55 protein-coding genes and 1 tRNA gene (1 of these 56 cut by a window edge) are annotated in these 56,281 nt (G+C 65.8%); 24 read left to right on the forward strand and 32 right to left on the reverse strand.

All coding sequences use genetic code 11. The features are described 5' to 3' along the window. Positions 1–847, forward strand: partial view of a lipopolysaccharide biosynthesis protein gene (locus tag GGR40_RS08295; RefSeq protein ID WP_429275753.1) — the 3' portion only. It extends 335 nt beyond the left edge of the window; 847 of the gene's 1,182 nt are visible here — the last part of the coding sequence; its start codon lies beyond the left edge, outside the window; the stop codon is at positions 845–847. A 134-nt stretch (positions 848–981) separates the two neighbouring features. On the opposite strand, the gene GGR40_RS08300 is transcribed toward GGR40_RS08295, so the two are convergent. From GGR40_RS08300 to GGR40_RS08310, 3 genes are all read right to left on the reverse strand, one after another. After that, on the reverse strand, positions 982–3,138 hold the full coding sequence (locus GGR40_RS08300; RefSeq protein WP_429275754.1) for a glycosyltransferase: 2,157 nt from the start codon (positions 3,136–3,138) through the stop codon (positions 982–984). A gap of 41 nt (positions 3,139–3,179) precedes the next feature. Beyond that, on the reverse strand, positions 3,180–3,842 hold the full coding sequence (locus tag GGR40_RS08305; protein ID WP_429275755.1) for an ABC transporter ATP-binding protein: 663 nt from the start codon (positions 3,840–3,842) through the stop codon (positions 3,180–3,182). Positions 3,843–3,998: 156 nt separating this feature from the next. Then, on the reverse strand, positions 3,999–5,069 hold the full coding sequence (locus GGR40_RS08310) for a cell wall hydrolase (protein WP_429275756.1): 1,071 nt from the start codon (positions 5,067–5,069) through the stop codon (positions 3,999–4,001). Positions 5,070–5,389: 320 nt separating this feature from the next. Here GGR40_RS08310 and GGR40_RS08315 point away from each other — a divergent pair, with 320 nt between their 5' ends. Beyond that, complete coding sequence (locus GGR40_RS08315) at positions 5,390–6,703, forward strand: glycosyltransferase (RefSeq protein WP_429275757.1); 1,314 nt, start codon at positions 5,390–5,392, stop codon at positions 6,701–6,703. Between the two features lie 36 nt (positions 6,704–6,739). Here the strand turns inward: GGR40_RS08315 and GGR40_RS08320 are convergent. The 10 genes from GGR40_RS08320 to flgC form a co-directional block, all read right to left on the reverse strand. Next, a tRNA-Gly gene (locus tag GGR40_RS08320) sits at positions 6,740–6,813 on the reverse strand. 118 nt (positions 6,814–6,931) lie between these two features. Next, the gene (locus GGR40_RS08325; RefSeq protein ID WP_429275758.1) at positions 6,932–7,468 is read right to left on the reverse strand and encodes an adenine phosphoribosyltransferase; all 537 of its coding nucleotides are present in this window, start codon (positions 7,466–7,468) and stop codon (positions 6,932–6,934) included. 120 nt (positions 7,469–7,588) lie between these two features. Next, on the reverse strand, positions 7,589–8,428 hold the full coding sequence (locus tag GGR40_RS08330) for a cytochrome c1 (protein WP_429275759.1): 840 nt from the start codon (positions 8,426–8,428) through the stop codon (positions 7,589–7,591). 26 nt (positions 8,429–8,454) lie between these two features. After that, the gene (locus tag GGR40_RS08335; protein WP_429275760.1) at positions 8,455–9,780 is read right to left on the reverse strand and encodes a cytochrome b; all 1,326 of its coding nucleotides are present in this window, start codon (positions 9,778–9,780) and stop codon (positions 8,455–8,457) included. A gap of 26 nt (positions 9,781–9,806) precedes the next feature. After that, positions 9,807–10,340 (reverse strand): ubiquinol-cytochrome c reductase iron-sulfur subunit, encoded by a 534-nt coding sequence (gene petA, locus GGR40_RS08340; protein WP_429275761.1) that lies wholly within the window; start codon positions 10,338–10,340, stop codon positions 9,807–9,809. Positions 10,341–10,585: 245 nt separating this feature from the next. Beyond that, entirely contained in the window at positions 10,586–11,662 is a 1,077-nt protein-coding gene (flhB, locus tag GGR40_RS08345; protein ID WP_429275762.1) for a flagellar biosynthesis protein FlhB, read from the reverse strand. 1 nt (position 11,663) lies between these two features. After that, positions 11,664–12,443 carry a flagellar biosynthetic protein FliR gene (locus GGR40_RS08350; protein WP_429275763.1) on the reverse strand — a complete coding sequence of 260 codons (780 nt, stop codon included), beginning with the start codon at positions 12,441–12,443 and terminating at the stop codon, positions 11,664–11,666. A gap of 4 nt (positions 12,444–12,447) precedes the next feature. Next, the gene (locus GGR40_RS08355; RefSeq protein WP_429275764.1) at positions 12,448–12,711 is read right to left on the reverse strand and encodes a flagellar biosynthetic protein FliQ; all 264 of its coding nucleotides are present in this window, start codon (positions 12,709–12,711) and stop codon (positions 12,448–12,450) included. 33 nt (positions 12,712–12,744) lie between these two features. Next, positions 12,745–13,086: a flagellar hook-basal body complex protein FliE gene (locus GGR40_RS08360; RefSeq protein WP_429275765.1), complete on the reverse strand. Its 342-nt coding sequence runs from the start codon at positions 13,084–13,086 to the stop codon at positions 12,745–12,747. A gap of 13 nt (positions 13,087–13,099) precedes the next feature. Next, complete coding sequence (gene flgC, locus GGR40_RS08365) at positions 13,100–13,510, reverse strand: flagellar basal body rod protein FlgC (protein ID WP_429275766.1); 411 nt, start codon at positions 13,508–13,510, stop codon at positions 13,100–13,102. Positions 13,511–13,618: 108 nt separating this feature from the next. Between flgC and GGR40_RS08370 the strand changes: the two genes are divergently transcribed. From GGR40_RS08370 to fliP, 3 genes are read left to right on the forward strand one after another with little or no spacing between them, the layout of a single operon-like run. Next, the gene (locus GGR40_RS08370; protein ID WP_429275767.1) at positions 13,619–13,852 is read left to right on the forward strand and encodes a FliM/FliN family flagellar motor switch protein; all 234 of its coding nucleotides are present in this window, start codon (positions 13,619–13,621) and stop codon (positions 13,850–13,852) included. 1 nt (position 13,853) lies between these two features. Further along, positions 13,854–14,285 carry a FliO/MopB family protein gene (locus GGR40_RS08375; protein WP_429275768.1) on the forward strand — a complete coding sequence of 144 codons (432 nt, stop codon included), beginning with the start codon at positions 13,854–13,856 and terminating at the stop codon, positions 14,283–14,285. After that, on the forward strand, positions 14,285–15,049 hold the full coding sequence (fliP, locus tag GGR40_RS08380) for a flagellar type III secretion system pore protein FliP (protein ID WP_429275769.1): 765 nt from the start codon (positions 14,285–14,287) through the stop codon (positions 15,047–15,049). Before GGR40_RS08375 ends, fliP begins: the two co-directional genes overlap by 1 nt. 165 nt (positions 15,050–15,214) lie before the next feature. On the opposite strand, the gene GGR40_RS08385 is transcribed toward fliP, so the two are convergent. Genes GGR40_RS08385 through motA form a run of 3 tightly spaced genes read right to left on the reverse strand, consistent with a single transcriptional unit; the run spans position 15,215 to position 17,432 of the window. Continuing rightward, on the reverse strand, positions 15,215–15,658 hold the full coding sequence (locus tag GGR40_RS08385; protein WP_429275770.1) for a hypothetical protein: 444 nt from the start codon (positions 15,656–15,658) through the stop codon (positions 15,215–15,217). A 12-nt stretch (positions 15,659–15,670) separates the two neighbouring features. Beyond that, on the reverse strand, positions 15,671–16,534 hold the full coding sequence (locus GGR40_RS08390) for a flagellar motor protein MotB (protein ID WP_429275771.1): 864 nt from the start codon (positions 16,532–16,534) through the stop codon (positions 15,671–15,673). Between the two features lie 13 nt (positions 16,535–16,547). After that, positions 16,548–17,432: a flagellar motor stator protein MotA gene (gene motA / locus GGR40_RS08395; protein WP_429275772.1), complete on the reverse strand. Its 885-nt coding sequence runs from the start codon at positions 17,430–17,432 to the stop codon at positions 16,548–16,550. 182 nt (positions 17,433–17,614) lie between these two features. Here motA and flaF point away from each other — a divergent pair, with 182 nt between their 5' ends. Continuing rightward, entirely contained in the window at positions 17,615–17,983 is a 369-nt protein-coding gene (flaF, locus tag GGR40_RS08400) for a flagellar biosynthesis regulator FlaF (protein ID WP_429275773.1), read from the forward strand. A gap of 19 nt (positions 17,984–18,002) precedes the next feature. Here flaF and GGR40_RS08405 read toward each other — a convergent pair whose 3' ends face one another. The 5 genes from GGR40_RS08405 to GGR40_RS08425 all read right to left on the reverse strand — a co-directional run bounded on the left by GGR40_RS08405 (position 18,003) and on the right by GGR40_RS08425 (position 21,533). Beyond that, positions 18,003–18,857 (reverse strand): sigma-70 family RNA polymerase sigma factor, encoded by an 855-nt coding sequence (locus tag GGR40_RS08405; protein WP_429275774.1) that lies wholly within the window; start codon positions 18,855–18,857, stop codon positions 18,003–18,005. A gap of 150 nt (positions 18,858–19,007) precedes the next feature. Then, positions 19,008–19,553 carry a MotE family protein gene (locus GGR40_RS08410; protein WP_429275775.1) on the reverse strand — a complete coding sequence of 182 codons (546 nt, stop codon included), beginning with the start codon at positions 19,551–19,553 and terminating at the stop codon, positions 19,008–19,010. Further along, positions 19,550–20,050, reverse strand: a complete 501-nt coding sequence (locus tag GGR40_RS08415; RefSeq protein ID WP_429275776.1) for a DUF6468 domain-containing protein — start codon at positions 20,048–20,050, stop codon at positions 19,550–19,552. The genes GGR40_RS08410 and GGR40_RS08415 overlap by 4 nt, the downstream gene beginning before the upstream one ends. Further along, positions 20,047–21,006, reverse strand: coding sequence for a flagellar motor switch protein FliM (gene fliM, locus GGR40_RS08420; protein ID WP_429275777.1), 960 nt, complete (start codon positions 21,004–21,006; stop codon positions 20,047–20,049). Before fliM ends, GGR40_RS08415 begins: the two co-directional genes overlap by 4 nt. Beyond that, entirely contained in the window at positions 21,003–21,533 is a 531-nt protein-coding gene (locus GGR40_RS08425; protein WP_429275778.1) for a flagellar basal body-associated FliL family protein, read from the reverse strand. Before GGR40_RS08425 ends, fliM begins: the two co-directional genes overlap by 4 nt. A 129-nt stretch (positions 21,534–21,662) precedes the next feature. On the opposite strand from GGR40_RS08425, the gene GGR40_RS08430 reads away from it, so the two are divergent. The 6 genes from GGR40_RS08430 to GGR40_RS08455 all read left to right on the forward strand — a co-directional run bounded on the left by GGR40_RS08430 (position 21,663) and on the right by GGR40_RS08455 (position 25,889). Next, complete coding sequence (locus GGR40_RS08430) at positions 21,663–22,406, forward strand: flagellar hook-basal body complex protein (RefSeq protein ID WP_429275779.1); 744 nt, start codon at positions 21,663–21,665, stop codon at positions 22,404–22,406. Between the two features lie 20 nt (positions 22,407–22,426). Next, positions 22,427–23,212, forward strand: a complete 786-nt coding sequence (gene flgG / locus GGR40_RS08435; RefSeq protein WP_429275780.1) for a flagellar basal-body rod protein FlgG — start codon at positions 22,427–22,429, stop codon at positions 23,210–23,212. Beyond that, a complete protein-coding gene (gene flgA, locus GGR40_RS08440) occupies positions 23,212–23,637 on the forward strand; it encodes a flagellar basal body P-ring formation chaperone FlgA (RefSeq protein ID WP_429275781.1) in 426 nt (141 codons plus the stop codon). Before flgG ends, flgA begins: the two co-directional genes overlap by 1 nt. Before the next feature lie 22 nt (positions 23,638–23,659). Beyond that, positions 23,660–24,436 carry a flagellar basal body L-ring protein FlgH gene (gene flgH, locus GGR40_RS08445; protein ID WP_429275782.1) on the forward strand — a complete coding sequence of 259 codons (777 nt, stop codon included), beginning with the start codon at positions 23,660–23,662 and terminating at the stop codon, positions 24,434–24,436. Between the two features lie 128 nt (positions 24,437–24,564). Beyond that, on the forward strand, positions 24,565–25,440 hold the full coding sequence (locus GGR40_RS08450; protein ID WP_429275783.1) for a flagellin: 876 nt from the start codon (positions 24,565–24,567) through the stop codon (positions 25,438–25,440). Between the two features lie 128 nt (positions 25,441–25,568). Then, on the forward strand, positions 25,569–25,889 hold the full coding sequence (locus GGR40_RS08455) for a hypothetical protein (RefSeq protein ID WP_429275784.1): 321 nt from the start codon (positions 25,569–25,571) through the stop codon (positions 25,887–25,889). A 6-nt stretch (positions 25,890–25,895) separates the two neighbouring features. Here the strand turns inward: GGR40_RS08455 and GGR40_RS08460 are convergent, their stop codons facing one another. Then, entirely contained in the window at positions 25,896–26,105 is a 210-nt protein-coding gene (locus tag GGR40_RS08460) for a hypothetical protein (protein ID WP_429275785.1), read from the reverse strand. Positions 26,106–26,128: 23 nt separating this feature from the next. Beyond that, entirely contained in the window at positions 26,129–28,732 is a 2,604-nt protein-coding gene (gene mutS / locus GGR40_RS08465; RefSeq protein ID WP_429275786.1) for a DNA mismatch repair protein MutS, read from the reverse strand. Between the two features lie 114 nt (positions 28,733–28,846). Here mutS and GGR40_RS08470 point away from each other — a divergent pair, with 114 nt between their 5' ends. After that, positions 28,847–31,108, forward strand: coding sequence for an NADP-dependent malic enzyme (locus tag GGR40_RS08470; protein ID WP_429275787.1), 2,262 nt, complete (start codon positions 28,847–28,849; stop codon positions 31,106–31,108). Between the two features lie 164 nt (positions 31,109–31,272). Here GGR40_RS08470 and trmB read toward each other — a convergent pair whose 3' ends face one another. Further along, positions 31,273–31,989, reverse strand: a complete 717-nt coding sequence (gene trmB / locus GGR40_RS08475; RefSeq protein ID WP_429275788.1) for a tRNA (guanine(46)-N(7))-methyltransferase TrmB — start codon at positions 31,987–31,989, stop codon at positions 31,273–31,275. A 130-nt stretch (positions 31,990–32,119) separates the two neighbouring features. On the opposite strand from trmB, the gene GGR40_RS08480 reads away from it, so the two are divergent. Together GGR40_RS08480 and GGR40_RS08485 are read left to right on the forward strand one after the other, a co-directional pair. Beyond that, positions 32,120–32,476: a CidA/LrgA family protein gene (locus GGR40_RS08480; protein ID WP_429275789.1), complete on the forward strand. Its 357-nt coding sequence runs from the start codon at positions 32,120–32,122 to the stop codon at positions 32,474–32,476. Beyond that, a complete protein-coding gene (locus GGR40_RS08485; protein WP_429275790.1) occupies positions 32,473–33,168 on the forward strand; it encodes an LrgB family protein in 696 nt (231 codons plus the stop codon). Before GGR40_RS08480 ends, GGR40_RS08485 begins: the two co-directional genes overlap by 4 nt. 83 nt (positions 33,169–33,251) lie before the next feature. Here the strand turns inward: GGR40_RS08485 and ctrA are convergent, their stop codons facing one another. From ctrA to GGR40_RS08500, 3 genes are all read right to left on the reverse strand, one after another. Next, the gene (gene ctrA, locus GGR40_RS08490) at positions 33,252–33,947 is read right to left on the reverse strand and encodes a response regulator transcription factor CtrA (RefSeq protein ID WP_429275791.1); all 696 of its coding nucleotides are present in this window, start codon (positions 33,945–33,947) and stop codon (positions 33,252–33,254) included. Between the two features lie 255 nt (positions 33,948–34,202). After that, positions 34,203–35,582, reverse strand: a complete 1,380-nt coding sequence (locus GGR40_RS08495; protein WP_429275792.1) for a putative O-glycosylation ligase, exosortase A system-associated — start codon at positions 35,580–35,582, stop codon at positions 34,203–34,205. Continuing rightward, positions 35,575–35,748: a hypothetical protein gene (locus GGR40_RS08500; RefSeq protein ID WP_429275793.1), complete on the reverse strand. Its 174-nt coding sequence runs from the start codon at positions 35,746–35,748 to the stop codon at positions 35,575–35,577. The genes GGR40_RS08495 and GGR40_RS08500 overlap by 8 nt, the downstream gene beginning before the upstream one ends. 65 nt (positions 35,749–35,813) lie before the next feature. On the opposite strand from GGR40_RS08500, the gene GGR40_RS08505 reads away from it, so the two are divergent. From GGR40_RS08505 to GGR40_RS08520, 4 genes are all read left to right on the forward strand, one after another. Continuing rightward, complete coding sequence (locus tag GGR40_RS08505) at positions 35,814–37,058, forward strand: TIGR04063 family PEP-CTERM/XrtA system glycosyltransferase (RefSeq protein WP_429275794.1); 1,245 nt, start codon at positions 35,814–35,816, stop codon at positions 37,056–37,058. 47 nt (positions 37,059–37,105) lie between these two features. Next, on the forward strand, positions 37,106–38,923 hold the full coding sequence (locus GGR40_RS08510; RefSeq protein ID WP_429275795.1) for a hypothetical protein: 1,818 nt from the start codon (positions 37,106–37,108) through the stop codon (positions 38,921–38,923). Between the two features lie 288 nt (positions 38,924–39,211). Next, on the forward strand, positions 39,212–43,849 hold the full coding sequence (gene gltB / locus GGR40_RS08515; protein WP_429275796.1) for a glutamate synthase large subunit: 4,638 nt from the start codon (positions 39,212–39,214) through the stop codon (positions 43,847–43,849). 19 nt (positions 43,850–43,868) lie between these two features. Further along, complete coding sequence (locus GGR40_RS08520; RefSeq protein ID WP_429275797.1) at positions 43,869–45,302, forward strand: glutamate synthase subunit beta; 1,434 nt, start codon at positions 43,869–43,871, stop codon at positions 45,300–45,302. Between the two features lie 170 nt (positions 45,303–45,472). Here the strand turns inward: GGR40_RS08520 and ung are convergent, their stop codons facing one another. Next, entirely contained in the window at positions 45,473–46,162 is a 690-nt protein-coding gene (gene ung, locus GGR40_RS08525) for a uracil-DNA glycosylase (RefSeq protein ID WP_429275798.1), read from the reverse strand. 82 nt (positions 46,163–46,244) lie between these two features. Between ung and GGR40_RS08530 the strand changes: the two genes are divergently transcribed. The 5 genes from GGR40_RS08530 (at position 46,245) to GGR40_RS08550 (ending at position 50,580) form a co-directional block, all read left to right on the forward strand. After that, positions 46,245–46,868, forward strand: a complete 624-nt coding sequence (locus GGR40_RS08530; RefSeq protein ID WP_429275799.1) for a ribonuclease D — start codon at positions 46,245–46,247, stop codon at positions 46,866–46,868. A gap of 27 nt (positions 46,869–46,895) precedes the next feature. After that, positions 46,896–47,543 (forward strand): LPS export ABC transporter periplasmic protein LptC, encoded by a 648-nt coding sequence (lptC, locus tag GGR40_RS08535; RefSeq protein ID WP_429275800.1) that lies wholly within the window; start codon positions 46,896–46,898, stop codon positions 47,541–47,543. Continuing rightward, the gene (locus tag GGR40_RS08540) at positions 47,540–48,070 is read left to right on the forward strand and encodes an LptA/OstA family protein (RefSeq protein WP_429275801.1); all 531 of its coding nucleotides are present in this window, start codon (positions 47,540–47,542) and stop codon (positions 48,068–48,070) included. The genes lptC and GGR40_RS08540 overlap by 4 nt, the downstream gene beginning before the upstream one ends. Positions 48,071–48,193: 123 nt before the next feature. After that, a complete protein-coding gene (locus GGR40_RS08545; protein WP_429275802.1) occupies positions 48,194–48,625 on the forward strand; it encodes a hypothetical protein in 432 nt (143 codons plus the stop codon). 20 nt (positions 48,626–48,645) lie between these two features. After that, positions 48,646–50,580 carry a hypothetical protein gene (locus tag GGR40_RS08550; RefSeq protein WP_429275803.1) on the forward strand — a complete coding sequence of 645 codons (1,935 nt, stop codon included), beginning with the start codon at positions 48,646–48,648 and terminating at the stop codon, positions 50,578–50,580. Positions 50,581–50,604: 24 nt separating this feature from the next. Here the strand turns inward: GGR40_RS08550 and GGR40_RS08555 are convergent, their stop codons facing one another. From GGR40_RS08555 to leuS, 4 genes are all read right to left on the reverse strand, one after another. Next, positions 50,605–52,005 (reverse strand): sugar transferase, encoded by a 1,401-nt coding sequence (locus GGR40_RS08555; protein ID WP_429275804.1) that lies wholly within the window; start codon positions 52,003–52,005, stop codon positions 50,605–50,607. A 142-nt stretch (positions 52,006–52,147) separates the two neighbouring features. Continuing rightward, the gene (gene holA / locus GGR40_RS08560; RefSeq protein ID WP_429275805.1) at positions 52,148–53,203 is read right to left on the reverse strand and encodes a DNA polymerase III subunit delta; all 1,056 of its coding nucleotides are present in this window, start codon (positions 53,201–53,203) and stop codon (positions 52,148–52,150) included. Positions 53,204–53,209: 6 nt separating this feature from the next. Then, positions 53,210–53,710: an LPS assembly lipoprotein LptE gene (gene lptE, locus GGR40_RS08565; RefSeq protein WP_429275806.1), complete on the reverse strand. Its 501-nt coding sequence runs from the start codon at positions 53,708–53,710 to the stop codon at positions 53,210–53,212. After that, complete coding sequence (leuS, locus tag GGR40_RS08570) at positions 53,707–56,226, reverse strand: leucine--tRNA ligase (protein WP_429275807.1); 2,520 nt, start codon at positions 56,224–56,226, stop codon at positions 53,707–53,709. Before leuS ends, lptE begins: the two co-directional genes overlap by 4 nt. Positions 56,227–56,281: the final 55 nt, after the last annotated feature.

Below are 56,281 nucleotides of genomic sequence, written 5' to 3' on the forward strand. Positions count from 1 at the left end.
CCATGAAGATGGCTTGGTGGGGCGTTTTCAGCGTCGGGACACGGACGCACTCAGCCGGCTTCGCGACGCCAACCCGGCGCCTGAAGACCTGGTCAAGTATTACCATAAGCATGTGACCGTGGAATTCGACGCCGACAAGGGTTTTTCCACCCTATCCGTCAAGGCGTTCCGCCCCGAAGATGCGAAGCGCCTGGCGAGCAAGCTGTTGCGCATGGGCGAGGAGCAAGTCAACGCCATCAATCGTCGCACGACGAGTGACAGCGTCAGGACATCGGCTTCGGAACTGGCCACGGCGGAACGTGACCTCGGCGAAGTGCAGCGACAGATCACGGCTTTCCGGCGCCAGAAGCAGGATATCAACCCGACCGAGACCGGCAAGGCGCAGATCGAACTGGTTACCGAACTGACCGCGAACTTGGCTGCGGCCAAGGCCAAGCTGAGCGCCGCTGAAGGCTTCGTAAGCCGGGAAAGCCCGCAATACCGTGCGCTTCAGTCGCAAGTGCGCTCGCTTGAACAGCAGGTGGCTGCGCAGAGCGGGCGCCTTGCCGGGCCGGGGGCCTCCGGGGCCATCGCCAACCGCTTGGGCGATTATGAAGAACTGAACGTGCGGCAGGACTTTGTAGGCAAGCGTTATCTGGCCGCTGCTTCGGCATACCAGCAGGCGCTGGCCGAGGCACGCAAGCAGCAGTTGTACCTTATCCGCGTTGTCGAGCCCAATGACCCGGTAAAGTCGCTGTTCCCGTCGAGGGGGCGCATCGTCCTGACCGTGTTCTGCTCGCTCCTGATCGCTTATGCCATCGGCTGGCTGATGATGGCCGGTGTCAAGGAGCACAACAACGCCAGTTGATCCCAGTCCCATGCCTCATCCATCGGCCGAGCAGGTCGCCGATGGATGAGGCGGCGGCATGAGCGCCTAAAGCACCTTGGTTCTTTGGAAGTACCTGAGACGCACGCAGAAGGGGGCGAACCAGCTAACCTCCGTCAGTCGAACTGCGGACGCCATCGATGAACAAGTCCATCGCGCATATGCCGTGCCACATCGTCAGGCGATAACTGTCGCAAGGCCGCATAGCGGGCATCGCGCGCCCACCAGGGGCTCAGCCCCAGCTCTCGACGCATCGCGTCACCCCACTTGCCATGAAGGCTGCGCAATTCTTCCTGATCCCAAGCCACGCGACGGCGACTGTCGTTCAGGCCGCGGGTCCGCGATTCATAATGGATGGCTTCGATGCCGGGATCGTAAAGCACGGTAAGGCCGAGTTTCCGCAGGCTCAGGCACAGGTCTATGTCATTGTACGCGATGATGAAGCGATCTGCGTCCAGCCCGCCCGCTGCCCTGAACGTATCACGGCGCAAAGCCAGAAAGGCGCCGGTAACCGCGCTGCAGGCCTGCACGCGATCAAAGCGGGGGTCGTGCGCGGGATCAGGCAGTTCGACGTCCACGCCTTCATGCTGGGGAGCGTCTTCGTGGATGCCGAATACGATGCCCGCGTGCTGGATGCCGCCATCGGGATAAAGCAATCGGGCACCCACGGCTCCGACATCGGCTCGCTGCAACTGGCCGCGCAGCCGATTATCCCACCCCGGCGAGAGCATGCGGATGTCGTTGTTCGCCAGCACGAGGATCGGTTCGTCGCCTTCCTGCGCACCCCGGTTGTTGATCGCCGACCAGTTGAAGGCTTCGTCGTGCGCCAACACCGTGAAGCCCGGACGCGCTGCCGCAGCCCGCAGATAGTCCGCAGTATCCCCCTCGACGCTACGATTGTCGATCAGGCAGAAAGTGAGCAGTTCGGGCCGGCAAGCGGTTCCCAGCAGGCTGTCGACCGCAATGGCAAGATCCGCTACGCAATCCCGCGTGGGTATGATGATGCGGATTTTCTCGTCCGCCTCGTGCACCCGGCCACACGTAAGCGGAGGTCGCTCGTCGCGCGCCGTCATGTCAAGCGGCAACCCGGCGAAGTCACGTCCGGCGTCGCGTGCCTGCGACCACAAAGGCATGGGTTCCCCGTTCTCGGGGGCGATCCTAGCCCGTTCCGCTATGCCGCCGATGGCGACGAGTGGCAGCGGCACATGGCCGACGGCCATATTTCCTGCGATATCTGCAAGGGCGCGCCTTCGACCTTCCCCATTGAGGCAACTGGCTGGCGCATTACGTGCGAACGCCACCAGCGGCGGCGGCATGTCCATCGCCAGCAATCGGTCAAGATCGAACAGGCCGTAAAGCTCAGGATCAGAATGGACCAGCGGACCATCCCAGCTGTGTCGGCACCAGTCCCAATCGCAGCTGAGCGCATCCACGTCGGGCAAGCCAAGCCCATATGATACCCACGCAAGCGCATGGGGATCGAGGTGGGAGCCTGCGCTGAGGAAGACAGTCGCATCGGCATCGTCTGACGACGAGCGAATATCATGTGCAGACACGAAGCACAGCCGAGACTCCAACGCAGCCAGGCTGGCAACGGGGTGGAGCGCTTCTTCTGCATCGACGTATATCCGCGCGCGCCACGCCGCGAAGCTTTGCGCGACAAGGCTTTCGACAGTCGCGCGAATGAAGGCGGGCGCGCTGCCCCTGGCGTCCACTATCACGTCGATCCGACCGTGTGGCGAGCCCCACGGTGGGGCAAAAGTCATCCGGGGCCTGAAACTGGCATAATCGCAGGCGGGATGACGTTCCGCAGCGCCCAGTCGGGCCTTTGCTTGCGCCAGGGCATGTTCCCGTTCCACAATCTCTTGGCCGATGGCCTCCCGTACCTGGGCCCGCGTCTGGGCGGGAAGGCGCAGCAACAGTCGGGAATGCCAAAGCGTATCCAGTGCAGCCGCATGGCGCGGCTGAGACCGTAGTACTGTGTTCAACGCTTCCACAGCCGCATCGGGCTGCTTCTGCTCCAGCCACAGCAAGCCGAGGTGGAAAGCTGCATCGATGGCGTCGGCTGAATTCGTCGGCGCATCCTTGGCGGCGCGGGCATAAGCCTCAGCGGCGCAATCGGCTTCTCCGGCCTCCTTGAGACAGTGCGCGAACTGGATACGCAGGTCGGCACGGTGCGGCTGACGATCAAGGATAAGGGCGTAAGCGGCGGCGGCGGCCTGCCAGTCGCGCCGGGCCACCGCGTCGTCGGCACGGCGGGCAAGCGTACGCACCCGCGGCAACAGGGGCCATTTTACCCGCGGCATCATGGCGTTCAGGCGACACGCATCTGAAGCGCATGATGGACCTCGCACGCTTCGGCCACGGTGTCGTAAAAGGTCAGATTGCCTCCGAACAGCACCGCGCCTCGCTGGCAGTAGTGCTGCAGGGTGTATGGATCGTGCGAGATCATGATAATCGTGCCGTTCTCGCGCCGTTCGTTCAGGGCATCCTCGCAGCGCTGGCGAAACCGCGCATCGCCCGCTGCCGTAACCTCGTCGATCAGGTAACAATCGAAGCGCACCGCCAGCGACACCCCGAACGCCAGTCGGGCGGACATGCCGGCGGAGTATGTCATGACAGGTTGATGGAAGAACGGCCCCAACTGCGCGAAATCCTCCACGTAGTCCAGCACCCGCTGCTCGTCCTGCTGATAGATGCGGGCAATGAAGCGCGCATTGTCGGCACCGGTCAGCTTGCCGTCGAAGCTGCTGGAGTAACCGATTGGCCATGAGGTGCTCATGGTTTTGTGAACGGAGCCGGTTGTCGGGTATTCCACCCCGGAGATCAGCCTCATCAGGGTAGATTTGCCGGCACCGTTCGCGCCGCATATGCCGATGCTTTCCCCTCGGGGGATCGTGAACGACACGTTGCTGAAGACGGTCTTGTGCATGCCACGCAACTCGTAGACCTTGGACACGTCTTTGAATTCAATCATCTACTCAAGTCGCCATTACGATGCGGCGGGATTGTTCCGCGAGGCACCATCTTAACGAAACGGCCGGGCGAGGCAAAGTGCTTGTTGCCGAAGCAGGAGCAGACTGCTCCTGGGCCGCCATCGTGCCGAAACAAGTATGCCGCCGTGTTCAGTCGATCAGATACAGTCGTCCGCAGCGTCCGGTGCGAACAGAGCGCAATCCCAGCGAACCCTCGGAATCGCCGTCAGGTTACGTCGCTCGTAGATGAAGGCGATCGTGTCCACTGCACTGCCGGGCATAGGCAGGGCACGAGGCGTGCGAGCCGGATCGGTCCAGCCGATAAGCCGGCACGGGTTGACCCCTGCACACTGCCGCTCGGCCAGTGCCTGGAAGCTTGCCGGCGAACCACTCGCGGGAAGCGTGACGAGGAATACCTGAGCCGCCGCCAATGCCTGCGAGGCAACTTGGCCACCCGTTCCATCCCGGGGGATCGCGGCTGCCGGCCGGGCCGGAGAGGAGGGCAAAGCCAATGCCGGGGCTCCGGACTGCTGCAAGTCGGCCTCCGTCGGTCCTGGCAAGGCGTGAGCGGGCGAAAGCGCAGCGAGCAGCGCCACGTCGGGCTCCGCGCCCGATTGGGGCATCCTGAACGGCTGGAATCCGCGCCAGCGGTAGAAAAGATGAGTCCTGACCACCGCGATCTTGTCCATCGCCCGGTCCCACGCCGGACTGACCCAGTCGGTGTGATAGTGCGTCGCCAGTCCGACCCTGGGATCGACGCCGCCAAGAAGCATTGCCGCTGCCATGCGACGCGCCTGCTGCCAGGCTGCCGGTGACGGTGTGCGGCGCAGCAGCGAGCCGTCGCACGTAAAGGTGAACTGACACCCCGTGCGTCGGTCCGAGCCCTGGAACACCACGCCGCAGATCGTGGCTGGAAAGGCCGCGTGACGCACACGGTTAAGGATGACCTGTGCCACGGCGCGCTGGTCTGCCATGCCCATCCCCGCCTCGTAATATCCCGCTGCGGCTAGGCAATCGGTGGCGCGGGCGAAGTCTTGCGCCGGCTTGCGCAAAAAGAACGGTTGAGCCGCAATGAGCCGACCCGGGGTAAGGGGAACCTGCGCGTTGAACGTGCGGGCCAGTTCTGCCTGCTCGTCATCCGGAGGCAGTTGCAGGCGCGCATCGATCGCGCCTGACCGGCCTGAAAACAGGTGGCCTGCCGATGTCGGCTGCGCCACAAAACGCGGCATCGGACTTGCCACGGGGTGGCGCGCCGGAACTATTGCGAGGGCCAGCAGTGCCAGGCATGCCCCCAGACAGAACCTTGCACGGGGCAAGACCATCACGCCGCGCCCCCTTCCACTCGCGCACGGTTCCCACACTCGTGCCACCCATAAGAAAGCGTGGTGGTCGGCACCGGCAAGATGGATCTCCCGCAATGAGGCCAAATAGATCGCACGCTCATCCGCTGCGCGGCATCCGGGCGATCACGCTCTGCCCCTTCACCGGCGAAATCTCCCAAGGAAAAGGTGCAATGCCACCTGCCTGTGGGACGAGCATAATGCACCCGATGACAGACGCTTTCCGACATGCTCATGAGCTGCCGCAGGCTTTCGGGCGCCGCGCGGTTACGCCCGCGTGCAGCCGCACCGATATCGACACGGGCACAGCCCCGCGCGTCCGGCCTGCGGTGGCCTATCTCAGCAACGTCTATCCGAAAACCAGCCACAGCTTCATCCAGACTGAGATCGGCGCCCTGGAGCGGCAAGGCATCACCGTCCACCGCTTCACCGTAAGACGCGCCGGGGAAGGCGCGGACGATGCCGCAGGCAAGGAGGAAGAGGCCCTTACCACCAGCCTGCTAGAGAATCGTAGTGCGCTGTTGCGAGCAGTCTTGGGGCGCTTCGCCCACCGTCCTGCGGCAGCGCTGCGCGCGCTGGTACTGGCTTGGCGGACGGCGGGGGGCGGCAACCGCATACGGGCTTGCGCCTACTTCGCGGAAGCAGCTCTGCTGGCCAGCCGCATGGAGATCGCCGGGGTCCGGCACCTGCACGCGCATTTCGGAACCAACCCGGCGATGGTGGCCCGGCTGGTGGCGCGGCTGACCCGTGTGACCTACAGCTTCACCGCACATGGCCCCGACGAGTTTGATGCGTCGCGCACGCTGGATCTGCCCGGCAAGATCGCCGAGGCAGCCTTCGTAGTCGGCGTTTCCAGCTTCGGGCGTGGGCAGCTCATGCGATGGTCGCATCCCGACCACTGGCAGCGCATCCATGTAGTGCCCTGCGCGCCGGATCCCGCATTCTTTGCCGATCTCGACGACGGCCTGCGCGAACCTGTCGATCCCTCGCGCTTCGTCTGCGTCGCCCGGCTCAGCGCCCAGAAAGGCGTTCCCCTGCTACTCGAGGCGATCGCACGGGTCGCGGCACGGCGCACGATCCGCCTCGACTTGATCGGCGGTGGGGAGGACGGGGCGATGATAGAGGCTCAAATCGAACGGCTGGGGTTACGCAGCTCCGTGATCCTGCACGGCTGGGCCAGCCCCAAAGCAGTGCGCGATGCGCTGGCTTACGCACGCGCGCTGGTCCTGCCCAGCTTTGCGGAAGGCCTGCCAGTGGTCCTGATGGAGGCGATGGCGCTTGGCCGGCCGGTGATTGCAACGGCGGTCGCCGGGATTCCGGAACTTGTTGATGAGCAAGTCGGCTGGCTGGTTCCGTCAGGCTGCATCGACGCGCTGGAAGATGCGCTCGAACAGGCGCTGAACGCCTGGCCCGAGGAGCTTATCGCGATGGGAACCAGGGCGCGCGCCCGCGTGCTCGCCCGGCATGATCCCGAGCGATGTGCACGGCGCATGGTCGAGTTGCTGCGGCCACTGGCGAACTGATTCCCCATGCATCGTTCGAGAAAGGTTGAGAAGGCTTGGAGCGGGTAGCGGGAATCGAACCCGCATAGCCAGCTTGGAAGGCTGGAGCTTTACCACTAAGCTATACCCGCTCATCGAGCCACGGATGACAGCCGGATGGTAACGTCCGGCTGCGTCGTGCGTGGCGCTTGCCACGGCGGGGGCACGTGCGTCAACGCTTGTCTTGCAAGATCTTCGCTCTTTTTGCGGTCAGTGCCCTTCGAATGCCATCAGCGCATCGGTTGCGATCCCTGCGTCGCGCAGCCGCCGGGCGCCGCCAAGTTCGGGAAGGTCGATCGCGAAGAGCGCCTGCGTGACTATTCCTCCTGCCCGGCGCAGCAGTTCTGCAGCCGCCAAGGCGGTCCCGCCGGTGGCGATGAGGTCATCGACGAGGACCACTCTGGCACCGTCGGGCACCGCGCCGGGATCGACTTCAAGCGTGTCGGTGCCGTATTCCAGCGCATAGTCGATCGCCAGGACCGGCACGGGGAGCTTGCCGGGCTTGCGCACGGGGACGAAGGGCAGGCTCATGCGCGCCGCCATCGCCGCCCCGAACACGAAGCCGCGTGCCTCTATCCCGGCGATCACCTCGGCGCCTGCCGCTTCTGCCCGCTCCGCCATGTGACCGACCGCTGCCGCGAAGCCGGGACCGTTGCCGATCAGCGTGGTCACATCGCGGAACAGGATCCCGGGCTTGGGGAAGTCGGGGATCGTGCGCACCAGCAGGCGCAGGTCTTCGACGGTCACTAAGGTATTCTCCGGTCCACTAGAACGAAACGCCCCGCCATCACCGAGGATGGCGGGGCGTCGTGGCCCTTAGCAGGGTATTGCCGCCCCGTCAGCGCTTACGGGGCCAGCGCTTACCAATCAGTGCTTCTTGCCCGCCCAGATGTTGCGGTAGGACATGTAGCCCAGCACAGTCGCGAAGATCAGGAACAGCACCACGGCAAAGCCCGTCTGATTGCGCTTTTCCAGCTTCGGCTCGGCGGTCCAGACAAGGAACGCCGAAACATCCTTTGCCATCTGGTCGACAGTGGGCTTGGGGTTGCCGGGGCTGTATTCCACCTGCCCGTCGCCGGTCAGCGGTGGCGCCATCGCCAGGTTCAGGTTCGCGAAGTAGGGGTTGTAGTGCAGTCCCTGCGGCGTCTTGGCATCCGGGAACTCTTTGAGAAGTTCCGCAGGCTGGGCACGGTAGCCGGTGATCAGCGAGTAGACGTAGGCCGGGCCGTCGTGACGCGCCTTGGTCATCAGCGAAAGGTCCGGCGGGATCGCGTTGTTGTTGGCAGCGCGTGCGGCGATGTCGTTGGCGAACGGCTTGGGGAAATAGTCCGTCGGCTGGCCGGGACGGGTGTTCGCCTCCCCGGTGTTGGGATCGGTGCCCGGCACCTGGAAGCCCGCCGCGATGGCCTTCACCTGGCCTTCGGAGTACCCCAGCGCCGCCAGATCGCGGAAGGCGACGTGGCTGAGCGAGTGGCAGGCCGAACAGACTTCCTTGTAGATCTGGAAGCCGCGCTGCAGTTGCTGCTTGTCGAACTTGCCGAAGGGTCCGTCGCTGGCGAGGTGCAGTTCCTTGGGGTGCAGGTGGAACTCGTGCTCTGCCGTGGCGGCGGGCGGCTCGGTGATCTGCGTGTAGGCGCCCTTGCCGAACGACCACGCCAGCGCGACCGTGAAGAACAGCCCGACGAGGATCGAGAGAATGCGTGCCATGTCTTTCGTCTTTCGTTCGTGCTGGATCAGACAGCCGGAGCGGCGTCGGGGTGGACGGCTTCGGTGGCGCCATGCGCCGGGCGCAGCTGCGCTCCCTCATCCGCGCCGAGCACCGATTCCGTGATGGAATACGGCAGCGGCAGCGGCTTCTCGATGGCCGAGACGATCGGGATGATGATCAGGAAGTGAGCGAAGTAATAGAGCGCCGCGAGTTGGCTGAACATCACGTAGGGCTCTTCCGCCGGGGCACCGCCGCAGTAGAACAGCACCGCCATCGCCGGGATCAGGCCGAACAGGAAGAACTTGCGGTAGAGCGGGCGGTAATTGCCCGAACGCACCGGCGACCGGTCCAGCCAGGGCAGGAAGAACCACACCAGGATCGCGCCGAACATGGCGAGGACGCCCATCAGCTTGGCCGGGATGAAGAAGAAGTCCTGCGTGAAGGCGCGAAGGATGGCGTAGAACGGCCAGAAGTACCATTCCGGCACGATGTGCGCGGGCGTGCTCATCGGGTTGGCCGGGATGTAGTTGTCCGGGTGGCCTAGCGCGTTCGGGAAATAGAACACCGCGATCGCGAACAGGATGGCGAAGACGCCGATCGCCCAGCCGTCCTTGGCGACGAAGTAGGGGTAGAACGGCACCGTGTCCGAGCTGGACTTCACCTCGACGCCGGTCGGGTTCGAGGAACCGGGAATGTGCAGCGCCCAGATGTGCAGGATCACCACGCCCAGGATCACGAAGGGCAGCAGGTAGTGCAGCGAGAAGAAGCGGTTGAGCGCGGCGTTGTCAGGCGCGAAGCCGCCCAGCAGCCACTGCTGCAACGGTTCGCCCACGAAGGGGATCGCGCCGAACAGGCCGGTGATGACCTTAGCGCCCCAGAAGCTCATCTGGCCCCAAGGAAGCACGTAGCCCATGAAGGCGGTGGCCATCATCAGCAGGAAGATCACCACGCCCAGCAGCCACACCATTTCACGCGGCGCCTTGTACGAACCGTAGTAGAAGCCGCGGAAGATGTGGATGTAGATGACGACGAAGAAGGCCGAGGCGCCATTGGCGTGCGCATAGCGCATCAGCCAGCCCCAGTTCACGTCGCGCACCGTCATTTCGATGGTGTCGAAGGCCACGGCAGTGTTGGCCGCATAGTGCATGGCCATGACGATGCCGGTGACGATCTGCAGCACGAGGCACAGCCCCGCGAGGAAACCGAAATTCCAGAAGTAGTTGAGGTTGCGCGGAACCTCGTACCCGCCGCCCACGGCGTTGAAGACGAGGCGCGGGATCGGCAGCCGTTCGTCCATCCACTTCATGAAGGGGTGGCTGGGGGTATATTCCTGTGCCCAGGGAAAGCTCATTTTTCTGATCCTCTCTCTTTCCGGGCTCAGCCGATCTTGACGACGGTGTCGGAGCTGAATTCGTACTCCGGAACCTCGAGGTTCTTGGGCGCGGGGCCTTTACGGATACGGGCGGCGGTGTCGTAGGAAGATCCGTGGCAGGGGCAGAAATAGCCGCCGAACTCGCCCTTCACCTCACCTTCGCCGGCGCCCAGCGGCACACAGCCCAGATGGGTGCAGACACCCATGGTGATGAGCCAGTTCTCCTTGCCCTCCTTGGTGCGTTCCTCCAGCGTCTGGGGATCGCGCAAGGAACCGACGTCAACGGCGTTGGCCTCGGCGATTTCCTTGGGAGTCAGGTTGCGCACGAAGACCGGCTGCTTGCGGAAGATGGCCTTGATCGCCTGACCCGGCTGGATCGCGGAAATATCGATTTCGGTGGAAGATGCCGCGAGCACGTCGGCAGAGGCCGACATCTGGCTCACCAGTGGTACGACGATCCCGATCCCTGCAACGCCTGCCGCGCTGACTGCGGCAATATTGATGAAATCGCGCCGCCTTACGCCCTCTGTTTCTGCCATGTTTGCCCTTGCCTTGCTTTCGACAACCCTCTCTGCCGGAGGTACGGCAGGAGGTCTATCAGACCGAATGGTATCCTGGTATCCCCGCGCCGGTTGCGAAACACAGGACAAAACCCATGAATCTCCCGACTTTGGGAGTTCTGTTATACGGGAACCTCGGCCCTGCCAACCTTGATTTTGGTCAGGGCAAACCACTGTAACGGATCAAACTTGTGCAAAGCAGCAAGTAATCGATCCGATTTCGGCTATCGTCCGGCCTTCTTCGCAAGGCGCATGACGTAGCCGATGATCTCTGCCACGGCGGCGTAATGCTCGATCGGGATGGGGTGGTCGATCTCCACCGCAGCGAACAGCGCGCGCGCCAGCGGTGGGTTTTCGAGGACCTGCACGCCTGCCTCGGCGGCGACTTCGCGTATCCGCAGGGCGACCGCATCCACGCCCTTGGCCACCACCGTGGGCGCGCCGCTGACGCCGTGCTCGTATTTCAGGGCGACGGCGTAGTGGGTCGGATTCGTCACGATAACGCTGGCGGTCGGCACCGCCGCCATCATCCGCCGGCGCGATCGCTGCATCTGGATCTGGCGGATCTTGGCCTTGATCTTGGGGTCGCCGTCGCTCTGCTTGTGCTCGTCCTTCACTTCCTGAAGGGTCATGCGCATGCGCTGCAGAAAGCTGCGCCGCTGCCACAGGAAGTCGAACAGCGCCAGCGCCGCTACCAGCAAGGCCACCGCGCGCAGCGCCTCGAAGGCCAGCCCGCCCGCCGCGGCGCCGACCGCGCCGGGCGATCGGCCGACCAGCCCGTCCACGCCCTGCATCCGGGGGGCGAGCACCATCCACACCACCAGCCCAATGGCACCGATCTTGGCCAGCGTCTTGGTGAACTCCACCAGCGCCCGCGTGCCGAACAGGCGGTTGAAGCCGCTGGCCGGCGACAGCTTGGACCACTTGGGAGCCAGCCGCGCCCAGCTCATGGTGGCGCGGCCCTGCAGGAACACCGTGCCCACCGCCGCTGCCGTCAGCACCGCGAAGATCGGCAGCAGCGACACCAGCGTATGCCAGGCCACGCCGGTTGCGAGGTTCTGCGCGCCGTCCGGATCGAGGGTGAAGTCCTCGGCGCTGCCCCAAAGCCGCTTGAGCATCGTGCCCAGCCGCTGCAAGGCGCTCAGCCCCAGCCAGCCGATGACGGCCACAGCGCCCGCCATCATCGTCGCGTGGCGGACTTCCGGCGCAATCGCCACCTCGCCGCGCTTACGGGCGTCCTCCAGCTTCTTGGCCGTGGGTTCGTGGGTGCGCTGGTCCTTGTCGGGCGCGTCGTCCGCCATGTCAGAGGGTCCAGCCGCTCTGCATGAAGGTGGCCATGGCGCGGGCGAAGGCGGTCAGCATCGCCCCCAGCGTCATCGCCAGCACCGACAGGCCCAGCAGCAGGTTGGCCGGCTGCATGATGAAGAACACCTGGATCGAGGGCGCCACCCGCGCCGCCAGCCCCTGCCCAAGATTGAACAGCATGCCGTAGAGGATCAGCGGCGCGCACAGGCTGAGGCCCAGCGCGGTCGCCTGCCCCGTCACCGAGACCGCAAGGTGCGCGAAATCGGCCGCTGGCGGCAGCCCGCCGACCGGGAAGCTGGCGTAGGACTTGAAGATGGAGGCGATCCACAGATGGTGAACGCCCGTCGCCATGCATACGACTGTCGCGCCGACGCCGATGAAGCGTGCAAGCATCGGCACCTGCCCGCCCATCGCCGCATCGACCACCAGCGCCGATGACAGTCCGACCTGTTGCGAGGCGAGGCTTCCGGCGATGGCGGCGGCGCTGAACATGATCCGCACGATCATTCCCAGCGCCAACCCGACCATGACTTCGCCGATCACCAGCAGCGGCATGGACATTTGCGAATGAAGGGCAGGCATGACGCGCCCTTCCAGCATGCCGTACATGCCGAAGGTGAAGCCCAACGCCATGACCAGCCGGATCTGCATCGGCATCCCGTCATCCGAGAAGGCGGGCAGCAGCATGACCACGGTGCCCACCCGGCAGAACAGCAGCAGGAAGGCCGCCGTATCGATCGGCAGCCGCAGCAGCGTGGCCAGGTCGATCGCGTTCATGAGATCAGTGCGCGACGATGGCGTCGGCCACGCGGTCCATGAAGTTGCCCAGCGCATGCCCGATCATCGGCAGGCTGAGCAGCATGACCACGCCCAGCACCAGCAGCTTGGGCACGAAAGTCAGCGTCATTTCCTGAACCTGCGTCAGCGCCTGCAGCAGGCCGATGACGACGCCGACGATCAGCGCCGCGATAAGCATCGGCCCGGCGATGGTGAGCATCAGCACCAGCGCGGCGCGGGCCATCTCGATGGCGTCAGCGGCGGTCATGGCGTCCGGCGGGCAGTACCGCAGCGCTTCATGCTAGATCTGCATCTTCATGATGTCGGAATAGGCCGAAACGACCCGGTCGCGCACCGCGACCACGGTGTCCAGCGCGGTTTCCGCCGCACCGATGGCAGTGACGACATCGATGAGGTCGCCCTTGCCGCCGATCTGTTTGATGCTCTGCGTCTCGGCGTTGCGCAATGCGTCGCCGGTCTGCGAGACCATGCTCTCGACCATCGAGCCGAAGCCGCCGCCGCTGGGCGCGAGCCCGCCCGACGGCGCCAGCCCGCCGCTCTTCTGCCCGATATCGGACAGCGGATTGGTGGTCCGCGCCGCGCGGGCGTAGGCGGAAAGTCCGTCAAGGGAGCCGATCGACATCGCGGGGTCGCCCTTACTTCAGCAGGTCCACGGTGCGCATGGTCATGCCGCGCGCCGCTTCGATGGCGTTGAGGTTGGCCTCGTAGGACCGCTGCGCCGCCTTCATGTCCGCAGCCTCGACCAGCGGATTGACGTTGGGCTGCTCGACATACCCTTGCGCGTCGGCGACGGGGTTGCCGGGTTGGTAGATGCGACCGAAGGCGCTCTTGTCGGCCTCGATGGATTTCACGGAAACCTGCGTGGCGCCGGTATTGCGGTCAACCTCGGCAGCGAAAGTGGCAACGCGGCGGCGATAGGGATCGCCCTCCGTCGTGGTTGCGATGGAATCCGAGTTCGCAAGGTTCTCGGCGATGACGCGCATCCGCAGCGCCTGCGCGCGCAGGCCGGATGCCGATACATCGATGGAATTGCCCAGTTCCGCCACGCTTACGTCCCCAACTGCCCTACCGACCTTATAGGCAACTTTTTCCTAGTGTCGCACTACTCCTATAACTTTTTCCCCTATAAAGCTGCGGATGAAAGGAGACGTGCGGTGTCCGTCCTCGAAGGCATTCCCATCGACCTGCAGATCGTGCTGGGTTCCACCAGCGTGCCGATCCGGCAAGTGCTGAAGATGAGCCGCGGCGCGATGATCCCGCTCGATTGCGGACAGGACGATCCCACGCGCGTCTACGTCAACGACCGGCTGGTCGCAGAGGGCCGCATCCTGGTCAACGGCGAGACGATGTCGCTGGAAATCACCCGCGTGGTGCAGGCGGAGCGCTGAATTGGACGCGTTCTCCCTGCTGCGCACGCTGGGCGCACTGCTGCTGGTGCTCGGCATGCTGGTCTGCGCATTGTGGGCGGTGAAGCGCTACGACCTGACCCTGCCGCGCAAGTGGCTGGAGCGGATCGGCACCACCGGACCGCAGCGGCGGTTGCAGGTGGTGGAACGGCTGGCGATCGACCAGCGCCGCTCGGTGGTACTGCTGCGCCGCGACGATACCGAATTCAGCGTGCTGATCGGTCCCGAAGGGGTAACGGTGCTGGATAGCGCAGCAGTGCAGGCCGGCGCGCCCGAAGTTGCGCAACCGCGTGAAGCCGAACCGGAAGCGCCGGTGGCCCGGACGGAAGACGCCCCGCCCTCCTTCGCCGAACGAATCCCGGTGCTGCCGGACATCTGGTTCACGCAGGAACCGGCAAGGCCGGAACTGCACTGATGGCGAAATTGTTCGGCAGCATCGCGGGCAGGCGCGCCCTCGCGTTTGTGGGCGCCCTGATGGTCCTTGCCCTGCCTGCCGCCGCGATGGCGCAGGCGGCAGGCGGCACGGCGGCCAGCGCCTTGGCCGGCGGCGGCACCATGTCGGGGCGTGTGCTGCAACTGGTGATGATGCTCACGGTGCTCAGCCTTGCGCCGGGCATCCTGATGACGATCACGTCGTTCACCCGCATCGTCGTGGCGCTGTCGCTGCTGCGATCGGGGCTGGGCGTGCAGGGCGTGCCGCCCAATCCGATCGTCATCTCGCTGGCGCTGTTCCTCAGCTTCTTCGTCATGGCGCCCACCTTCGACGCGGCGTGGAAGCAGGGCATGGAACCCTACAACGCCGGCCAGATCAACGAGACAGAGGCCCTGTCGCGCGCCAGCCGTCCGTTTCACGCCTTCATGCTGAAACAGGTGCGCGACGACGACGTGAAGCTGTTCGTCGGCCTCTCCGGAAAAGTGCCGAAAAGCCGCGCCGAACTGCCGATGACGACGCTGATGCCCGCCTTCATGATCTCCGAACTGCGCCGCGCGTTCGAGATCGGCTTCCTGCTGCTGTTGCCGTTTCTGGTGATCGACCTGGCGGTGGCGGCGGTGCTGATGGCGATGGGCATGATGATGCTGCCGCCCGCCACCATTTCGCTGCCGATGAAGATCATCTTCTTCGTGCTGGTGGACGGCTGGGCTCTTGTGGCTGGATCACTGGTGAAGAGTTTCGGGTAGCGGGCGGGCGGCTGCCGCCGGTGGAGCTTTGGCCAGTTCAGCCGTGACCCTTCGACAAGCTCACGGTGAGCGGAGCGAGCTTAAATTTCTGACTCCGCTCAGGCTGAGCCTGTCGAAGCCCAGTCGGCGCAAACCGGATCAGGTCCGGGACGACGGGGTGCAATGTCACGCCGGTGCGGCCTGCGTCACCGCCACGCTGCGCACCACGTCCTTGCCATAGACCTCGCGCGCCGCGTCCATGACCACGCGGCGGAACTGCTCCAGACCCGGCACCAGCCCGTCCGGCCCACTGGCGAGCGGGGTGCGGTAGGTTCGCAGGTTCACCGCATTCATCAACAGCGGCAATTTGGCGCCGACATCCTCGGTCTCGCCCTTGGTCACTTCCAGTTGCACCTCGAACCGGGCATATCCCGAAAGGCGTCCGTCGGCGAAAACCAGCGGCGCAAGTATCTCCACCGGGGGCACGAACTCGGTCGCCGCCTTCCGCGCTTTGGGTGCGTGGCCGGTAAGGTACTGCGGGAAGAAGTGCAGCGCCCCCCAGGCGCCGCCCGCGCCCACGCCAAGCCCGGCAACGACCGCGACCACGCCGACAACGATGCGCTTTATCACGCGCCTTCCCCTTCAGAACTTGAAGCTGGCATCGTGCGGCAGAGCGCCGGACTGCGCCATGACGACGATGGTGATGCGACGGTTTTCCGGCCGGTCGGGCTGGTCGGGATAGACCGGCTCCGTCCCCGCCTTGGCGACGACTTCGGAAAAGCGGTCGGCAGGCAGCCCGGCAGCCACCATCGCGGCGCGCGCGGCCAGCGCACGCTGGGCGGAAAGCTGCCAGTTGGCCTCGCTGTCGCCGCCGCTGCCGTCGGTATGGCCTTCGATGGCGATGCGCGCGTCGATGCCCACCAGCTTCTTCGCTGCCCGCGTCAGCATACCGCGCGCGAAGTCGTTCAGCTGGGCAGTGCTGCCCTTGAACATCGAGCGCTGCGCATTGTCGACGAGGTGGATGCGCATCCCTTCGCGACTGGGCCGCACATCGACCGATTCCTTCGTCTGGTCGTCCATCGGCGGTTCGAGCGCGACCTGCATCTCCTGCGCCATGACCCGCAGCGAGGCTTCGGGCACATCGGCGGTCCCGCCGCGCGAAACCCCCGCCGTACCGGCTTCCACCGCAGGCTGGCCGCTGACTTCCTGCTTGTCTGACTGGTTGTTGCGCCCGTGCCCGCCGTCACCCGGCTGGGCGCCCGGCTTGGTGGTAAGGGTCGTCGCGGGGTTGGCCTTCTCGGCGTCGGCGGAAAAATATTCAGCGAGCCCCTTCAACTGCACTTCGTCCGGATTGGCGAGCAGCCACAGCAGCATGAAGAAAGCCATCATCGCGGTCACGAAGTCGGCGTAGGCTACTTTCCACGCGCCGCCGTGATGGCCGCCGCCGACCACCTTCTTGACCTTGCGGATGACGATGGGGCGCTTGTCGTTGCCTTTCGTGGCCATGGCCTAGTGCCCGTCAGGCCGGAACGGCATTGAGCTGTTCCTTCACCGCCTCCAGCGCCGTCTCCATCTCCTGGAAGCTGGGGGCGTAGTTCGACGGCGTCATGCGGCGGGCCAGTTCGATGGCGATTTCGGTCGGCTGTTCCTGCGCATGGCCGATGATCGCCGTCTTCACGAGGGTATAGGGCTTGAAGTCCGCATCGATGATCTGTTGCAGCTTCTGCGCGATCGGGCCGACCAGGCAGTAGGCTAGCAGCACGCCCAGGAACGTGCCGACCAGCGCGCCGCCGATCATCGCTCCCAGCACTTCGGTGGGCTGGTCGATCGAGCTCATGGTCTTGATGACGCCCAGAACCGCCGCGACGATGCCGATCGCGGGCAGACCGTCCGCCATCATCTGAATCGCGTGCTGGGGGCCGAGTTCCTCGTGATGGTGGCGCTCCATGTCGCCCTCCATCGCTTCTGCCAGCTGGTGCGGATCCTCGAAGTTGACGGTCATCATGCGCAGGTAGTCGCAGATGAACTCGACCAGTTCGTGGTCGGCCAGCAGACGCGGATATTTCGAGAAGATCGCGCTTTCCGAAGGGGTATCCAGATGCGGCTCGATAGCGTTGGCGCCGCCCTTGCGGAACGTCGCCAGCAGCGAATAGAGCAGCGCCAGCAGATCGCGATAATCGGCTTCCTTCCACCGCTCGCCCTTGAAGACGCGGGCGATGCCCTTGCCCGCCTTTTTCAGCGTGGTCATCGAATTGCCCAGCACGAAGGCACCCAGCGCAGCGCCGCCAATGGCCAGCATTTCGTGCGGCAGGGCGTGGAAGATCACCCCCATGCTCCCCCCCGACATCAGGAAGCTGCCGAAAACGCACAGCAGGATGACGACGAGGCCGATGATGTTGAGCATGGAAAGTCCGCGAAAGTTCCGCCCGCCTGCGCGGGACCGTTGCTGAATTATAGGACGGCGAGCCGCCTGCCGGAGCGGATCGCGCAATTTTCGCCCGATTTCCCGCCCTTACGACCGGGGGGGCTGCAAGTGTCCTATATGACAGGGGCGACACCCCCAGTCTCTTCCACGCCGGAGCCTTCATGTCCGTCAATGCCTATGTCCGCGCGCAGAAAGTCGCCTCCACGCCCCGCAGCACCGAATACCGGCTGATGAGCGAGGTCACCGGTGAGATGATCGCCGCCCGCGATGCGGGTCTGACCGGGGTGAAGCTGGCGGCGGCGCTGCACCGCAACCGGCAGGTCTGGGGCACGTTCAGCGCGCTCTGCGCCGATTCCGCCAACGCCCTGCCCGCCGAACTGCGCGCCGGGATCATCTCGCTCGGCTTGTGGGTGGACCGCTACACCTCGCTCGTCATCACCGGGCGCGACACCATCGATGAACTGATCAACGTGAACCGCACGGTGATGGGCGGCCTTGCCAACGAGAATGGCGCAGTGCCCGCCGCCTGACGGGCGATCCTGCCGGGCGTCAGTGCGCGGCCATCGCCTGCCGGTATTCGGCCATCAGGGCAAAGCGCGGGTCCAGCCCGGCGAGATCGCCCATGGTCTTGGCTGCGCGCTTGGCGATCTGGCGCATGCGTTCGCGCGCCGATTCATCGTCGCTCGGATCGAGCGGCACAATATCGAACAGGCGCCCTTCGACGACCTGTCGATTGTGCTCCAGCCGCTGCTCCAGTTCGCCGACTTCGCCCGCGTCCACCTGCGGACGGCGCTGCACCACCGCGCCGGCGGCCCGTTCGGCACGGGTGAGCTTGCGCGGCTGGGCGCGGCGGCGGATGCGGTCAAGGCCGGAATTGCGCATGTGTTCGACATAGCTGTCGGCCAGCGCGCTCATCGCGGAATGCGCAAGATAATCGCTCGCGCCTGCTTCGGTGCGGCCCAGGGCGTCCTCGTCGGCGATGGCAGCCAAAATCGACAGTCCCTCGCCGTCCTCGCCACCAGCGATGGCGTCGAGAGATACGGTGGTCGCCTCCACCTTGCGGGCAGAGGGGCGCTGGTCAGTCATGACGCGGAAGCGCAGGCTCTGCAGTTCGCCGCGGATCTGCCAGTTCACGAACGTCGTGAACTGCGCCTTTTCCGGTTCGTAGGCCTGGATCGCGCGGTGGACGGCGATGGCGCAGCACTGTTCGGCATCGTCCCAGTGCCCGGCAAGGCCGTACTGGCGGATGAAATGTCGGATGCGCGGCGCGATCAGCTTGAGGATGCGTGCGAAAGCGCGGTCCACTTCAGCGCGCTGGCGCCGGGTCTGCGCCACGCCGCCGGACGGCGTATTGGCACTGACAACCGCAACCGCGGCTTCGAGAGCGGCAGTGATCTTCGACATGGCGAACCCCGATGGCACACCCGGCCCCTTGCCCGGCATCCATGAGAGCGGAATCTATTCCTATATTTCGGGAACCATCAATCCTATATGAGAGTTATCCACTGACGCGGCAAATTTTGCCGCCCATGTGACTCTCTTTTCCCACATGCATCAGGGGCGCAGCTTCCGACCGGCGGCTGCGATCGGTGCCGCCGGCACCACCTTGCGCCCCGCAAGCGCCATGGAAAGCGCCACTGCGCCCGCCGGCGACATGTTCGCCATGATCTGCGCCGTCGCTCGTTCGCGCATGCGGGTGGCGACTTCCTTCTGGACCTCGATGTCCAGTTTCTCGAAGATCGGCCCGGCGCGATTGGGCTTCATCGTCTGATAGATGCGCGCAAGATTGTCGTAGGGGACCGAAGGCGCGCCCGTGCCCTGCGCCACCTTGGCGGCGGCAGCCTGCTGGTCCTGCTGCTGCTTCACCTGCCCGGCCAGCCGCGCCTCGCTGGCCCGCACCGCCTGTTCACGCATGTCGAGCCTGCGCTTTTCCGCCGCCGTCGTCGTATCGCGCCGTGCCGCCGCTTCGCGCAACGACACGCCCAGCCGGCTGGTGTCGGGCATGTCCGCAGATGCGGCAAAGGCAATGGCATTCGCCACCGCCGCCGCCACGGCGACGCCCAGCATCAGCCGGGTGGGGCGGGTCAGGCCGCCGATCATGCGACCCTGTTGCCCCGCTTGGACGTCAGGTCGAAGACGATGCTGCTGAGATCGCGCGCCTCATCCACTGCGGGGGCCTGCGGGGCGGCGGGCACCAGGCGCGTTGCCTCGTCCGCACGCAACACGGCATCGGCCTCTTCACGCCAGCGGGTGGAGCGGCGGCGCACGCCGGCCTCCACCGCGCGCGCCTTGTCGGCGGCATCGACGATACGCTCGGCCACCGAATTGCCGACGCCCACCATCACCGAAAGCTCGTCGCGCATTTCGCGGGCAGACAGGATGATCTCGCCCTGCGCCGCGGCGTCGGTGGACAGCACGCGCTTCAGGTCGGACAGGACGATGCGAGCCTGCTGCGTCGCATGGTCCAGCTTTTCCACCGCCTGGTCCAGATGGCCGTCGCGCAGCGCCCGGATGCGGCGGTCCATGCGGATCGCCTGCACCATCACAAGCAGGCACATCAAGACAAGGGCAAGGTTGATCGCGGTGGCTACAGTCATTTCGGATACCCCTTGGCAATGTCGGTAGCCATGCGGATGGCGATGTTGCTGGAACGCTGGCCGATGTGCGCACGGCCCAGCGGCACGCCGCCGCAATGAACCTGCAACGCGTCGTCCGGCCCGATGGTGAGCGCGATGGTCTGCCCCACTTCCAGCCCGCGCACTTCGCGCAGGGGCATGATCTTCTCGCCCAGCACAACGTCCAGCGTGACCTGCGTGTTGTAAAGTTCGCTGGCCATGTGCTCGGCCCAGATCCGGTCGCGCCCGGCCTTTTCGCCCATGAAGCGCTGGAGCAGCTTTTCACGCACCGGCTCCAGCGTGGCATAAGGCAGCAGAACCGAGAACGTGCCTCCGCGCCCGTCCATGCTGACGCTGTAGCTGGCGACGGCGGCGGCGTTGCTCGGCTCGGCGATGGCGGCGAAGCGCGGGCTCATTTCCATGCGCTCCAGCCCCATGGCGACGGGCGCGATCTCCTCGAACGCGCGGGCGAAATCGTCCAGCGCCATCTGCACCACGCGCGATACCAGGCTGGATTCGATGGTGGTGAAGGTGCGCCCTTCCGGCGGCAGGCTGCGCATGCCGCCACGCCCGCCCAGCAGCGCATCGACAATGCCGTAGATCAGCCCGGCATCGACGATGACAATGCCATAGCTTTCCCAGGGCTTGACCTGGAACACGCCGAACATCGCCGGCAGCGGCAGGCGGTCCATGTAGTCGCCGAAGCGGACCGAAGTGATCGCCTCCAGGTTCACCTCGATGGCGTCGGACGTCAGGTTGCGCATGGAGGTGGCGAACAGGCGCACCATCCGCTCGCACACGACTTCCAGCATCGGCAGGCGTTCGTGGTTGATGACATTGGATTCCAGAACCGCCTTCAGCCCGCGACGGGGAACCGCTTCCCCATCGACGGCGGCCAGCCGGATCGGATCGTCGCCCCCGTTCACGCCACCATTCATTGCTGGATCAGATCCTGAATCAGCACGTCGCGCACCATGCCCTTGCCGAGCGCCTCCGTGCAGCGGCGGAGCATCTCTTCCTTGATGCGGAACACGGCGGCGGACCCATTGAGGTCGTCGGGCCGCAGTTCGCGCAGGAACGGTTGCAGCGCGTCGAGGATCACCGGCAAGCGGGCCTTGACGTCTTCGGTCTTGCCGTCGGCAGCGACGACGATGAAGCGCACCTTGACGAACTTCGCCTGCGCCCCGCCGCCGCGCAGGTTCACCATCATCGGCGGCACTTCGATGTAGGAGGCGGACGGATCGGCCTTCGATGCCTCTCCCCCTTCGCCGCCTTCTTCGGCGGGCGCCTCGGCCTGCTTTTCCCCGGCATGGCCGGCGCTGCGCTGGGTGTACCAGTAAACGCCGCCCGCGCCCGCGAGGACGCCGACGACCAGCACGGCAATCGCGATCAGACGGCCCTTGCCGCCCTTCTTCTTCGCTCCGGCTTCATCGACCGGCGCATCGTCGGCCCTGTCGTCGCTCACTGGGTCTACCTCTTTGTCAAAAAGTCCCGCCCACATCCGCGCGCGCGATTTCATTCCTATATATAGGATTGTTGGCCGGTCGGGGTGCGCCTTGCCGGGTTATACCGAGATTTTTGCAAGGGTCCGCCGATGGACGTCTCTTCCTTCGTCCTCCTGAGCCACGAACAGGCGCTACGCCGCCAGCTGGACGTGGCGGCGAACAACATGGCCAACGTCTCCACCGCGGGCTACAAGCGCGAACAGGCCGTCTTCCACGAATACGTCGAGAACGCGCAGGACGCCCCCGTACAGGACGCCCGCAAGACCTCCTACGTGCTGGATTACGGCGCCGTCCACGACATCGCGCAAGGGGCGTTCCAGTCCACCGGCAACCCGCTGGACGTGATGATCGACGGCCCTGGCTACCTCAACGTAGAGATGCCCGACGGCTCCACAGGCTATACCCGCGCGGGCTTCGTCAAAGTGCTGGAAAGCGGCGAACTGGCGACTTCGGGGGGCCAGCGCCTGCTGGACGAGAACGGCCGCCCGATCGCGATCCCGGTCGATCAGCTGGGGCAGGTGACGATCACCGGCGACGGCACCGTGATGGCCGGACAGGATCCGGTCGGGCGCCTCGCCGTGACCGGCTTCAACGACGAGAACATGCTGGAAGCTCGCGGCGACGGCGTGCTGACCGGCACCGGCGGCACCGTCATGACCGCAGCCCAGACCCGCCTGCGCACCGGCGGGGTGGAGGCGTCCAACGTCGAGCCGATCTCCGAAACCACCCGCATGGTCGAAGTGCTGCGCTCCTATCAGGTCAGCCAGCGGCTTTCGTCCGACCTTGCCGACATGCGCCGCAGCGCCATCGGCCGCCTCAGCAAGCTGGGTTAACCCGCAAAGGATACCGCCCCATGCGTTCGCTTTCCATCGCCTCGACCGGGATGCTGGCCCAGCAGACCAACGTCGACGTCATCTCGAACAACATCGCCAACATGAACACCACCGGCTTCAAACGCCAGCGGGCGGAGTTCCAGGACCTGCTATACCAGCAGGAAGCCCGCCCCGGCGCCGCGACCAGTTCGGACGGGACCAAGGTTCCCACCGGCATCCAGATCGGCGCGGGCGTGAAAACCGGCGGCGTCTACCGCATCACCGAACAGGGCGCGCTGACCAACACCGGCAACCAGTACGACATGGCGATCGACGGCGAGGGCTATTTCCAGGTCATGCTGCCCTCGGGCGACCTTGCCTATACCCGCGCCGGATCGTTCCAGCTGTCGGATCAGGGCGAACTGGTGACCACCGACGGCTACCGCGTACAACCCGACATCACCATTCCGCAGGGCGCGGTCAGCGTCTCTGTCTCCAAGACCGGCGAAGTGCAGGTGAAGCTGGACGGGCAGGTCGAGATGCAGACCGTGGGCCAGCTGGAACTTGCCACCTTCATCAACCAGGCGGGCCTGGCGGCGGTGGGCGACAACCTGTTCAAGGAGACCGGGGCGTCCGGCCAGCCGATCGTCTCCACCCCCGGACAGCCCGGCTACGGCACGCTGAGCCAGGGTTTCATCGAGGCGTCGAACGTGAACCCGGTGTCCGAGATCACCTCGCTGATCACCGCCCAGCGCGCCTACGAGATGAACAGCCGCGTTCTCAAGACTGCGGATGAGATGCTGCAGACTTCGACGCAGACCGTCTGATGCTGGGCGCGCTCCTTGTCCTTGCGGTGGCCGCCGCTCCGGCGGGCGAGACCACGCCCGTGCTCGCGCGGACGGTGGAGCGCGGCGAAGTGCTGTCCCGCACCGATTTCGAGACGGCGCGCATCGCGCCAGCCGTGGCGCGCGGCGCGCTGGGCCCTGCAGAGGCGGCCGGGCAGGAAACCACCCGCCGCATCCTTGCCGGCACACCCGTGCGCGCAGCCGATGTCGCCGTGCCCCGGCTGGTCCGCCGGGGAGAGAACGTGACCATCGCGGTCGTCTCGGGCGCCATGCGCATCACCTCGCCGGGCCGCGCGCTGGCGGATGCAGGCAAGGGCGAGCCGGTGCGCGTGCTCAACCTTGCCACCAGCCGCACGCTCGAAGGGGTCGCCGCCGCGACCGGCGAAGTGCGCATCGCCATCCAGTAGGACGCGCCAAGCAGGAACTACCATGACCAAGCCTTTCGCCGCCCTGACCTGCATCCTCGTATCGGCCAGCCTGCTGGCGGGCTGCGGGTCCGTGGGCCGCCTCAAGAACGTGGGCAAGGCCCCGAAGATGAGCGATCCCGGCGCGCCCGTCGCGCCCCGCATCGAACCTTCGCTGGGCAACCACGCCACCGCGGACACGACTCCGGATGGCGGCGATCCGAAGCTGGCCGACGCCGATCGCGGCGCTTCGCTGTTCCGTACCGGCGGCGGCGCCTTCTTCCGCGATCAGCGCGCGTCTCGGGTGGGTGACATCGTCACCATCCGCATCAACATCGCCGACAATGCGCAAGTCGCCAACAGCACCACGCGCACCCGCAACGGCAGCGAAGGCGGCGGCATTGCTGCGCTGCTGGGCCTCGAAAGCCAGATCGGCAAAGTCCTGCCCGGCAACCCGGACCCGGGGAACCTCGTCAGCACCAATTCCAAGTCGAGCGCGGTGGGCGTGGGCAATACCGCCCGGTCCGAACAGATCAACATGACGGTGGCCGCAACCGTCATCGGCGTCCTGCCCAACGGCAACCTTGCCATTCGCGGCAAGCAGGAAGTGCGCGTCAACTTCGAACTGCGCGAACTTGTCGTCTCTGGCGTGATCCGGCCCGAAGACATCGCCCGCGACAATTCCATTCGCCACAGCCAGATCGCCGAGGCCCGCATCAGCTATGGCGGACGGGGCCAGCTGACGGACGCGCAGCAGGCACGCTGGGGCCAGCAGATCTACGACGCCCTGTTCCCGTTCTGACGGCTTATAGTTTTTCCACAGGCTGAAACCATCCTTTAACGACTCCTCCTAGAATAAGACTGCACCCGGATCTTTCGGGATCGCAAGAGGCCGCAGAATCGGCCGGTAACCTAGAAGGGAACAAGGAAATGGCGTTTTCGGTCAACACCAACAGCGGCGCAATGGCAGCTCTCCAGAGCCTCAATGCGACGAACAAGTCCATGGAAACCGTGCAGAGCCGTATCACCACGGGTCTGAACGTGGCATCCACCAAGGACGACTCCGCGAAGTACACCGTCGCTCAGACCCTGCGCGGTGATCTTGGCAAGCTGGGCGCGGTCACCACCTCGCTCAACAACGCCAAGAGCGTCACCGACGTGGCGGTTGCCGGTGCCGAGCAGGTCTCCGACCTCATCAACCAGATGAAGTCGAAGGCGCTCGAAGCTTCGGACGAAGGTCTCGACGTTGAAAGCCGCACCGCAATCTCGAAGGACCTGATCACGCTCAAGAAGCAGATCAACACGGTCATCGATGGTTCGGACTTCAACGGCACCAACCTTCTGAAGGGCGGCGCTGCCACCACCGCTACGGACGGTAAGGTCAGCGCCCTGCAATCGATCGAGGGGGACACTCTCTCCGTCGCCAACCAGGGCTTCACCGATCTTGCCGAGGACGCCTTCGGCGCGTCCGCGGATGACGCCACCATCACCGCACTGGCCGGCACCGATTCGGCCGTTGCTGCAGAAGCAGCTTCGGACCTCGGCGACACTCTCGACGTCTTCTTCGACGCCGTGAAGTCCAGCCTGTCGGAACTGGGCGCCGGTTCGCGTCAGATCGAAGGTCAGCTCAGCTTCAACAGCAACCTGAACGACGTGATCACGACGGGTATCGGCAACCTTGTCGATGCCGACCTCGCGAAGGAATCGGCGAACCTTCAGGCCCTGCAGGTCCAGCAGCAGCTGGGTGTGCAGGCTCTGTCGATCGCCAACCAGGCACCGCAGACGCTCCTGTCGCTCTTCCGTTAAGGACGGCAGGCACCTCCGGTTCGCCGGGGGTACATTTCGGAAAGGCCGGAGCGGTTCGCCGCTCCGGCCTTTCTTGCATGGGAACCGGCGTCGGCACCGATCCGTTGAGGCGGTGAAGGAGATTTCGCATGACCGAGCGCCCCGAAGACCGCGCCCCCGAGACCGTCAACGACGAACAGGAAGACGAGGCCAATCAGGCCCAGTCGATCACCGACGAGGCGATTGGTCGCTCCGCTGCCGGGCAGCGCCTGGGCGACACCGAGAAGGTCAAGGGTGGCATCCGCGACGAAGACGACGTGCAGGATCTGGTCGATCACATGAACCAGATGGACACCAGCGGCGCCATCGACATGTCTGCCTACGACGGCGAAGAGACGATGGACGATCTGGAAGGTCGCTACGGCAAGGACAACGCCGCCGACCCCGAATTTTCCGAGGACGATTCCTGAACCCGCCTACTTGCTGCGGCCGACATCGCTCCATGCATTGACGATCTGCTGCGCCTCCCCCGCTTCGGCGGCCTGATCACTGTTGCTCACGGCCCCCATGCCGTCATCGGCATCGGGAGCGGGGATGGAGCAGTAGGCCGTTGCGAGAATGCCCGCCGACCACATCAGGGCATGCCAGCGGCTTCTGAAGACGTGCGAAAGGCGGGGTCCGAACATGGTCGCCCCCTACAGCGAGAAGATTAAGGTTCGGTGCCCGCCTCGCGCTTGAGATCGTAGAGCACTTCCAGCGCGTCGCGCGGCGAAAGCGCGTCTATGTCCATGTCGCGCAGTTTGTCGCGCAGGGCGTCGCAGGCTTCTTCGCGCACTTCCTGCGCGGCGGCGAACAGCGGCAGGTCGCCCAGCCCCGCGGCCAGCCCGCCGGTTTCCGCGCGGCCCTTTTCCAGCTTGTCCAGCACGGACTTGGCGCGGCTGATGACCTTGGGCGGCACCCCGGCAAGGCGCGCCACGGCAAGGCCATAGCTGCGATCGGCAGGCCCTTCCGCCAGTTCATGCAGCAGCACCAGATCGCCCTTCCACTCCCGCGCGCGAACGTGGTGGAGCGACAGCGCCTCGCAGGTCTCGGCCAGCCGCGCCATTTCGTGGTAGTGCGTGGCGAACAGGCAGCGGCAGCGGTTGGTCCCGTGCACGGCCTCTGCCACGGCCCAGGCCAGCGCAAGGCCGTCATAGGTGGACGTGCCGCGCCCCACTTCGTCAAGGATGACGAAGCTGCGCTCTCCCGCCTGCGACAGGATCGCGGCGGTTTCCACCATCTCCACCATGAAGGTAGAGCGCCCGCGCGCCAGATTGTCGGACGCGCCGACGCGGCTGAACAGGCGATCGACCATGCCGATCCGCGCCGATTTCGCGGGCACGAACCCGCCCGCCTGCGCCAGCAGCACGATCAGCGCGTTCTGGCGCAGGAAGGTGGACTTACCGCCCATGTTGGGCCCGCCGATGAGCCATAGGCGGTCATGGCTGGCAAGGCGGCAGTCGTTGGCTACGAAGCGTTCGCCCTGTGCCTTCAGCGCAGCCTCGACCACCGGATGGCGCCCGCCTTCGATCTCCAGCGAGAGGCCGTCCACCACCTGCGGCCGCGTCCAGCTGCCTTCTGCCGCGCGCTCGGCCTGCCCGGCGGCAACGTCGAGCCGGGCAAGGGCGGCGGCGGTGCGGGCGATTTCACGCCGGGCGGCGATGGCCTCTGCCACCAGCCCCTCGAAATGCGCCTCCTCGGCGGCGAGTGCGTGGCCGCCCGCCTCGGTGATGCGCGCGGCTTCCTCGTGCAGGGCCAGCGCATTGAAGCGCATGGCGCCTGCCATCGTCTGGCGATGCGAGAAACCGCTTTCCGGCTCCATCAGCTTGTCGGAATGCCGCTGCGCCACTTCGATGAAGTAGCCCAGCACGTTGTTGTGCTTGATCTTGAGCGAGGCGACGCCGGTATCCTCGCGGTACTTGGCCTCGAGCGCGGCGATGGCGCGGCGGGCATTGCCCGACATTACGCGCAGTTCGTCCAGCGCGGCGTCGTAGCCGGAAGCAATATAGCCCCCCTGCCCGCGTTCGGTTGGCGGCGTTTCCACCAGCGCGCGGGCGAAGTGATCGACCAGCGCACCGTGGCCGCCAAGGTCCGGCAGCAGCCGCTCCAGCAGAACCGGCAGATCGTCCCGCCCGACCAGCCGGTCGCCGATCCGGCGCGCGCCGCTCAGGCCATCGCGCAGCTGCCCAAGGTCGCGCGGCGATCCGCGTCCCGCCACCACGCGGCCCAGCGCGCGGCTGACGTCGGGCAGCGCCCGCAGCGCGGCGCGCATGTCTTCGCGCAGCAGGGCATCGCCGTGAAGCCACTCCACCAGCTCAAGCCGTTCCGCAATCGCCATACGGTCGGTCAGCGGGGCGGACAGATCCTCGGCGAGCTGCCGCGCGCCGGCGCCGGTCACGCAGCGGTCGATGGCGTCGATAAGGCTGCCTTTACGGCCACCCTGCGACGCCTCAAGGATTTCCAGACTGGCGCGCGTCGCCTCGTCCATCGCCAGCGCCGCGTCGCTGGCGCGCGCTTCGGGCGGAAGCAGCAGGGGCAGCGAACCGCGCCCGACATGGTCTAGATAGGCGATCAGCCCTCCGGCCGCGGCCAGCATCGCCCGCGTGAAGGCACCGAACCCGTCCAGCGTCGCCACGCCATGAACCAGCTTGAGCCGCCCATCGCCGCCGTCGGACGAAAATTCGTGCGCGGATCGGCGGATCGCCGCTTCAGGCGCCGCGTCCCAGCCGTCGGGCACCACCAGTTCGCTTGCGCCCAGGCGCGCCAGCGCCGCCGCCAGCCGGTCCGGGTCGCATTCCTCCAGCTCCATGCGGCCGGTGGAGATATCGCAAGCGGCGATGCCCACCACACCGCGCACTTCGCAGGCCGCCGCCAGCACATTGGCCCGGCGCGGTTCCAGCAGCGATTCCTCGGTCAGCGTGCCAGCCGTGACGAAACGCACGATGCCGCGCGCCACCAGCGCCTTGGACCCGCCCCGCTTCTTCGCTTCGGCGGGGGTTTCCGTCTGCTCGGCGATGGCGACGCGGCAACCGGCCTTTATCAAACGCGCCAGATAGCCTTCGGCGGCATGCACCGGCACGCCGCACATCGGGATCGGCTGGCCCAGATGCTCACCGCGCGTCGTCAGCGCGATATCCAGCACCTGGCTGGCCACTTTCGCATCCTCGAAGAACAGTTCGAAGAAGTCGCCCATACGGTAGAACAGCAGGCAGTCGCCCGCCTCTTCGCGCAGCGTCAGGTACTGCGCCATCATCGGAGTCGCGGCGGAAGTCATGCCGCCAGCGTTAGCGGCGCACCTGATGCTTTGGGAAGCCGGCGCACCGATCCTTTCCCCTATCGCGTGGCGATAACATTCGTTAGTGCCCCTTGAGAAACCGGGAGGCCAGCATTGTCCGATAAGTCCAAGGTCCAGTTCACCGACCGCGAAGCCCTGTTCTATCACCAGACCCAGCGTCCGGGTAAGATCGAGATCATCGCCAGCAAGCCGATGGCGACCCAGCGCGACCTCAGCCTTGCCTATTCGCCCGGCGTCGCCGTGCCGGTGCAGGCCATCGCCGACGATGCCGCCACCGCCTACGACTACACCGCCAAGGGCAATCTGGTGGCGGTGATCTCCAACGGCACCGCGATCCTGGGCATGGGCAATCTGGGCGCGCTGGCGTCCAAGCCGGTGATGGAAGGCAAGGCGGTGCTGTTCAAGCGCTTTGCCGACGTCGATTCCATCGACATCGAACTGGCCAGCGAAGACACGGACGCGCTGATCGAGGCCATCGCGATGATGGAGCCGAGCTTCGGCGGCATCAACCTTGAGGATATCAAGGCCCCGGAATGCTTCATCATCGAGCAGACCCTGCGCGAACGCATGAACATCCCGGTCATGCACGACGACCAGCACGGCACGGCGATCATCGCCGCCGCCGGCCTCATCAACGCCTGCCTCATCACCGGGCGCAAGCTGGACGAGATCAAGGTGGTGGTGAACGGCGCGGGCGCCTCGGCGCTGGCCTGCACCTCGCTCATCAAGTCGATGGGCGTCCGCCACGAGAACGTCCTGGTCTGCGACACGCGCGGCGTGATCTATCCGGGGCGTGAGCACGTGGACCAGTTCAAGTCCACGCATGCCGTCGCCACCGACAGGCGCACCCTGACCGAAGCGCTCGTCGGGGCAGACGTCGTCCTGGGCCTGTCCGCCAAGGGGGCGATCACCCCCGAGATGGTCAAGTCGATGGCGCCCGAGCCGATCATCTTCGCCATGGCCAACCCGGACCCGGAAATCACCCCGCCGGATGCCAAGGCCGTGCGCCCGGATGCCATCGTCGCCACGGGCCGGTCGGACTATCCGAACCAGGTCAACAACGTGCTGGGCTTCCCCTTCATCTTCCGCGGCGCGCTGGACGTGCGGGCAACCGCGATCAACGAAGAGATGAAGATCGCCGCCGCCACCGCCATCGCGGAACTGGCGCGCGAACAGGTGCATGAGGACGTCGCCGCCGCTTATGGCGAAGCGCAGCAGTTCGGGCGCGACTACATCATCCCCGCGCCGTTCGATCCGCGCCTGATGGAAGTGGTGCCGATGGCCGTCGCCCGCGCGGCGATGGAATCTGGCGTTGCACAGAAGCCGATCGAGGATTTCGACGCCTATCGCGACCAGTTGAAGGCGCGCCTGAATCCGACAACCTCGGTGCTCACCCGCGTCTACGAACAGGTCAAGGCCAACCCCAAGCGCGTGATCTTCGCGGAGGCCGACAACGAAGTCGTCCTGCGTGCCGCGATCCAGTATCGCGATTTCGGCTACGGCGAACCCGTGCTGGTGGGACGCACGCAGGTCATCCATGACAAGATGGCCGAACTGGGCGTGCCGCACCCCGAAAGCTTCCACATCGAAAACTCCATGGTATCCGACCATGTCGAGCCGATGGTGGAGATGCTGTACGACCGTCTGCAGCGTCGCGGCTTCCTCAAGCGCGACGTACAGCGCATGTGCAACACGGATCGCAACATCTTCGCCGCCGGGCTTCTCAAGCTGGGCGTCGGCGATGCGCTGGTCACCGGCATGACCCGGCCTTTCGCACAGTCGATCAAGGAAGTGCGCCGCGTGCTGGATCCTGCGCCCGACCAGCTGCCCTTCGGCATCCACATGCTGGTCGGCAAGAACCACACCGTGTTCATGGCCGACACCACCATCAACGAGCGCCCCACGGCAGAGGAACTGGTGGTCATCGCCAGGGAAACCGCCGCCGTCGCCCGCAAGCTGGGCCACGAACCGCGCGTCGCCTTCCTCAGCTACTCCACCTTCGGCAACCCGGCGGGCAAGTGGCTGGACGCCACGCGCGAAGCGATCCGCATGCTGGACGAACAGCAGGTCGACTTCGAGTACGAGGGCGAAATGGCCCCCGACGCGGCGCTCAACCCCAGGATCATGGAACTGTACCCGTTCTGCCGCCTGTCGGCACCGGCGAACGTGCTGATCATGCCGGGGCTGCAGTCGGCCAACATCTCGGCCAAGCTGCTCAAGGAAATCGGCGGCACGACCTCGATCGGGCCGATGCTGCTGGGTATGGAAAAGCCGGTGCAGATCGTGCCGATGACCGCCATCGCGCCCGACGTGCTGACCCTTGCTGCGCTGGCTGCGGCGGGGATCGCAGGGTAAGACAAGAAAGGGCGCGCAGGGACCATTCCCGCGCGCCCTTTTCTTCATCATCGTCCCGGGCTTGATCCGGGACCGCTGGCGTATTTTCAGGTGATAGCTAGCTGCGCGCGCAGCAACGTGGGCTGGTCATGGCCAGCGGTCTCGGATCAAGTCCGGGACGACGTTCACCTGCGCCGGTAGCGGAAATACCAGACCTCATGCCCGTAGACCGTGCGCGCCTTATGTTCGTAGCGGGTCTGGGGCCAGCCGCCGGGGCGGACCTGGAAGTCGCCGGGCTTTTCGCATAGCCACTCGAACTGGTCGGTGTGGCGCTGCATCACCATCAGCGCGTGGCGCAGGTAGACAGCGTGGTCGGTGCCGAAGCGGAACTCGCCGCCGGGCTTCAGCTTTGCGGCGAACATGTCGACCGGGCCGTCGTTCATCATGCGGCGCTTGGCGTGCCGGGCCTTGGGCCAGGGATCGGGGTGCAGCAGGTAGAGGAACGAGAGCGAGCCATCGGGGATGCGCGCCAGCACTTCCAGCGCGTCGCCGTGGTGGATGCGCACGTTGCCGATCGGCGGGTGTTCGCCATTGTCGCCGCTGACGTGCAGCAGCGCCTGCGCCACGCCATTTAGGAACGGTTCCGCGCCGATAAAGCCGTGGTCGGGCAGCATGTCGGCGCGGCTCGCCATGTGCTCGCCGCCGCCGAAGCCGATCTCGAAGTGCAGCGGACGGTCGTCGCCGAACAGCACCTGCGATGTGATCGGGCCGTCTTCGGGCATGGCGATGCGGGGCAGCAGATCATCGACCAGCCCCTGTTGCCCGGCGCGCAGGGGCTTGCCCTTGGCGCGGCCGTAAAGGCGGTTGAGCGTGGTCGGATCGCCGGATTTGTAAGCCGTCATGGCGCGCGCCACTGGCACCGGGACGCGCGCGGGTCAATGGACTCGGTGAAGGGGGCGAAGTTGCGCCGCGCAACTTGCATGGGCGAAATGCCGATTGCCAGCATGGCGCCGGCCCTGCTTTATCGCCGCCATGCTGCGCGCCATCTTCCTTCTGCTCGCCTGCCAGTTGGCGGGTGAAGTCATTCATCGCCTGACCGGGCTGCCCCTGCCGGGATCGGTGATCGGCATGATCCTGCTGATCGGCTGGCTGGCGCTGGTGCCCGCAGAGCGCCCGGTGCTGGCAACGGTGACCGGGTGGCTGACCGCGCACCTTTCGGTGATGTTCGTCCCCGCCGCGATCGGTTTGATGGAGGAAGGCCCGGCCCTGTCGCGCTACGGCGTGGGACTGGTAACGGCGACGGTCGCATCCACGCTGCTGACACTGGCGGTGACCGCGCTGGTATTCCGCTGGGCACTCGCCCGCTTTGCGCCGGACGGCGAAGCGTGACCGCCCCGCTGCTGACCACGCCCCTCCTGTGGCTGACCGCGACACTGGGCGCGTTCGCGGTGTTCGACACGTTGTCAAAACGGTGCGCCCGCCATCCCCTGCTGCATCCGGTGCTGTGGACCACGCCGGTGCTGATCGGCCTGCTGATCGCCACCGGTACCTCTTACGGCACCTACATGACCGCGACACTGCCGCTGGCCTTCCTGCTTGGGCCTGCCGTGGTCGGGCTGGCAGTGCCGATCTGGAACGAGCGGGTCCGCATCCGGCGCCTTGCCATGCCGATCGGGCTGGCGCTGGGAGCGGGCGCGGTGACGTCCATCGTCGGCGCTGTGGGCATCCTGTCGCTGTTCGGGGCCCCGCGCGAAATGCTGGCGTCGATCGCACCGCGCGCAACCACTACCCCCGTCGCCATGGCTGTGGCCGGGCAGCTTGGCGGCGTCCCCGCCCTTGCCGCGGTGATCGTGCTGTTCGCAGGCGTGGTGGGAGCGATGGTGGCCACACCGCTGTTCGACGCGATGGGCCTGCACGATCGGCGCGCGCGCGGCTTTTCCCTTGGAGTCGCTGCCCACGGCATCGGCACGGCCCGCGCCTTTCAGGAGGATGCGACAGCGGGCGCTATGGCCAGCCTGGCGATGGCGCTGAACGCAATCGTGACGGCGGCGCTGCTTTCGATCGTCGCAGTGGCGGTATGACCACGCGGCAGTCATAAAACAACGGCCCGCCCCTTGTCAGGGCAGGCCGCCTTGGTTCCTGCAAGGGGTGCAGGGTATTACGGTCAGGCCGCTTCGGCAGCCTCGTCCGGATCGCGCAGCACGTAGCCGCGCCCCCACACGGTTTCGATGTAGTTCGAACCGTCGCAGGCATGCGCCAGCTTCTTGCGCAGCTTGCAGATGAAGACGTCGATGATCTTCAGCTCCGGCTCGTCCATGCCGCCGTACAGGTGGTTGAGGAACATTTCCTTGGTCAGCGTGGTGCCCTTGCGCAGCGAGAGCAGTTCCAACATCGCGTATTCCTTGCCGGTCAGATGCACGCGGGCGCTGTCGACCTCGACGGTCTTGGCATCGAGGTTGACGACCAGCTTGCCGGTGCGAATGACCGACTGCGAGTGGCCCTTGGACCGGCGCACCACGGCGTGGATGCGGGCGATCAGTTCCTCACGATGGAACGGCTTGGTCACGTAATCGTCGGCACCGAAGCCGAACGAGCGCACCTTGCTGTCCATTTCCGAGATGCCCGACAGGATCAGCACCGGCGTCTGCACCTTGGCGACGCGCAGCTTCTTGAGCACGTCGTAGCCGTGCATGTCGGGCAGGTTGAGGTCGAGAAGGATGATGTCGTAATCGTACAGCTTGCCCAGATCGAGGCCTTCCTCGCCCAGATCGGTGGAGTAGACGTTGAACCCTTCCGCAGTCAGCATGAGCTCGATGGCCCGGGCCGTGGTCGGTTCATCCTCGATCAGCAGCACTCGCATGGGTCGGTTCCTTCTTGCCCCCGATGCCCGTGGCGCTCACGCAGCCGTAACGGACATTGCGTTGTATTAACCATATGACCAATGAAGGTTAAAGGTTAATTCGTCGTAAACACCGGAAAACCCCTTAAGCACTTCAACTGGGATGATCCGGCGAAAAGCGCGCGAACCGCGCCATTGGTCGAAAGAACGGCGGTGACTGGTTAATGTTAAGGATTCAAGACAGGGAAATGCAAACGATTGATAAATCCGGCACGTTCAACCGGTCGCGCCGTTTGCCGGTGGCGCGTTAACGCGCATCGGTGCGCGTGCCTTCAACGCGCGTGTCGCGGGCCTGTCGATTCGCTTGAGATAGCTCCACAGCCCGCACTGCAGTCCGATCAGCATCAGGATGAAGGGCTGGAAGGCGATGCCGACGAACACCGATCCGATCAGGTAGACCACCTGCGCCAGTTGCAGCGATACCGCCAAGGGAGCCACCCAGCGTTCGTCGGGACCCGTGCGGGATTTCCAGCGACGGCGAATCAGCTCCATCTGCACCAGCCCCGATACCTGCAGCAGCAGCCACAGGCCCAGACCCGGAAAGCCCTGCTCGCCCAGCATCTCGAAATAGCTGGAGTGGAAGGCGCGGCCCGTCTCCACGATCGGGGTACGTGTAACGGTGGTCACGCTGCCGCTCTTCTGGGTGGAGATCGTGTCGTAGGCGACCTTGCTGGACATGTAGACCTCGAAGCCACCGCCGAACGGATGCTCCTTCGCATAGCCCATCGTCCACTTCCATACGCCAAGCCGCGTGCCTGCGGACTGGTCGGACTGGTGATCCTCGATCGTGTTCATGCGCGCCAGGAACGACTGCGGCAGGAACGGCAGGGCGATGACCACGGCCAGCGACATACCTGCCGACAGCAGCACCCGATGCTTTGCCGTGCGCATGTAAAGCCCGGCCAGAATCGCCAGACACACCAGCCCCGTGCGCGCCTGCGTGCCGATGGGAATCAGCGAGCACGCGAAGATCAGCGCCCCGGTGAACAGCCACACCCGCCAGTCCGGCGGGAAGATCGTGCCGTACTTCGCCAGCCACACCGCCACCGGGATCAGCGCGACGGCCACGCACGATATGATCGATCCCTCATAAAGCCCGGTGTTGTTCTCCACGAAGATGCGCAAGGTGCCATACCCGCCCCCGCCCATCGCCGTCTTCAGCCCGCCGTCGATGATGAGCGCGCTGGCGGAGAGAACCATCACCAGCGCCACCGCCTCTATCCGCAGGCGCGTGCGCAGGGTCAGCGGCAGGAACATGGCAAAGACCACCGCCTTCCACACCCAGGCCCACTTGGTCAGCGCTTCCACCGGATAGTCGGCGCGGATCGTCGTGACCGCGCAGTAGGCCAGCAGCACGCCCAGTAGGCCCTGCCGCCAGGTGAAGCGCGAATCGCGCTTGTCGTCGAACACCAGCCAGCCCAGAAACGCGGCGGCAAAGGCGATCAGCGACGTGGGGATCTGCGACAGGAAGCCCCACGAGATGATCTGTGGCGCCACGATGTCGATGTAAAGGTAGCACAGTATCCAGATGAACGGCCGCTTGAACCCCAGCAGGATCAGCGTGAAGAAGAACCCGGTCAGCGCAAGGTTAAGCATCGGGGGCGTCCGGTTCCGCCGTGCTCACCCGCATCCGCACTTTCGCACCGCGCTTGGGGCGCGCAGCTTCGGCCCCTTCCGAATCGAGGTCGGCACGCCACAGCAGCCGCCAGGCGGCGACCAGCAGCAGTCCGTGGGATAGGGCAAGGGCAAGGATGTCAACCATCGACTGCCGCGTTAGCAGATGCGAGTTGACGGCGCGTTAAGCGTTCAACGCTAGGAATTTTCGCCATGACCCGCATTCTTCACGTGCTCGACCACTCGCTGCCGATCCACAGCGGCTATACTTTCCGCACGCGCGCGATCCTCAAGGCGCAGCAGGCGCTGGGCCTTGATGTGCGCGGCGTGACCGGCCCGCGCTACAACGAGGGCGATGGCGTGGTGGAGGAGCACGAAGGCCTCCTGTTCCACCGTGCCGGGGGGCAAAGCGGGGGCAAGCTGCCGGGCCTGCGCGAATGGCGCGAGATCGCCTTGTTCGCGCAAGGCATCGACAGGGTCGTCCAGCAGTGGCGGCCCGACGTGATCCATGCCCATTCGCCGGTGCTTTGCGGGCAGGCCGCGCTCAAGGTGGCGCGCAAGCACGGGATACCCCTGGTCTACGAGATTCGTGCCTTCTGGGAGGATGCCGCCGTCGGCAACGGCACCGGCAGCGAAGGTTCGGTGAAGTATCGCCTGACCCGCGCCCTCGAATCGCATGTCGTGCGCAAGGCCGACGCGGTAGTGACCATCTGCGAGGGGCTGCGCGCTGATCTGGCCGCGCGCGGCGTGCCCGAAGGGAAGATCACCGTCATGCCCAACGGCGTGGACCTGGCCCTGTTCGGCACCCCCCTGCCCCGCGACGAGGCCTTCGCCCGCGAACTGGGGTTTGCCGACGATGCAGGGCCGTGCCCCGTCATCGGCTTCATCGGCAGCTTCTACGACTACGAAGGGCTGGACGTCCTGATCGACGCTATGCCCGCCCTGGTAGCCCGCCATCCGCGCGCCCGGCTGCTCATGGTCGGCGGCGGACCGCGTGAAGAGGCGCTGCGGGCGCAGGCGGCAGCGTCTCCCGCCGCGCAGGCGATTCGTTTCGTGGGCCGCGTACCGCATCATGAGGTCGACCGGTACTATGCGCTGTGCGACGTCATGGCTTATCCGCGCAAGAAGAGCCGCCTGACCGACCTCGTCACCCCGCTGAAACCGCTGGAGGCGATGGCGCAAGGCAAGCTGGTGGCGGCCAGCAACGTCGGCGGCCACCGAGAACTCATCACCGATAGCTTGACCGGAGTGCTGTTCGCGCCCGACGATGCACAGGCCTGCGCCGATTCGCTCGCCCGGCTGCTCGAGTCCCGCGCGCGGTGGGAAACCTACCGGGCGGCGGGCCGCCAGCACGTCGAAACCCGCCACGACTGGGCCGAGAACGCCCGTCGTTATCCTGTCGTTTACCAAATGCTGGCAGCAAAGACCGATCAAGCAGGGCCGCGAGCCGCCTCCTGAAGGCGGAAAGATACATCGCAAGGCAGCCCAAGAGACGAGGTATTTCAGTGGCCGAAGCAAAAGGCACCGACCAGCCGATCACCCGCCACCCGCTGTTTCCGGCGATCGTCGCCCTTTGGTTCGGCGCGCTTGCCGGACTGGGCAGCGTGATCGTCAGTTCCTCCACCATCGAGGGGATCGTGCTGGCGCTGGGCATCGACAAGGTGATCCCGATGGCCGCCCCGCCGCTGGGCACCACCATGCGCATCCTGCTGGCGCTCGGTATGACCGGCGTGGGCGCAGCCGTGGGCGGCCTGATCGCCCGCCGCATCGCCCGTCCCGCCGCGCCGGTCGAGGGCGCCGCGCAGGACGTCGGTGGAGCGGAGGCCACGAACGAAGCCGCGCCGGTCGAGAGCGCACAGCCCGCCCGCCGCCGCCGCGCGCTTGCCATCGAACCCGAAGCCGCGCCTGCCGTGCGGGAAGCCGCCCCGGTGCCCGGCGACACGGACGACGCGCGCATTCTCAACGTCGCCGACTTCGACATCGACAGCTTCGACGAGGCGCCTGCCGCCGACGTCCCCTTCCGCCGCTTTGCCGAGACGAGCGCTGCTCCCGCATCTGCGGTCGACGAGGACGAGAACCTGCCTGCCTGGCTCGACACCGAATCGGCCTGGCACGAAGCCGACCCCGCTCCTGCGGTGCGCGGGGTGTTCACCACGCCTCCGGGCGCTCAGATCTTCCAGGTCGAACTGGACGCCGCCGAAAAGGCCGCTTCGGAAAAGGCCTCGGAAAATCCCGAGGCGCCCGCCGGCAGCCGCCTGTTCGAGGCCTATTCGCGCGAACTCTCCCCCCGTGACGCCGATGAGGGCGAAGACGGCGCGCATCCCGGCTTCTCGCTGCTCCCCCGCCTGCCGCAGGGCGACTGGGCCGCAGAAGAACCTGCCGTGTCCGAAGAGCCCGCCGCTGCCGACGACACCGTGTGGGACCGGCCCGTCCCGCCCTTCGCCGCTCCTGCGGCCGAACATGCCGCCTTCGAAGACGATACTGCAGAGCATCATGAAGTGCAGGCCGTCGCCACTCCGGTCGAACCGGCGCCTGTCGAGTATGCGCCGTTCGAGATTCGCAGCGCCGCCGACCGCATCGTCGACGCAGATCTTGGCACCCTGTCGCAGGTCGAACTGCTCGAACGGCTGGCCCTTGCCATGCAGCGCCGCCGCGAAGAAGCGCGCCACGCTGCCGAACAGGCCGCGCTGATTCCCGAATCGGTGGTTGCGCCCTTTGCCGCGCCGGTGATCGAGCAGGCCCCGCTGGCCGATCATGACGCCAGCCATGACGGGGCCACCCCGGGCTGGCCCGCTGCCGTGCCTGAGGCCATGCGCCCGATCGCCCTGGCCCCGATCGAATCCGAACCCCACTTCTCTGAAGATGCAGGGCACAACGATGACGAAGTGCAGGGCTACCTGCCCCCGCGCCATCTGGGCCTGTCGGGCGCCGAGGCAACGCCCTTCCCCGCCAGCCCGTTTTCGGGCGAGGCCGAGGACGAAGGGGACGACCCGGTGCTGCAGCAGGGCTATTCCTCGCTGCTCAATCTTTCGCGCAACAATGCGGTGCGCAAGCCCTTCCTGCAGTTCGGCGAGGCGGACGAAGCCGGCGACGAGATCGCCCATGCCACGCCCGCAATTGCCGAGGACGAGAACGAGGACGAACACGGCGCAGACCGGCAGCCGGCGTTCGGTCGCCCGGTCCTGCTGCCCGACCCCGTCGGCGAAGCACCGCCTGCCCTTGAGGAACGCCCGTTCGATGCTCCGCGCAACGATCCGGATGCTACCGAAAAGGCCCTGCGTGCAGCCCTGGCGACATTGCAACGCATGAGCGGGGCCGCCTGATTGCCCCGTGACCATGGCCTTGTGAACACACAAGTGCACACACAAAAACCCGCCCGGCGCAATCCGGGCGGGTTTTTTGATAATAAAATGCCGAGAATTCCGTCATTCGCGCCATGTTACTGCGCAGGCCACCGTGTTCGCCATTGCAAAATCGTGCCGCAATCGTCATGGGGACCGTGGGGTCGCTATGCCGCGTGGGGTCTTTTGCACGATTCGTGCAATTCTGCCCGCATGCCCAAGTGGCCCTTGCCGAATAGGCGTAAAAAAACACAGGATGGGTTTATATCGATGGGATTTCCTAAGCCCCAGGGCCTTTATGATGCGCGCAATGAACACGACGCCTGCGGTGTAGGCTTCGTCGCCCATATCAAGGGCCAGAAAAACCACGCAATCATTACCCAGGCTCTGGAGATTCTGAAAAACATCGACCACCGCGGCGCGGTGGGCGCGGACCCGCTTCTGGGCGATGGCGCGGGTATCCTTACCCAGCTGCCCGATCAGCTGCTGCGCAGCTGGGCTAGCGCGCAGGGTCTCGAACTGCCGCAGCCGGGCCATTACGCCGTCGCCATGTGCTTCCTGCCGCAGGACGATGCCGCGCGCGACATGATCGTCTCCATCTTCGAGAAGTTCATCGCCAAGGAAGGCCAGACCCTGATCGGCTGGCGCGACGTGCCCGTCACCACCGATGGCCTTGGCAAGACGGTTCTGGAATCGATGCCGGTCATCCGCCAGTGCATCGTCGGTCGCGGCCCGAGCTGCGCCGACCAGGACGCGTTCGAACGCAAGATCCTGGCGATCCGCAAGCAGACGCAGAACCCGCTGGCGGCGCTGGCCGAAAAGCATGAGCTGCCCGGTCTGACCGAGCTGTACATGCCCAGCTTCTCCAGCCGCACCATCGTCTACAAGGGCCTGCTGCTGGCGACCCAGGTCGGCTCGTTCTACGACGACCTGCGCAACCCGGAATTCGTGTCGGCGCTCGGCCTTGTGCACCAGCGCTTCTCGACCAACACCTTCCCCAGCTGGAAGCTGGCGCACCCGTTCCGCTTCATGGCGCACAACGGCGAGATCAACACCGTTCGCGGCAACGTGAACTGGATGAACGCACGCCGCCGCACCATGGAATCCGAGCTGCTCGGCGCCGATCTGGACAAGATGTGGCCGCTGATCCCGCACGGCCAGTCGGACACCGCGTGCCTCGACAACGCGCTGGAACTGCTGATCGCGGGCGGCTATTCGATGGTCCACGCGATGATGATGCTCGTGCCCGAGGCATGGGCCGGCAATGCGCTGATGACCCCGGAACGCCGTGCGTTCTACGAATACCACGCCGCGTTGATGGAACCGTGGGACGGCCCCGCCGCCGTCGCCTTCACCGATGGCCGCCAGATCGGCGCCACGCTGGACCGCAACGGCCTGCGCCCTGCGCGCTTCCTCGTCACCGATGACGACCTGTGCGTCATGGCGTCGGAAAGCGGCGTCCTTCCGATCAAGGAAGACAACATCGTGCGCAAGTGGCGTCTCCAGCCCGGCCGCATGCTGCTGATCGACTTCGAGGAAGGCCGCATCATCGAGGACGAGGAGATCAAGGCCAAGCTCTCCGAAGCCGAGCCTTACGAACAGTGGCTGCATCAGGCGCAGTACAAGCTGGCCGACCTCGACGTGATCGAGCCGGAACTGGCCGAGCTGCCCAAGCCCACCGGCACGCTGCTCGATCGCCAGCAGGCCTTCGGCTACACGCAGGAAGACACCACCCGCTTCCTCGAACCGATGGCCGTGAATGCCGACGATCCGCTGGGGTCGATGGGCACCGACACGCCGATCCCGGTGCTGTCGTCTAAGTCGCGCCTGCTGTACGACTACTTCAAGCAGAACTTCGCACAGGTCACCAACCCGCCGATCGACCCGATCCGCGAGGAACTGGTGATGAGCCTTGTCACCATGGTCGGCCCGCGCCCGAACCTGCTGGGTCATGACGCAGGCACGCACAAGCGTCTCGAAGTCAGCCAGCCGATCCTGACCGACCTTGGCCTTGCCAAGATCCGCTCGGTCGAAGCCGCACTGGACGGTGCGTTCCGCACCGGCACCATCGACATGACCTGGGACGCCAGCACCGGCGCCGCGGGTCTGGAAATGGCGATCAAGGAAATGTGCTGGGCCGCGACCGAAGCGGTGCTGGCGGACAAGAACATCCTGGTCCTGTCCGACCGTGCCGTCGGTCCGGACCGGATCGCCATGCCCGCGCTGCTGGCGACGGCTGCCGTCCACCACCACCTCGTCCGTCAGGGCCTGCGCATGCAGACCGGCCTTGTCGTCGAAACCGGCGAAGCGCGTGAAGTGCACCACTTCTGCGCGCTGGCCGGCTATGGCGCCGAAGCGATCAACCCGTATCTGGCGCTGGAAACGATCGAGGAAATCCGCGTTCGCAAGAACCTGCCCGTTTCGGCGGAGCAGGCAACGAAGAACTACGTCTATGCCATCGGCAAGGGCATTCGTAAGGTGATGTCCAAGATGGGCATCTCCACCTACCAGTCGTACTGCGGCGCGCAGATCTTCGACGCGGTGGGCCTGTCCACGGCCTTCGTCGACAAGTACTTCACCGGCACCGCCACCACCATCGAGGGTGCCGGCCTTGCCGAGATCGCGGAAGAGACCGTGCGCCGCCATCAGGCTGCCTACGGCGACAACCCGGTCTACAAGAACATGCTCGACGTGGGCGGCATCTATGGCGCGCGCGTCCGTGGTGAGGAACACGCCTGGACCAGCGAGAACATCGGCCTGCTCCAGCACGCCGTTCGCGGCAACGTGCCTGAAAAGTACCGCGACTTTGCCCGGACCATCAACGAGCAGTCGGAGCGCATGCTCACGATCCGTGGCCTGATGGAGTTCGTGCCGGGCCAGTCGATCCACATCGACGACGTCCAGCCCGCCAGCGAAATCGTCAAGCGCTTCGCCACCGGCGCGATGAGCTACGGCTCGATCAGCTGGGAAGCGCATACCACGCTGGCCGTGGCGATGAACCGCATCGGCGGCAAGTCGAACACCGGCGAAGGCGGCGAGGATCCCAAGCGCTTCAAGCCGCTCGACAATGGCGACACCATGCGCTCGTCGATCAAGCAGGTGGCCTCGGGCCGCTTCGGCGTCACCACCGAGTATCTCGTCAACGCCGACGACATCCAGATCAAGATGGCGCAGGGCGCAAAGCCCGGCGAAGGCGGCCAGCTGCCGGGCGACAAGGTGGACAAGACCATCGGCGCCACCCGTCACTCGACGCCGGGCGTCGGCCTGATCTCGCCGCCGCCGCACCACGACATCTACTCGATCGAAGACATTGCGCAGCTCATTCACGATCTGAAGAACGTGAACCCGACCAGCCGCGTCTCGGTCAAGCTGGTGTCCGAAGTGGGCGTGGGCACGGTGGCTGCGGGCGTCTCCAAGGCGCGCGCGGACCACATCACGATCTCGGGCTACGAAGGCGGCACCGGCGCTTCGCCGCTGACCTCGCTGACGCATGCAGGTTCGCCCTGGGAGATCGGCCTTGCCGAAACCCAGCAGACCCTGCTGCTCAACAACCTGCGCAGCCGCGTGGTGGTTCAGGCCGACGGCGGCCTGCGCACCGGTCGCGACGTGGCGGTTGCCGCGCTGCTGGGCGCGGAGGAGTTCGGCTTCGCCACCGCTCCGCTGATTGCGGCGGGCTGCATCATGATGCGCAAGTGCCACCTCAACACCTGCCCGGTGGGTGTCGCCACGCAGAACCCGGTGCTGCGCGCGCGCTTCACCGGCCAGCCAGAGCATGTGATCAACTACTTCTTCTTCGTCGCAGAGGAACTGCGCGCGATCATGGCCGAGTTGGGCTTCCGCACGCTCGACGAGATGGTCGGCCGCGTCGATCGCCTCGACATGAAGAAGGCGGTGCATCACTGGAAGGCCAAGGGCGTCGATCTTTCGAAGGTGCTCTACCAGGCCCCGCTGGGCGACAGCCCGTCGCTGGGCTGGAGCGAATCGCAGGACCATGGCCTTGAGCACGCGCTGGACAACGCGCTGATCGCAGCCGCCGGGGATGCGCTGGAAAACCGCCAGCCGGTGCGGATCGAAAAGCCCATCATCAACGTCAACCGCACGGTCGGCGCGATGCTTTCGGGCGAAGTGGCCCGTCGCTACGGCCATGACGGCCTGCCCGACAACACCATCAACGTGAAGCTCACCGGCGTCGCCGGCCAGAGCTTCGCCGCCTGGCTTGCCCACGGCGTCACGCTCGACCTGACCGGCGATGCCAACGACTACGTCGGCAAGGGCCTGTCGGGTGGCCGCGTGATCGTGCGCCAGCCCGGCCACGTCGATCGCGACCCGACGCAGAACATCATCGTCGGCAACACCGTGCTTTACGGCGCGATTTCCGGCGAGGCGTTCTTCAACGGTGTCGGCGGCGAGCGCTTCGCGGTCCGCAACTCGGGCGCGATCGCGGTCGTCGAAGGCTGCGGCGACCATGGCTGCGAATACATGACCGGCGGTGTCGTCATGGTACTGGGCAAGACCGGCCGCAACTTCGCGGCAGGCATGTCGGGCGGGCTCGCCTACGTCTACGACGAGGCGGGCGAGTTCGAGAAGCTGGTCAACCCTTCCATGGTCGATCTGGTCAAGGTGTCCGCCGAAGCCGACGAGGAAGAGGGAACGGGCCGTCCGCAGCAGCGCACCGTCTCGGTCCGCGATCTGGGGATGGGCGACATGCTTCGCCACGATGCCGATCGCATCCGCATCCTGCTCGAACGCCACCACCTGCACACCGGCTCCAAACGCGCCCGCGCGCTGCTCGACGACTGGTCGAACACGCTGGGCAAGTTCGTGAAGGTGATGCCGCGCGACTTCGCGAAGGCCCTGCGCCAGCAGGAGGCCGAACGCCTCGAAGCCGCCTCGGTCGCAGCAGAATAAGATTTAGGAACGTATCACGATGGGCAAGGAAACCGGCTTCCTCGAACTCGACCGCAAGGACCGTACGTACGGTCCGGTCGAGGATCGCCTGAAGAACTACAACGAATTCGTCGTCCCCCTCTCGCCCGAGGCGCTGAAGGCGCAGGCGTCGCGCTGCATGAACTGCGGCGTGCCGCACTGCCACACCGGCTGCCCGGTCAACAACATCATCCCGGACTGGAACCACCTGGTCTACGAGGACGACTTCCGCAATGCGCTGGAAGTCCTCCACTCGACCAACAACTTCCCCGAATTCACCGGCCGCATCTGCCCCGCCCCGTGCGAGGCCGCCTGCACGCTGAACATCATCGACGAACCCGTCACCATCAAGTCGGTGGAATGCGCGATCGTCGACCGGGGATGGCAGGAAGGCTGGATCACGCCGCAGGTACCTGCGAAGCGCACCGGCAAGTCGGTGGCCGTGGTCGGCTCCGGCCCGGCGGGCATGGCCTGCGCCCAGCAGCTGGCCCGCGCTGGCCACTCGGTGACGGTGTTCGAGAAGAATGACCGCGTCGGCGGCCTGCTGCGCTACGGCATCCCCGACTTCAAGATGGAGAAGCACCTCATCAACCGCCGTCTGGTGCAGATGATGGCGGAAGGTGTCGAGTTCAAAACCTCCACCGAAGTAGGCGTGACCGTCTCGGTGGCCTCGCTCAAGGAAAACTTCGACGCAGTGGTGTTCGCCGGCGGTGCGGAAGATCCGCGCCCGCTGGCGATCCCCGGCTTCGAGCTTCCGGGCGTGCGCTATGCAATGGAATTCCTGACCCAGCAGAACAAGCGCAACGCCGGCGACGACGAACTGCGCGCCGCACCGCGCGGCACGCTGTCGGCCACCGGCAAGCACGTCATCGTCATCGGCGGCGGCGACACCGGTTCGGACTGCGTGGGCACCTCCAACCGCCAGGGCGCCGCTTCGGTGACTCAGCTGGAGATCATGCCCAGGCCGCCGGAAAAGGAGAACAAGGCCATGTCGTGGCCGTTCTGGCCGCTCAAGCTGCGCACCTCCTCCAGCCACGAGGAAGGCGCGGACCGCGACTGGGCCGTGCTGACCAAGCGCGTCATCGGCGACAACGACGTCAAGGGCCTGGAATGCGTCCGGGTCGAGTGGGTCGGCGGCAAGATGCAGGAAATCCCCGGCAGCGAGTTCACGCTCGAAGCTGACCTCATCTTCCTGGCGATGGGCTTCGTCGGCCCGCGCAAGGCCGGGATGCTCGACCAGTCGGGCGTCGAACTGGACGCGCGCGGCAACGTGAAGGCGAACGTCTTCGAATACCGCACCAGCGATGAGCAGATCTGGTCCTGCGGCGACATGCGCCGTGGCCAGTCGCTGGTCGTCTGGGCGATCCGCGAAGGTCGCCAGTGCGCCCGGTCGGTCGACGAAGCGCTGATGGGCGTGAGCGACCTGCCGCGCTAATATCCGGCGTTATGGAATGAAAAAGGGGCGTGCCGAAAGGCGCGCCCCTTTTTTCTTGTCGTCGTCCCGGACTTGATCCGGGACCGCTGGCCGAGAACGGCTCACCGTACTGCGCGCACCTGAGAACTATCGCTAAGTTGTGCCGGATCAAGTCCGGAACGACGTGGAACTTACCAGTCGATCGTGCCGCGACCGTGCTCCGCCAGAAACGCATTTGCCTTGCTGAAATGCCCGCAGCCGAAGAACCCCTGATAGGCCGACAACGGACTGGGGTGCGGCGCGGTCAGGACCAGATGGTGGCTTTCCATCAGCCCCGGCACGCTCAGCGCCTTCTTCCTGGCATGGCTGCCCCACAGCATGAACACGCATGGCTCCGCCTTCGCGGCCACTGCCGCCACCGCCGCGTCGGTGATCGCTTCCCAGCCGCGCTTCTGGTGCGATCCGGCCTGCCCGGCCTCAACCGTCAGCGCGTTGTTCAGCAGCAGCACGCCCTGCCGCGCCCAGTGTTCGAGATTGCCGTGCCCGGGCGCAACCACGCCGCAGTCGGTGACGAGTTCCTTGTAGATGTTGACCAGTGAGGGCGGCACCTTAACCCCCCCCTGCACCGAGAACGACAGGCCATGCGCCTGCCCCGGCCCGTGATACGGATCCTGCCCCAGGATGACGACGCGCACCTGATCCAGCGGCGTCAGTTCCAGCGCCCGCAGCCGCGTGCCGCGCGGCGGATAGATCACCTTGCCTGCCGCCTCTTGCGCGTGGAGCCAGCCGCCCAGATGGCGCGCTTCGGGGGTGGACAGCGCCGGGCCGAGGGCAGCGGCCCAGCTTTCGGGAACGGTCTGCACGTCCTGTGTTGCCGTCATGCCCTGCACTCCTCGAAAATCCTGTCCGCAGACGCGCCCGCCATTGCGAAACCGCCGCCCAGTCCCTAAGCATTTTGGGATCATGGCTGTCCATCTCCACGAAGAAGATCTCCCCGAAGGCGTGCTCGCGCCGGGGCCCGTCGCCGTCGACACTGAAACCATGGGCCTGATAACCGCCCGTGACCGTCTTTGCGTCGTCCAGATTTCCGACGGCAAGGGGGACGAGCATCTCGTCCGCTTCAGGCCGGGCAGCGATTACGCCGCGCCCAACCTGCGCGCCGTGCTGGCCGATCCGGCGCGGCTCAAGCTGTACCATTTCGCGCGTTTCGACCTTGCCGCGATCGAGCATTATCTGGGCGTCACCGCCGCCCCGGTGTTCTGCACCAAGATCGCCAGCAAGATGGTCCGTACCTATACCGACCGCCATGGCCTGAAGGATCTGGTGCGCGAACTGCTGGGCAAGGAAGTGTCCAAGCAGCAGCAGTCCAGCGACTGGGGCGCCCCGGAACTGAGCGACGCGCAAAAGGACTATGCCGCGTCAGACGTGCGTTACCTGCACGCGATGCACGACATCCTCGTCACTCGTCTGGCGCGCGAAAACCGTACCGAACTCGCCCAGGCCTGTTTCGATTTCCTTCCGGCGCGCGCCCGTCTGGACCTTGCAGGCTGGCCGGACCACGACATCTTCAGCCACGCAGCAGCCTGACCCGTCCACGGGAGTTACCTGAAAGCCATGTCCGTCGAAGCCGTCCAGATCCGCAACCGCCGCCGGCACTTCGCCGCGCCCGGCGGCTCGCACGATCGGCTGGTCGCGTTCCTGGCCAAAGTGCTCCCGGCGGGGATCGGGCTGGTGGTTGCGGTGATGATCCTGGTGCCGCTGTCACCGCGTGGAGAGATCAGCTTCCTGCTCGATCGCAACAAGGTGGCGATCACGAACGAGCGCCTGCGTGCGGACAACGCCGCCTATCGCGGCAAGGACAACCGCAACCGCGACTTCACGGTCAATGCGGGCACCGCCGTCCAGAAATCCGCCACCACCCCGATCGTCGAGATGCTGGGGCTCAACGCCCTGATGAACCTCAACGATGGCCCGGCCAAGGTGGTCGCACCACGCGGGGCCTACAACTACGACACCGAACAGCTGGCGATCGACGGGCCGGTGAATTTCAATGCGCCGGACGGTTACAGGATGACCACCCGCAACGTCTCGGTCGATCTGCGCAGCAAGACGGCGGTCGGTTCCGGCGGCGTGGACGGAACGGTGCCCACCGGCACTTTCCGCGCCAACGAAATGCACGCCGACCTTGAAAACCGCACCGTCACTCTCGAAGGCAACGCCCGCCTGCGCATGACGCCGGGCAAGATCAGGATACCGCAATGACCGCCGCCCCCAAGACGTTCCGCCGTGCCGCGCTGGTCCTGCCCGTCATGGCGCTGGCTGCGCTTGCGGGTTCGCAGCAGCTGGGCGCGCAAGTGCTTTCCGGCCACAACTCCAACGCGCCGGTGGATTATGCCGCCGACCGGATCGAACTGCAGGACAAGCAGGATCGCGTGATCCTGTCCGGCAACGTCGATGTGAAGCAGGCCGACCTGCGGCTGCGCGCATCGCGCACGGTGGTGAACTTCACCAACCAGGGGTCGATGCAGATCCAGCGCATCACCGCCAGCGGCGGCGTCACCGTGGCCCGTCCCGGCGAAACCGCCAGCGGCGACGTCGGCGTATACGACTTCAACCAGCGCATCATCACGATGACCGGGAATGCCACCATCAAGCGCAGCAACGGCGACGTGCTGCGTGGTGGCCGTCTGGTGGTTGACCTCAACAGCGGCGTTTCTTCGGCTTCGGCCGGACCGGGCGGGCGCGTCTCCGGCACGTTCAGCGTGCCCAAGCAGAAGAGCGGGCAGTAACCGCTGGCCGCTGACGAAATTGCAGTCCCGATGCGGATGACAAAGAATTAACCAAAAAGGCGTTTTCCTACACGCCGGATGATGCGTATCTGGATTCGGGCTCCTCGCTTGGAAAGGATCCCGATGCCAGCCAATCCCATTCACATGCCTTCGGGCTATGCCACCGCCTTTGCGATCGGCTTTGCCGATCCCACCAGCGGTAACCTGTCCATCGTCGAATCCGGTCGCCCCCTGCCGGTGGCCACCGTTCCGCCCGCTGCCGCGGCTCCGCTGACGGGCACGGCCACTGCGACCGGCAGCTTCGGCCCGTTCACGGCGGCGCAGGGCCGACCCATCGTCATCACGCTGGCGGGCACCTGGACCGGCTCGGTCACGGTCCAGCGCTCCATCGACGGCGGCGCCACCCGGCGTCCGCTGACCGTTGGCGGCCAGCTATGGGGCAGCTTTACCGGCAACGTATGCGAACCGGTGTGGGAAGAGTTCGAGGATGGCGCGACCTTCTATCTGGCCGTCACCCTCGCCTCCGGTTCCCTGACCTATCGCCTCGCCCAGTAAGCCATCGCGGAGAAACCATCATGTCCAGTGATTTCATCGCGCGTGGCCTGGCCACGGCGCAGCGCCGCGATCTGGCGTCCACCGGCGCGGGAATGGGCGCGGCGCTCATAGGTCTGGAAGGCGGCGGCACCGTGCGCGACCATATCCAGTGGGTGACGCCCGAAGCCTTCGGCGCAATTGGCAACGGCAGCGCGGCCAATGCCGCGCGCGACACCGCTGCCCTGCAGCAGGCGGTAGCTTCGGGCCGTCCGGTCAAGCTGCGGCCTGGCGCGAACTACCAGATCAACGCCGAGATCACACCGCCGAACGGGGTGGACCTGACGATCGCGGGCCATCGCAACAGCGGGGACAAGCAGACCGTCCTGACCGCTGTCGCCGGTTTCAAGGGCTGGATGTTGCGTCCCAGGGGCGCTTACGACATCCGCGACGTCAAGCTGAATGGCAACGGTGCCGAGGGGTGCTACCTGATCGGCAGCCCGGACAACCTTTCCGTCGGCATCGCCCGCATCGAGCGCGTCTACCTTGCCAATGCCGACATCGGCATCTTCTTCGATGCCGACTGGGAACATCCCTGGGGCCTCTATTACAACCAGATCGTGGGCACCAGCTTCCGTACCGGGGGCATCAACCTGGGCGGCGTCGCCGGCACGGCATCGTCAGGCGAAAGCGCCTGGACGATGGACAATATTAATATCAACGGCAGCCCCACCGGCATCGGCATATCAGCGAGCGAAGTTGCGGTAGCGACCAACACGCCAGACGCCACGCATGACACGATCACCTGGAACAACGCTTCGTCCCCGCTTTACGGCTGGTGCGTGATGCGGTCCTTAGACGGCAGCACCGGCTGGCACGTGCCGCCCAACTGGAGCAGCACCGGTCTCAACGCCGCGACGTTCACGGCGCAGAAGGCGGCTGGAGAGACATGGCAATACGCCGTCGTAAGGATGACGCGCGGCGTGTCGATCCGGCGGGCCAAGGCGATCTGGGCGGGTGTGATCCAGGCCGAGTACTTCGGCATCGGCGTCTATTTCAGCGACGTTCCCGCGGTCGACATACGGCAGATCTATGCCGAAACCCGTGACCGCACTCCGCCCCTGCCGCAGCTTTGCGGGATCGCCGCGTTCAACTCCCACGTCTCGGTGGGCGGAGGCTGGGTGGAGCAGTACGGCTATGCTCTGCTGTCGCTCAACAACAGCCGGATGAACGTCACCGGGCCGTTGCGCGCGAACAACTGCAGGTGGGGCAAGGGCGCGCTCGGAGGGTCGACAGCCCAGTCCCTGCGCCACTTTGGCGACCTCAACGCCACCGGCACCACGTTGAACCGCATCGCGCAGCTGACCGGCAGCGCTTACGAATACATCGCCGCCGGGGCAGAGCAGGATGCGAACGGCGGCATGACGATCTATGCCGACGGGGTCGCCGGATCGTCGCTTTCGGTCAGGCGCCGGGGCGTGGACAAGGGTCGCCTCTACGTCAACGCCGCGTCGGAGGGGCAGCTGGATTGCGAACGGCTCAAGCAGACGCAGCCCAGCAAGACCGCGCTGGTGCCGCTGGCCAATCGAACGCAGGGAACGGCCCTGACCCCCGGGACGGCCACTGGCTTCCTGACGATCTCGGGCCTGCCCATCAATTCGGCGGCGGCGATGTCGTTCCTGGTGCAGATCGTCGGCAGGGACCCGACCTCCACGGTCCGCCAGTCGTCCACCTGCCGCGTGGACGTGGTGCTGACCGACAGCGGCAGCAGTGGCGTCACCGCCGCCCTCAGTGCATCTCCAGCGGCAGGCGCGGTACAGTCGGGAACGCTGGGCGATCCGGCCTTCACCGTTGCCGTTGCGGGCGGCATCGCCACGCTGAGCTGCAACGTGGCATCCAGCATGGCCAGTCTGGCACTTTACGCCACTCCGATTGCCGGAGCCACCGAGGCGCAGTCGCTTACGATCACGCAGTTGTAAGGCGCGCGGGCGCCCCGCGCGATCTCAGAAGGCCCGGTCGTGGACCAGCACCCGCATGGTCAGGAAAATGATCTGAAGATCGCGCATGATCGTCCACCCCTCCAGGTATTCCAGGTCTGCCTGGAGGCGGTTGACGAGGTCGGATTCGCGGTCGGTCGCACCGCGAAAGCCGCGCACCTGCGCCAGGCCCGAAAGACCGGGCTTGAGCGAGTGGCGTTGCCAGTAACGCAGGTCGACTTCCCAGAACAGCTTGTCGCCCGCCAGCGAGCCGGTCGCATGAGGACGCGGGCCGACAAGGCTCATGTCGCCCAGCAGCACGTTGAACAGCTGCGGCAGTTCGTCGATGCTGGTGCGGCGGATGAAGCGGCCCACGCGAGTGATCCGCTGGTCGTCCTTCGATGCCGAGACATTGCCGTTCGTGTCGCACAGGGCCTGCGTCATCGACCGGAACTTGTACATGTTGAAGAAGCGGTTGCCCCGGCCCATGCGGCGCTGGGTGAAGAACACCGGGCCACCGTCCTGCAGCTTCACCATCAGCGCCACCACGATCAGCAGCGGAGACAGCGCCAGGATCGCGCCGCCGGCAAAGGCCACGTCGAACAGCCGCTTGACCGCGCGGTCGCGCAGGCCCAGCGGCCCGGCGGACACCAGCAGCAGGCCATGCTTACCCACCACCCGCGCGCCCTGCGCACCCAGTCGGGCCACTTCGTCGTCCAGCACTTCGCCGTCGACGTTGGCGCCCTTGAGCATCATGGCCCATTCCGCCCGGCGACCTGCAGGGCAGCTGACCACCACCCGGTCGATGTTGCGCAGCACCAGGCCGATGCGGTCCAGCGCGTTGGGATCGTTGAGGTTCGGGCGCAGGCCCATGGCCGCCGCCGAGATGCGGATCGCCCCGCGCAGTTGCACCTGCGGCCCGCCGTCGTCGATGACCAGTTCGTTGATGATGTTCTCGCCGCAGCGCCAGCGCACGAAGCTGCGCAGTTGCAGGCGCATCCAGGTGATGACCATCATCGCCGCGATGGCGCCGCCGTTGAATCCCGCGCGCGAGACATCCGATTCCGGTCGGATCAGGAACTGCACGAAGACCACCACCACCACGGCCATGGCGATCGCCACCAGCCCGCGGAAGATGCCCTTCCAGCCGTCCTGCAGCGATGCGGTGGAATAAGCGCCGTTGTAGAGCGCCAAGGTGAGATAGATCGGCAGGATGATCTGCGAATGGACCAGCCCTTCGCCAATCCCTTCGCTGCCGGCCAGCATGAAGCCGACCGCTGCGAACCCGATGAAGATGGAAACGATGTCGCCCAGAACCAGCGCGAGATAACACTGCAACCGGCGTCGTTCGAGCGAAGGGGCGACCAGAAGGTCATCCGCGATCGTCCGCTCCTTGGCGAGCGCACGCGCGGCGAAAGGCGCATTCATGCGTGCAGCACTCCAGGTTGCAGACTCACGCTGAACGCCTCCCTCACAAAAACCTCAGCGCGCGCGGCAAGACTGCCTTGCTGCGGCGCATTACGTATATCCTCGTATTGAAAGGGGTGGCAATTCGGAAAAGCGGTTTCGGTCAGGACGTGGTATTTGTCAGTCGTCTTGAATTAGGACGCGCAGAACGCCCAATTGCAAGCAAACCATTGGCGAGTAACAGTTCCGAGTCCTGACTGTTCGCCAGCAATATCTGATGCAGGTCAATCAGCCGGGCGACCAGTCGCTCAAGCCGTGGGCCGCGCCACAGCTGAAGCTGGACCGTCAGTGCAGGCTGGTCCTTCCAGAAGATGCGCCGCGCGCCTGCTTCTGCCTTGAGGAAGCCCGCCACATCGCCGCTGCGGCCCATCCGCGCGTTGAGCCCGGCCAGTTGCGCCGCCCGCCGCTCCAGCGCCAGCAGCAAGCCGACCGGGTTCATCGCCTGATCGCGCATCCGCTTGAGTTCAGGGCCGATCGCATCGCGCCGCCCGCCCAGTACGGCGTCGACGAGGGCGGAGAAATCGTCGTCTTCCGTCGCGGCGCCGATGGCATCGAGGTCGGCGGTTGAGACGGGACGCGGCGTTTCGGGTGACGCGTCGAGGTAGAGCGCCAGCTTCGTCACTTCCGACCGTGCCAGCCGCGTGTCCAGCCCGGCACCGCGCGCGATCCGTTCGGCGATCTCGCTGCCCAGCTTGAGGCCCGCGGCGTTCGCCATGGTTCGCACCGAGGCCGTCACCGATGCAAGGTCGGGGGGATAGAACATCGCCACCAGCCCGTCGGCGCGCGCGGCCAGCAGCTTGGCGGTGCGCGACTTGTCAGTGGCGCCGGTGGCGACGATCAGCACCGGGCAGCCGGGCACGTCGTTCTCGATCAGGGTCTGGACGGCGTCATGCGCCTCGTCGCCCTGCGCGCGCACCCAGATGTGCCGAGGACCGCCGAACAGCGAGGTGGAGCGGGCTTCGTCCCCTAGCCGCACCGGATCGCGGCGCAGGTCCGATCCGGCCATCTCGATCCGTTCGCCGGGGTCTTCCAGCAGGGAGACGATGCGGGCGGCAGCATCGGAAGCGCCCGATTCGTCGGGACCGCAGAAGAAGAACACGCGGGCGTCGCGAGCGGCCCGCTGGGCAAGGCCGGCGAACTCCTTCTGAGTGGCCTTCACGATCCCTTACTGAGTCGTTTCGCCGCGCAAGCGCAGCGAGATATTGGTGACGATGCGCGCGGCAATGTCCTTCGACATGTTTTCCAGCGCGGTCTGTTCAGCGGCGATGGTGGCATAGTCCGACGAGACGACGTCGATGCCCGCGTCCGAACCGGCGGTCTGGTCCAGCACCACGGCACCGCTTCCCACGTCCACCAGCTGATAGCGCGCGCGCAGGGTGCGGCGTTCACGGCCCACGGTATCGTCCGAGAGCAGCGCGAAGCTTTCCAGCTTGTCATCCAGCCGCACGTCGAGGCGATAGCGAGGGGCAACGCCTTTCGCGCCCGAGACGCCCAGCTGGTCCACCAGCGCATTGCGCACCAGCCACCCGGCCCGGCCCTCGATCGAGGAAACCTGCACGGCGGCAAGCCCCTGCGCGACGGCGGCATTGCCGCCGCCGGCGTACATCGGCTGCAACCCGCATCCGGCTAGCAGCATGGCGGCGGCAAGGGCGACGAAGACCTTCACGCGACGAGATTTACCAGCCGGTCGGGCACGACGATCACCTTGCGAATTTCAGCACCATCCAGCGCACGCTGCACCTTCTCGCTGGCAAGGGCAAGCGCTTCAAGCTCTTCCTTCGCCGTACCCTTAGGCACGGTCAGGGTATCGCGCAGCTTGCCCTTGACCTGCACCGCCACGGTGACTTCATCGTCCACCAGCAGCGCCGGGTCCACTTCCGGCCACGCGGCGTCCGCGATCAGGCCCTCTCCGATGGTGGCCCATGCCTCTTCGGCAAGGTGCGGCATCATCGGCGCGACCAGCAGCAGCAGCGTGCGGATCGCGGCGGAACGGCTGGCCGAAGGCGCCGCCTTGTCGATCGCGCCGGTCAGTTCGTAGATGCGGGCCACGGTCTTGTTGAAGCCCAGCGATTCGATGTCGCGCGCGGCGGCATCGACGGTCTGGTGCACCTTGCGATCCAGCGCCTTGTCCTCGCCGGTGGCCGCCGCGTCGTACTGCGCGAACAGACGCCACAGGCGCTGGACGAAGCGGCCGCAGCCCTCGATCCCGGCTTCGGACCACGGCAGGTCGCGCTCGGGCGGGCTGTCGGACAGCATGAACCAGCGGATAGCGTCGGCGCCGTACGTCGCGACGATCTCATCCGGATCGACGACGTTCTTCTTCGACTTCGACATCTTGATGACGCGGCCGACCTCGATCGGACCGCCATCGGCCTTGAGCGTCGCGCCTTCGGACGTCCGCTCCACCTCGCCGGGGGCGAAGTAGACTGGCTGGCCGTTGGCCTCGTTCACGCGGCTGTAGGTTTCGTGCGTGACCATGCCCTGCGTGAACAGGCTGCCGAACGGTTCCTTCACCTCGATCTTGCCGATGCGGGCCAGCGCGCGGGTCCAGAAACGGGCGTAGAGCAGGTGCAGGATCGCATGCTCGATGCCGCCGATGTACTGTTCCACCGGCAGCCACTCGGCAATCTTTGCCGGGTCGAACGGGCGGTCGTCGGGCTGGCTGGCGAAGCGCAGGAAGTACCACGAGGAATCGACGAAGGTGTCGAGCGTGTCCGTCTCGCGCCGGGCAGGCTTGCCGCACTGCGGGCAGTCGACATGCTTCCAGGTGGGGTGCCGCACCAGCGGGTTGCCCGGCGTCTGGAAATCAACGTCCTCGGGCAGCACCACGGGCAGCTGCTTCTTGGGCACCGGCACCACGCCGCACACTTCGCAGTGGATGAACGGGATCGGCGTGCCCCAGTAGCGCTGGCGCGAAACGCCCCAGTCGCGCAGGCGCCACACGGTCTTGCCTTCACCCCACCCTTCGCCTTGCGCGCGGGAGATGACGGCAGCCTTGGCGTCGGCGACGCTCAGGCCGTTCAGGAAGTCGGAGTTCACCAGAACGCCGTCGCCAGCCTCCGCCTCTCCGGCGAAAGGCTTGTCGGCCTCGTCCGCGCCGGCGGCGACGACGCGCACGATCGGGAGCGCGTACTTGGTGGCGAATTCGAAATCGCGCTGGTCGTGGCCCGGAACGGCCATGACCGCGCCGGTGCCGTAATCCATCAGCACGAAGTTGGCGATGAACACCGGCAGCTCGGCGCCCGAGAACGGGTGCCTTGCCGTGATGCCGGTATCGAAGCCCAGCTTCTCCGCCGTCTCAAGCTCTGCGGCGGTGGTGCCGCCCTGCTTGCACAGCGCAATGAAGTCCTGAACGTCCTGCCGCCCCTCGGCCACGCCCTGCGCGATCGGGTGATCGGCAGCGACGGCGACGAAGCTGGCGCCGAAGATCGTGTCCGGGCGGGTGGAGTAGACCTCAACCTTGCCGCCAGTCGACAGGTCGAAGCTGAACTGCAACCCCTGCGACTTGCCGATCCAGTTCTCCTGCATCGTGCGGACCTTTTCGGGCCACTTGTCGAGCGTGGAGAGACCGTCGAGCAGTTCGTCGGCGAAGTCGGTGATCTTGAGGAACCACTGGGAGAGCTTGCGCTTCTCCACCAGCGCGCCCGAGCGCCAGCCGCGCCCGTCGATCACCTGTTCGTTCGCCAGCACCGTCTGGTCGACCGGATCCCAGTTGACCGCCGATTCCTTGCGGTAGACCAAGCCGTGCTCGTACAGGTCGAGGAACAGCGACTGTTCCTGACCGTAGTATTCCGGCTCGCACGTGGCGATTTCGCGGCTCCAGTCGAGCGCGAAGCCCAGGCGCTTCAACTGCGCCTTCATGTTGGCGATGTTCTCGCGCGTCCAGCCGCCGGGGTGGACGCCCTTTTCCATCGCCGCGTTCTCGGCGGGCATGCCGAACGCGTCCCAGCCCATCGGGTGCAGGACTTCGAAGCCCTTCATCCGCTTGTAGCGGGCCAGCACGTCACCCATCGTGTAGTTGCGCACGTGACCGATGTGGATGCGGCCCGAGGGGTAGGGGAACATCTCCAGCACGTAGCTGCGAGGCTTGGCGGAAGTGTCGTCGGCGCGGAAGCTCTGCGCTTCGTCCCACGCAGCCTGCCAGCGCGTGTCCGCTTGTGCGGGATCGAACCGCTCGGTCATTTTTGTCTAAACTCCTGCGGGATTGCCCGCGTGAATGAACGGGCGGCGCGTCAGG

This window comes from Novosphingobium gossypii (assembly GCF_050433305.1).
Taxonomy (GTDB): domain Bacteria; phylum Pseudomonadota; class Alphaproteobacteria; order Sphingomonadales; family Sphingomonadaceae; genus Novosphingobium; species Novosphingobium gossypii.

Coding starts and splice junctions, on each gene's coding strand:
- GGR40_RS08305 (WP_429275755.1), bottom strand. CDS start 3,842: ATGATTGAATTCAAAGACGTGTCCAAGGTCTACGAGTTGCGTGGCATG.
- GGR40_RS08310 (WP_429275756.1), bottom strand. CDS start 5,069: ATGCCGCGTTTTGTGGCGCAGCCGACATCGGCAGGCCACCTGTTTTCA.
- GGR40_RS08315 (WP_429275757.1), top strand. CDS start 5,390: ATGACAGACGCTTTCCGACATGCTCATGAGCTGCCGCAGGCTTTCGGG.
- GGR40_RS08330 (WP_429275759.1), bottom strand. CDS start 8,428: ATGGCACGCATTCTCTCGATCCTCGTCGGGCTGTTCTTCACGGTCGCG.
- GGR40_RS08335 (WP_429275760.1), bottom strand. CDS start 9,780: ATGAGCTTTCCCTGGGCACAGGAATATACCCCCAGCCACCCCTTCATG.
- petA (WP_429275761.1), bottom strand. CDS start 10,340: ATGGCAGAAACAGAGGGCGTAAGGCGGCGCGATTTCATCAATATTGCC.
- flhB (WP_429275762.1), bottom strand. CDS start 11,662: ATGGCGGACGACGCGCCCGACAAGGACCAGCGCACCCACGAACCCACG.
- GGR40_RS08350 (WP_429275763.1), bottom strand. CDS start 12,443: ATGAACGCGATCGACCTGGCCACGCTGCTGCGGCTGCCGATCGATACG.
- GGR40_RS08355 (WP_429275764.1), bottom strand. CDS start 12,711: ATGACCGCCGCTGACGCCATCGAGATGGCCCGCGCCGCGCTGGTGCTG.
- GGR40_RS08360 (WP_429275765.1), bottom strand. CDS start 13,086: ATGTCGATCGGCTCCCTTGACGGACTTTCCGCCTACGCCCGCGCGGCG.
- fliP (WP_429275769.1), top strand. CDS start 14,285: ATGGCGAAATTGTTCGGCAGCATCGCGGGCAGGCGCGCCCTCGCGTTT.
- GGR40_RS08390 (WP_429275771.1), bottom strand. CDS start 16,534: ATGGCCACGAAAGGCAACGACAAGCGCCCCATCGTCATCCGCAAGGTC.
- motA (WP_429275772.1), bottom strand. CDS start 17,432: ATGCTCAACATCATCGGCCTCGTCGTCATCCTGCTGTGCGTTTTCGGC.
- flaF (WP_429275773.1), top strand. CDS start 17,615: ATGTCCGTCAATGCCTATGTCCGCGCGCAGAAAGTCGCCTCCACGCCC.
- GGR40_RS08405 (WP_429275774.1), bottom strand. CDS start 18,857: ATGTCGAAGATCACTGCCGCTCTCGAAGCCGCGGTTGCGGTTGTCAGT.
- GGR40_RS08410 (WP_429275775.1), bottom strand. CDS start 19,553: ATGATCGGCGGCCTGACCCGCCCCACCCGGCTGATGCTGGGCGTCGCC.
- GGR40_RS08415 (WP_429275776.1), bottom strand. CDS start 20,050: ATGACTGTAGCCACCGCGATCAACCTTGCCCTTGTCTTGATGTGCCTG.
- fliM (WP_429275777.1), bottom strand. CDS start 21,006: ATGAATGGTGGCGTGAACGGGGGCGACGATCCGATCCGGCTGGCCGCC.
- GGR40_RS08430 (WP_429275779.1), top strand. CDS start 21,663: ATGGACGTCTCTTCCTTCGTCCTCCTGAGCCACGAACAGGCGCTACGC.
- flgG (WP_429275780.1), top strand. CDS start 22,427: ATGCGTTCGCTTTCCATCGCCTCGACCGGGATGCTGGCCCAGCAGACC.
- flgA (WP_429275781.1), top strand. CDS start 23,212: ATGCTGGGCGCGCTCCTTGTCCTTGCGGTGGCCGCCGCTCCGGCGGGC.
- flgH (WP_429275782.1), top strand. CDS start 23,660: ATGACCAAGCCTTTCGCCGCCCTGACCTGCATCCTCGTATCGGCCAGC.
- GGR40_RS08450 (WP_429275783.1), top strand. CDS start 24,565: ATGGCGTTTTCGGTCAACACCAACAGCGGCGCAATGGCAGCTCTCCAG.
- GGR40_RS08455 (WP_429275784.1), top strand. CDS start 25,569: ATGACCGAGCGCCCCGAAGACCGCGCCCCCGAGACCGTCAACGACGAA.
- GGR40_RS08460 (WP_429275785.1), bottom strand. CDS start 26,105: ATGTTCGGACCCCGCCTTTCGCACGTCTTCAGAAGCCGCTGGCATGCC.
- mutS (WP_429275786.1), bottom strand. CDS start 28,732: ATGACTTCCGCCGCGACTCCGATGATGGCGCAGTACCTGACGCTGCGC.
- trmB (WP_429275788.1), bottom strand. CDS start 31,989: ATGACGGCTTACAAATCCGGCGATCCGACCACGCTCAACCGCCTTTAC.
- GGR40_RS08480 (WP_429275789.1), top strand. CDS start 32,120: ATGCTGCGCGCCATCTTCCTTCTGCTCGCCTGCCAGTTGGCGGGTGAA.
- ctrA (WP_429275791.1), bottom strand. CDS start 33,947: ATGCGAGTGCTGCTGATCGAGGATGAACCGACCACGGCCCGGGCCATC.
- GGR40_RS08495 (WP_429275792.1), bottom strand. CDS start 35,582: ATGCTTAACCTTGCGCTGACCGGGTTCTTCTTCACGCTGATCCTGCTG.
- GGR40_RS08500 (WP_429275793.1), bottom strand. CDS start 35,748: ATGGTTGACATCCTTGCCCTTGCCCTATCCCACGGACTGCTGCTGGTC.
- GGR40_RS08505 (WP_429275794.1), top strand. CDS start 35,814: ATGACCCGCATTCTTCACGTGCTCGACCACTCGCTGCCGATCCACAGC.
- gltB (WP_429275796.1), top strand. CDS start 39,212: ATGGGATTTCCTAAGCCCCAGGGCCTTTATGATGCGCGCAATGAACAC.
- GGR40_RS08520 (WP_429275797.1), top strand. CDS start 43,869: ATGGGCAAGGAAACCGGCTTCCTCGAACTCGACCGCAAGGACCGTACG.
- ung (WP_429275798.1), bottom strand. CDS start 46,162: ATGACGGCAACACAGGACGTGCAGACCGTTCCCGAAAGCTGGGCCGCT.
- GGR40_RS08530 (WP_429275799.1), top strand. CDS start 46,245: ATGGCTGTCCATCTCCACGAAGAAGATCTCCCCGAAGGCGTGCTCGCG.
- lptC (WP_429275800.1), top strand. CDS start 46,896: ATGTCCGTCGAAGCCGTCCAGATCCGCAACCGCCGCCGGCACTTCGCC.
- GGR40_RS08540 (WP_429275801.1), top strand. CDS start 47,540: ATGACCGCCGCCCCCAAGACGTTCCGCCGTGCCGCGCTGGTCCTGCCC.
- GGR40_RS08545 (WP_429275802.1), top strand. CDS start 48,194: ATGCCAGCCAATCCCATTCACATGCCTTCGGGCTATGCCACCGCCTTT.
- GGR40_RS08550 (WP_429275803.1), top strand. CDS start 48,646: ATGTCCAGTGATTTCATCGCGCGTGGCCTGGCCACGGCGCAGCGCCGC.
- GGR40_RS08555 (WP_429275804.1), bottom strand. CDS start 52,005: ATGAATGCGCCTTTCGCCGCGCGTGCGCTCGCCAAGGAGCGGACGATC.
- leuS (WP_429275807.1), bottom strand. CDS start 56,226: ATGACCGAGCGGTTCGATCCCGCACAAGCGGACACGCGCTGGCAGGCT.